Origin of the sequence: Mesorhizobium sp. M0816 (assembly GCF_040320005.1) — a bacterium.
Taxonomy (GTDB): Bacteria; Pseudomonadota; Alphaproteobacteria; order Rhizobiales; family Rhizobiaceae; genus Mesorhizobium.
This window is the reverse complement of the sequence record NZ_JAMYOT010000012.1, coordinates 1-55874: the sequence shown is the minus strand read 5'-3', so window position 1 is coordinate 55874 and position 55874 is coordinate 1. Positions and strand designations below refer to the sequence as shown.

At 60.6% G+C, this 55874-nt stretch carries 55 protein-coding genes and 4 pseudogenes; 24 read left to right on the top strand and 35 right to left on the bottom strand.

What is annotated here, in order from left to right:
• Window positions 1-349 precede the first annotated feature (349 nt).
• The 3 genes and pseudogenes from NKI17_RS19815 to NKI17_RS19805 all read right to left on the bottom strand — a co-directional run bounded on the left by NKI17_RS19815 (window position 350) and on the right by NKI17_RS19805 (window position 3545).
• Window positions 350-824, bottom strand: a pseudogene (locus tag NKI17_RS19815) (ferritin-like domain-containing protein).
• A gap of 276 nt (window positions 825-1100) precedes the next feature.
• Window positions 1101-2621 carry an FAD-dependent oxidoreductase gene (locus NKI17_RS19810; RefSeq protein ID WP_352906637.1) on the bottom strand — a complete coding sequence of 507 codons (1521 nt, stop codon included), beginning with the start codon at window positions 2619-2621 and terminating at the stop codon, window positions 1101-1103.
• Window positions 2622-3119: 498 nt separating this feature from the next.
• Window positions 3120-3545, bottom strand: coding sequence for a LysR substrate-binding domain-containing protein (locus NKI17_RS19805; protein ID WP_352749330.1), 426 nt, complete (start codon window positions 3543-3545; stop codon window positions 3120-3122).
• A gap of 55 nt (window positions 3546-3600) precedes the next feature.
• Between NKI17_RS19805 and NKI17_RS19800 the strand changes: the two genes are divergently transcribed.
• The 3 genes and pseudogenes from NKI17_RS19800 to NKI17_RS19790 all read left to right on the top strand — a co-directional run.
• Window positions 3601-4194 carry a Crp/Fnr family transcriptional regulator gene (locus NKI17_RS19800; RefSeq protein ID WP_352906635.1) on the top strand — a complete coding sequence of 198 codons (594 nt, stop codon included), beginning with the start codon at window positions 3601-3603 and terminating at the stop codon, window positions 4192-4194.
• An 83-nt stretch (window positions 4195-4277) separates the two neighbouring features.
• Window positions 4278-4523, top strand: a complete 246-nt coding sequence (locus tag NKI17_RS19795) for a hypothetical protein (protein ID WP_352797942.1) — start codon at window positions 4278-4280, stop codon at window positions 4521-4523.
• Between the two features lie 352 nt (window positions 4524-4875).
• Window positions 4876-5165: pseudogene (locus NKI17_RS19790) on the top strand (site-specific integrase); the annotation flags it as partial.
• 84 nt (window positions 5166-5249) lie between these two features.
• Here the strand turns inward: NKI17_RS19790 and NKI17_RS19785 are convergent.
• Both NKI17_RS19785 and NKI17_RS19780 read right to left on the bottom strand, forming a co-directional pair.
• The gene (locus NKI17_RS19785; RefSeq protein ID WP_352906633.1) at window positions 5250-7418 is read right to left on the bottom strand and encodes an amylo-alpha-1,6-glucosidase; all 2169 of its coding nucleotides are present in this window, start codon (window positions 7416-7418) and stop codon (window positions 5250-5252) included.
• A gap of 236 nt (window positions 7419-7654) precedes the next feature.
• The gene (locus NKI17_RS19780) at window positions 7655-8743 is read right to left on the bottom strand and encodes a glycosyltransferase family 4 protein (RefSeq protein ID WP_352725952.1); all 1089 of its coding nucleotides are present in this window, start codon (window positions 8741-8743) and stop codon (window positions 7655-7657) included.
• Window positions 8744-9106: 363 nt separating this feature from the next.
• Here NKI17_RS19780 and NKI17_RS19775 point away from each other — a divergent pair, with 363 nt between their 5' ends.
• Window positions 9107-10279, top strand: a complete 1173-nt coding sequence (locus tag NKI17_RS19775; RefSeq protein WP_352906631.1) for an MFS transporter — start codon at window positions 9107-9109, stop codon at window positions 10277-10279.
• Between the two features lie 188 nt (window positions 10280-10467).
• On the opposite strand, the gene NKI17_RS37015 is transcribed toward NKI17_RS19775, so the two are convergent.
• Both NKI17_RS37015 and NKI17_RS19765 read right to left on the bottom strand, forming a co-directional pair.
• The gene (locus NKI17_RS37015) at window positions 10468-10725 is read right to left on the bottom strand and encodes a hypothetical protein (protein WP_502894554.1); all 258 of its coding nucleotides are present in this window, start codon (window positions 10723-10725) and stop codon (window positions 10468-10470) included.
• The gene (locus NKI17_RS19765; protein WP_352450421.1) at window positions 10700-10831 is read right to left on the bottom strand and encodes a CBS domain-containing protein; all 132 of its coding nucleotides are present in this window, start codon (window positions 10829-10831) and stop codon (window positions 10700-10702) included. The genes NKI17_RS37015 and NKI17_RS19765 overlap by 26 nt, the downstream gene beginning before the upstream one ends.
• A gap of 140 nt (window positions 10832-10971) precedes the next feature.
• Between NKI17_RS19765 and NKI17_RS19760 the strand changes: the two genes are divergently transcribed.
• Together NKI17_RS19760 and NKI17_RS19755 are read left to right on the top strand one after the other, a co-directional pair.
• A complete protein-coding gene (locus NKI17_RS19760; RefSeq protein ID WP_352450324.1) occupies window positions 10972-11358 on the top strand; it encodes a hypothetical protein in 387 nt (128 codons plus the stop codon).
• Entirely contained in the window at window positions 11355-11879 is a 525-nt protein-coding gene (locus tag NKI17_RS19755; RefSeq protein ID WP_352906630.1) for an RES family NAD+ phosphorylase, read from the top strand. Before NKI17_RS19760 ends, NKI17_RS19755 begins: the two co-directional genes overlap by 4 nt.
• Window positions 11880-11911: 32 nt before the next feature.
• Here the strand turns inward: NKI17_RS19755 and scpB are convergent, their stop codons facing one another.
• Entirely contained in the window at window positions 11912-12649 is a 738-nt protein-coding gene (gene scpB, locus NKI17_RS19750; RefSeq protein ID WP_352725958.1) for an SMC-Scp complex subunit ScpB, read from the bottom strand.
• Between the two features lie 2 nt (window positions 12650-12651).
• On the bottom strand, window positions 12652-13656 hold the full coding sequence (locus NKI17_RS19745; protein WP_352906735.1) for a DUF1403 family protein: 1005 nt from the start codon (window positions 13654-13656) through the stop codon (window positions 12652-12654).
• 169 nt (window positions 13657-13825) lie between these two features.
• On the opposite strand from NKI17_RS19745, the gene NKI17_RS19740 reads away from it, so the two are divergent.
• From NKI17_RS19740 to NKI17_RS19730, 3 genes are read left to right on the top strand one after another with little or no spacing between them, the layout of a single operon-like run.
• Window positions 13826-14083: a type II toxin-antitoxin system VapB family antitoxin gene (locus NKI17_RS19740; RefSeq protein WP_352693202.1), complete on the top strand. Its 258-nt coding sequence runs from the start codon at window positions 13826-13828 to the stop codon at window positions 14081-14083.
• Window positions 14083-14469 (top strand): type II toxin-antitoxin system VapC family toxin, encoded by a 387-nt coding sequence (locus tag NKI17_RS19735; RefSeq protein ID WP_352906629.1) that lies wholly within the window; start codon window positions 14083-14085, stop codon window positions 14467-14469. The genes NKI17_RS19740 and NKI17_RS19735 overlap by 1 nt, the downstream gene beginning before the upstream one ends.
• Complete coding sequence (locus NKI17_RS19730; RefSeq protein WP_352906627.1) at window positions 14466-15602, top strand: site-specific integrase; 1137 nt, start codon at window positions 14466-14468, stop codon at window positions 15600-15602. The genes NKI17_RS19735 and NKI17_RS19730 overlap by 4 nt, the downstream gene beginning before the upstream one ends.
• A 129-nt stretch (window positions 15603-15731) precedes the next feature.
• On the opposite strand, the pseudogene NKI17_RS19725 reads toward NKI17_RS19730, so the two are convergent.
• The 11 genes and pseudogenes from NKI17_RS19725 to NKI17_RS19675 form a co-directional block, all read right to left on the bottom strand.
• Window positions 15732-16250: pseudogene (locus tag NKI17_RS19725) on the bottom strand (RES family NAD+ phosphorylase).
• Entirely contained in the window at window positions 16247-16636 is a 390-nt protein-coding gene (locus NKI17_RS19720; protein WP_352906625.1) for an antitoxin Xre/MbcA/ParS toxin-binding domain-containing protein, read from the bottom strand. Before NKI17_RS19720 ends, NKI17_RS19725 begins: the two are co-directional and overlap by 4 nt.
• A gap of 228 nt (window positions 16637-16864) precedes the next feature.
• A complete protein-coding gene (gene repC, locus NKI17_RS19715; RefSeq protein ID WP_352906623.1) occupies window positions 16865-18070 on the bottom strand; it encodes a plasmid replication protein RepC in 1206 nt (401 codons plus the stop codon).
• A gap of 156 nt (window positions 18071-18226) precedes the next feature.
• Complete coding sequence (repB, locus tag NKI17_RS19710; RefSeq protein WP_352906621.1) at window positions 18227-19192, bottom strand: plasmid partitioning protein RepB; 966 nt, start codon at window positions 19190-19192, stop codon at window positions 18227-18229.
• 77 nt (window positions 19193-19269) lie between these two features.
• A complete protein-coding gene (gene repA / locus NKI17_RS19705) occupies window positions 19270-20472 on the bottom strand; it encodes a plasmid partitioning protein RepA (RefSeq protein ID WP_352450316.1) in 1203 nt (400 codons plus the stop codon).
• 1133 nt (window positions 20473-21605) lie between these two features.
• Entirely contained in the window at window positions 21606-22313 is a 708-nt protein-coding gene (locus NKI17_RS19700) for a hypothetical protein (protein ID WP_352906619.1), read from the bottom strand.
• On the bottom strand, window positions 22310-22879 hold the full coding sequence (locus NKI17_RS19695) for a hypothetical protein (protein ID WP_352450313.1): 570 nt from the start codon (window positions 22877-22879) through the stop codon (window positions 22310-22312). The genes NKI17_RS19700 and NKI17_RS19695 overlap by 4 nt, the downstream gene beginning before the upstream one ends.
• Before the next feature lie 69 nt (window positions 22880-22948).
• Window positions 22949-23092: a hypothetical protein gene (locus NKI17_RS19690; protein ID WP_352725978.1), complete on the bottom strand. Its 144-nt coding sequence runs from the start codon at window positions 23090-23092 to the stop codon at window positions 22949-22951.
• A gap of 80 nt (window positions 23093-23172) precedes the next feature.
• On the bottom strand, window positions 23173-23358 hold the full coding sequence (locus NKI17_RS19685) for a hypothetical protein (protein WP_352693184.1): 186 nt from the start codon (window positions 23356-23358) through the stop codon (window positions 23173-23175).
• A gap of 119 nt (window positions 23359-23477) precedes the next feature.
• Window positions 23478-23627 (bottom strand): hypothetical protein, encoded by a 150-nt coding sequence (locus tag NKI17_RS19680; RefSeq protein ID WP_352906617.1) that lies wholly within the window; start codon window positions 23625-23627, stop codon window positions 23478-23480.
• A gap of 381 nt (window positions 23628-24008) precedes the next feature.
• On the bottom strand, window positions 24009-25412 hold the full coding sequence (locus NKI17_RS19675; protein ID WP_352693182.1) for a recombinase family protein: 1404 nt from the start codon (window positions 25410-25412) through the stop codon (window positions 24009-24011).
• 324 nt (window positions 25413-25736) lie between these two features.
• Between NKI17_RS19675 and NKI17_RS19670 the strand changes: the two genes are divergently transcribed.
• Complete coding sequence (locus NKI17_RS19670; RefSeq protein WP_352693180.1) at window positions 25737-27023, top strand: ROK family protein; 1287 nt, start codon at window positions 25737-25739, stop codon at window positions 27021-27023.
• A gap of 16 nt (window positions 27024-27039) precedes the next feature.
• Here the strand turns inward: NKI17_RS19670 and NKI17_RS19665 are convergent, their stop codons facing one another.
• The 10 genes and pseudogenes from NKI17_RS19665 to NKI17_RS19620 all read right to left on the bottom strand — a co-directional run bounded on the left by NKI17_RS19665 (window position 27040) and on the right by NKI17_RS19620 (window position 36160).
• Entirely contained in the window at window positions 27040-28515 is a 1476-nt protein-coding gene (locus tag NKI17_RS19665; protein ID WP_352906615.1) for an amidase, read from the bottom strand.
• 23 nt (window positions 28516-28538) lie between these two features.
• Complete coding sequence (locus tag NKI17_RS19660; protein ID WP_352457239.1) at window positions 28539-29498, bottom strand: cyclase family protein; 960 nt, start codon at window positions 29496-29498, stop codon at window positions 28539-28541.
• Window positions 29495-30274 (bottom strand): ATP-binding cassette domain-containing protein, encoded by a 780-nt coding sequence (locus tag NKI17_RS19655; protein ID WP_352693175.1) that lies wholly within the window; start codon window positions 30272-30274, stop codon window positions 29495-29497. Before NKI17_RS19655 ends, NKI17_RS19660 begins: the two co-directional genes overlap by 4 nt.
• Window positions 30275-30277: 3 nt before the next feature.
• Window positions 30278-31333, bottom strand: a complete 1056-nt coding sequence (locus tag NKI17_RS19650; protein ID WP_352693173.1) for an ABC transporter permease — start codon at window positions 31331-31333, stop codon at window positions 30278-30280.
• Window positions 31334-31400: 67 nt separating this feature from the next.
• Window positions 31401-32333 carry a sugar ABC transporter substrate-binding protein gene (locus NKI17_RS19645; protein WP_352457237.1) on the bottom strand — a complete coding sequence of 311 codons (933 nt, stop codon included), beginning with the start codon at window positions 32331-32333 and terminating at the stop codon, window positions 31401-31403.
• 219 nt (window positions 32334-32552) lie between these two features.
• Window positions 32553-32735 carry a hypothetical protein gene (locus NKI17_RS19640; RefSeq protein ID WP_023679139.1) on the bottom strand — a complete coding sequence of 61 codons (183 nt, stop codon included), beginning with the start codon at window positions 32733-32735 and terminating at the stop codon, window positions 32553-32555.
• A 113-nt stretch (window positions 32736-32848) separates the two neighbouring features.
• Window positions 32849-32971, bottom strand: coding sequence for a hypothetical protein (locus NKI17_RS19635; protein WP_023679140.1), 123 nt, complete (start codon window positions 32969-32971; stop codon window positions 32849-32851).
• Window positions 32972-33014: 43 nt separating this feature from the next.
• Window positions 33015-33719: a gamma-glutamylcyclotransferase gene (locus tag NKI17_RS19630; protein ID WP_352693169.1), complete on the bottom strand. Its 705-nt coding sequence runs from the start codon at window positions 33717-33719 to the stop codon at window positions 33015-33017.
• Between the two features lie 197 nt (window positions 33720-33916).
• Window positions 33917-34057: pseudogene (locus NKI17_RS19625) on the bottom strand (NADP-dependent oxidoreductase); the annotation flags it as partial.
• Window positions 34058-35884: 1827 nt separating this feature from the next.
• Window positions 35885-36160 (bottom strand): hypothetical protein, encoded by a 276-nt coding sequence (locus tag NKI17_RS19620; protein WP_352648043.1) that lies wholly within the window; start codon window positions 36158-36160, stop codon window positions 35885-35887.
• A 483-nt stretch (window positions 36161-36643) separates the two neighbouring features.
• Here NKI17_RS19620 and NKI17_RS19615 point away from each other — a divergent pair, with 483 nt between their 5' ends.
• The 3 genes from NKI17_RS19615 to NKI17_RS19605 all read left to right on the top strand — a co-directional run bounded on the left by NKI17_RS19615 (window position 36644) and on the right by NKI17_RS19605 (window position 41221).
• Complete coding sequence (locus NKI17_RS19615) at window positions 36644-36886, top strand: hypothetical protein (RefSeq protein ID WP_352648045.1); 243 nt, start codon at window positions 36644-36646, stop codon at window positions 36884-36886.
• Between the two features lie 654 nt (window positions 36887-37540).
• Window positions 37541-37687: a hypothetical protein gene (locus NKI17_RS19610; RefSeq protein ID WP_352648047.1), complete on the top strand. Its 147-nt coding sequence runs from the start codon at window positions 37541-37543 to the stop codon at window positions 37685-37687.
• 93 nt (window positions 37688-37780) lie between these two features.
• Window positions 37781-41221: an acyl-[ACP]--phospholipid O-acyltransferase gene (locus NKI17_RS19605; RefSeq protein WP_352906614.1), complete on the top strand. Its 3441-nt coding sequence runs from the start codon at window positions 37781-37783 to the stop codon at window positions 41219-41221.
• Window positions 41222-41630: 409 nt separating this feature from the next.
• Here NKI17_RS19605 and NKI17_RS19600 read toward each other — a convergent pair whose 3' ends face one another.
• On the bottom strand, window positions 41631-42857 hold the full coding sequence (locus NKI17_RS19600; protein ID WP_352693165.1) for a pilus assembly protein TadG-related protein: 1227 nt from the start codon (window positions 42855-42857) through the stop codon (window positions 41631-41633).
• A 552-nt stretch (window positions 42858-43409) separates the two neighbouring features.
• Between NKI17_RS19600 and NKI17_RS19595 the strand changes: the two genes are divergently transcribed.
• Both NKI17_RS19595 and NKI17_RS19590 read left to right on the top strand, forming a co-directional pair.
• A complete protein-coding gene (locus tag NKI17_RS19595) occupies window positions 43410-44387 on the top strand; it encodes an IS1595 family transposase (protein ID WP_352906613.1) in 978 nt (325 codons plus the stop codon).
• Window positions 44388-44429: 42 nt separating this feature from the next.
• Window positions 44430-44816, top strand: coding sequence for a hypothetical protein (locus NKI17_RS19590; RefSeq protein WP_352906612.1), 387 nt, complete (start codon window positions 44430-44432; stop codon window positions 44814-44816).
• Here NKI17_RS19590 and NKI17_RS19585 read toward each other — a convergent pair.
• Window positions 44813-44965 (bottom strand): hypothetical protein, encoded by a 153-nt coding sequence (locus tag NKI17_RS19585; RefSeq protein WP_352906611.1) that lies wholly within the window; start codon window positions 44963-44965, stop codon window positions 44813-44815. The genes NKI17_RS19590 and NKI17_RS19585 overlap by 4 nt on opposite strands.
• On the opposite strand from NKI17_RS19585, the gene NKI17_RS19580 reads away from it, so the two are divergent.
• Together NKI17_RS19580 and NKI17_RS19575 are read left to right on the top strand one after the other, a co-directional pair.
• A complete protein-coding gene (locus NKI17_RS19580; protein ID WP_352906610.1) occupies window positions 44964-45821 on the top strand; it encodes a hypothetical protein in 858 nt (285 codons plus the stop codon). The genes NKI17_RS19585 and NKI17_RS19580 overlap by 2 nt on opposite strands.
• Before the next feature lie 181 nt (window positions 45822-46002).
• Window positions 46003-46464 (top strand): hypothetical protein, encoded by a 462-nt coding sequence (locus NKI17_RS19575; protein WP_352726285.1) that lies wholly within the window; start codon window positions 46003-46005, stop codon window positions 46462-46464.
• Window positions 46465-47065: 601 nt separating this feature from the next.
• Here NKI17_RS19575 and NKI17_RS19570 read toward each other — a convergent pair.
• Complete coding sequence (locus NKI17_RS19570; protein WP_352693162.1) at window positions 47066-47425, bottom strand: hypothetical protein; 360 nt, start codon at window positions 47423-47425, stop codon at window positions 47066-47068.
• On the opposite strand from NKI17_RS19570, the gene NKI17_RS19565 reads away from it, so the two are divergent.
• The 6 genes from NKI17_RS19565 to NKI17_RS19540 all read left to right on the top strand — a co-directional run bounded on the left by NKI17_RS19565 (window position 47425) and on the right by NKI17_RS19540 (window position 54838).
• A complete protein-coding gene (locus tag NKI17_RS19565; RefSeq protein ID WP_352906734.1) occupies window positions 47425-47937 on the top strand; it encodes an SDR family NAD(P)-dependent oxidoreductase in 513 nt (170 codons plus the stop codon). The genes NKI17_RS19570 and NKI17_RS19565 overlap by 1 nt on opposite strands.
• On the top strand, window positions 47910-48377 hold the full coding sequence (locus NKI17_RS19560; protein ID WP_352693237.1) for an SDR family oxidoreductase: 468 nt from the start codon (window positions 47910-47912) through the stop codon (window positions 48375-48377). The genes NKI17_RS19565 and NKI17_RS19560 overlap by 28 nt, the downstream gene beginning before the upstream one ends.
• Window positions 48378-48983: 606 nt before the next feature.
• Window positions 48984-49196, top strand: a complete 213-nt coding sequence (locus NKI17_RS19555; RefSeq protein WP_031194806.1) for a cold-shock protein — start codon at window positions 48984-48986, stop codon at window positions 49194-49196.
• Window positions 49197-49691: 495 nt separating this feature from the next.
• Window positions 49692-49958: a BrnA antitoxin family protein gene (locus NKI17_RS19550; protein ID WP_352450411.1), complete on the top strand. Its 267-nt coding sequence runs from the start codon at window positions 49692-49694 to the stop codon at window positions 49956-49958.
• A gap of 153 nt (window positions 49959-50111) precedes the next feature.
• Window positions 50112-51371 carry a metallophosphoesterase family protein gene (locus NKI17_RS19545; protein WP_352726287.1) on the top strand — a complete coding sequence of 420 codons (1260 nt, stop codon included), beginning with the start codon at window positions 50112-50114 and terminating at the stop codon, window positions 51369-51371.
• On the top strand, window positions 51368-54838 hold the full coding sequence (locus NKI17_RS19540; protein ID WP_352906609.1) for an ATP-binding protein: 3471 nt from the start codon (window positions 51368-51370) through the stop codon (window positions 54836-54838). The genes NKI17_RS19545 and NKI17_RS19540 overlap by 4 nt, the downstream gene beginning before the upstream one ends.
• Here NKI17_RS19540 and NKI17_RS19535 read toward each other — a convergent pair.
• Window positions 54823-55131, bottom strand: a complete 309-nt coding sequence (locus tag NKI17_RS19535) for a hypothetical protein (RefSeq protein ID WP_352726289.1) — start codon at window positions 55129-55131, stop codon at window positions 54823-54825. The two genes, NKI17_RS19540 and NKI17_RS19535, sit on opposite strands and share 16 nt — an antisense overlap.
• A gap of 131 nt (window positions 55132-55262) precedes the next feature.
• Here NKI17_RS19535 and NKI17_RS19530 point away from each other — a divergent pair, with 131 nt between their 5' ends.
• Window positions 55263-55415, top strand: a complete 153-nt coding sequence (locus tag NKI17_RS19530; RefSeq protein ID WP_352726291.1) for a hypothetical protein — start codon at window positions 55263-55265, stop codon at window positions 55413-55415.
• Here the strand turns inward: NKI17_RS19530 and NKI17_RS19525 are convergent.
• Complete coding sequence (locus tag NKI17_RS19525; protein WP_352693156.1) at window positions 55412-55624, bottom strand: hypothetical protein; 213 nt, start codon at window positions 55622-55624, stop codon at window positions 55412-55414. The genes NKI17_RS19530 and NKI17_RS19525 overlap by 4 nt on opposite strands.
• Between the last annotated feature and the right edge of the window lie 250 nt (window positions 55625-55874).

Below are 55874 nucleotides of genomic sequence, written 5' to 3'. Positions count from 1 at the left end.
ACCTCCGCGACCCGTCCGTCCTCGAGGGCCTCGAGGCGCAGGACGGACAGGGCGAGCGGACGGTAGCCCGGCTCACCCGACGAGCACAAGAGCAGCATCGTCTGGTTGGTCCCGAAGCGGTCGTTCCATCGAGCCGATTGCTACCGCGGGACGCGCCATTTCCTGACTTTGCCGTTTACGCCGCGAAGGTCGCGGCTCGAAACCAAACCGGACGGTCATCCGATCCTGTCCTGGGCTCCAGCGGCAGGTTTTGGCATCGGGATCGTCATGCAGGCGTAGTGGCCACGATCATTGCGCTCGTGAACCCGCCCCGCCTCTTCCGGCGATCTGATTGCCTGTCGCGAGCGGCTCAGGTGCTTTTGAGCGTGCCGTTCATCCCTTCCGGATAGAAGCCGCCCTTGCTCACTCCATCCTTGTCGGTGAGATAGACGATCCGGAGCACCTCCTGCGGTGTTCTGGTGAAGGCGATAGCGTCCGGCGTTGAAGGAACGATGTTGGCTTTTCCGTCCACCTGGATCCCCTGGTCCTTATCGTCCGATCCGTCGAGCGACGTCGCCCGGTTTCGAGCCGGCATCGGCTGCGTCGATGCCTTTTCCGGTGGTGCCGCGGAGATAGTATTCAGCCTCCATATATTCGAGGTTGAGCGCAAAGCGGAAAATGTCTTCGTCCTGCACGTCCTCCTGGGCATAGGCGCGAGAAACCGGCGTCAGGCCCGTGGTGGTGGCGAGGGTTGCTCCCAAGCCGAACTGCAACGCGCGACGGCGCGAAATATGAATTGAAGGCGTGACACGGATCCTGACTTCCTCCCAAAAGCCCGCCGGTATCACCTGTTGGCACCTGATCGCGGGCCAGCCTTTCTAACCCCGTAAAACTCGATAAATGTTCCTTCGGTTGTCGCGCATTTTCGCCAAATGTTGTGCTTCGAATCCGAGCCATGACCTTGAGCTGATTATGGGCGACTGATGTCTCTCGTCTTGTCGAGAAGCTAGAGATCACAACTGCATCGATGTAGCCTTTTATGACCAGTGATATCTACGTCATAGGCGTCATTTGCGCTGGCCGGTGCTTCGGCGCCAATACACAAGCGAACGCCGATTGGCTTATTCGATCGAAGCCAAGGGCGACACGGCCGGTCCGTTCAAGGCGGTGCCATCAATGGCAAAGTGCGAGCCGTGGCAGGGGCAATCCCAGCAGCGTTCCAGCGAGTTCCAATGAACATGGCAACCGACATGAGTACATGCGGCCGAGCGCTTGTGGAGCGTGCCGTCCTCATCGCGAAAAGCCGCGACTTTGGTAAGCCCTTCGCGCACGATAGCGCCCTCTCCCGGCCGCAGCTTGTCGGCGGAATCGATTTCGCCAGGCGCGATATACTCGGCAAAACTCTTGATCGCTGTCGCATTCTCCGCCAGGTAATCGCCGATCGCGCGTGCCGTCTTGCGGGAGGGTTCGTAAAGTTCCCGCCAGGGGCTTTCCCCCTTGAGAATCAGGTCGGAAATCAACAGGCCTGCCACGACCCCATGGGTGATGCCCTGGCCGGAATCGCCGGTAGCAACGAAGACACGCCGGTCACCGGGATTGCGACCGATGAACCCGGCATAGTCGACGGTCTCCATCACCTGCCCGGACCAACGGTTGGTTTCCATGCCGACATCGGGCACCAGCCTTTTGGTCCAGGCCGCCAGGGCCGCGAAGCGTTTGCCGGCATCATCGGCCCGTCCTGTTTTGTGGTCTTCACCTCCGACGATCAGGAAGTCGGTCCGACCTTTGCCAGGCTGAAGCCGAACGTAGTGATAAGGGTCTTCAGTATCCCAATACAGCGCATCCGGTAGGATATCGCGCGCGATCTCGAATGACATCGCGTAGGTCCGATAGGGCGCTTGTTTGGTATGAAGGGCGACCCGATCGTTGATCGGCGAGTTGGTGGCGACAACGGCCGATTTGGCAGACACGGCAAAGCCTGAGACCGTGGTTACGCGCACGCCGCCGTCAGTCTCCTCGAGTTTGTCGACGATGGTATCCGCATAAAGCGCGCCGCCGCGCGCGCGGATGCCGGCAGCCAGCCCGCGGAGATATTTGAGCGGGTGGAATGTCGCCTGATTGGAATAACGAAGGACGGGCGCGTCCGAAAACCCAGCAAGCGGCACGCCCACGATTTTCTCGACGTCGACTCCGATCTTCAGAGCGGCGTCCAGTTCGCGCTCGATGACGGATTCCTTTCTGCCTGACGCCGGAAACAGAAAGCCGTCGAGGCGGCGGAAATCACACGCAATACCCTCCGCCTCTTGGATTGCTTGGATACGGTCGATAACGGCCGACTGGCTTCGGTAGTAAATCCGCGCCAGTTCCTCGCCGCGCAATTTGATCAGTTCCGAAAAATAATCGTCGCAGATCGATGACAGATGCGCGGTGGTGCGTGCCGTCATGCCGCTTCCGATCCGGCCGCGATCAAGCACTGCCACCTTTTGCCCGGCGACGGCCAGTTCGTAGGCGACCGACAGTCCGGCAATGCCAGATCCGACGACCACGACATCGACCTGTTCACTCCGCTCGAGCGGAACCGCCTCAGGCGCGACTTCGGTTGCCGCCCAAAGCGATACAGTCCTTTCATCGCTGACATTCATGGCGGAACTCTCCAGGGCATCGATCAGGAAATGGACGCGAGGGGCTAAAAGTTCCCGCTGCGTTTGTACGCCGATCTAATGCGCTAAGCTCCACGGACTGCGCAGGTGGGAAGCACCCCCTTCGCGCGGGTTTCCAGGCCAGCTGTTTCAATCGCCAGTTCGAAGCGTTAGCCGCATTCGCGGACAATTGCCGTGGTCCGCCAACAGCGAGAACGCTGGCCACATCTGACAAGGCGCAACCAGTACGTGACCGTGTAGTGTCTGGACGATCTTGAAGGCATCCCCATGCAGTGTTCTATGAGTAGACACCTCGAAGTTCCAGGATACGATGCTATGCGACTTAAATGGCCGCGCCCGATTGTCGCCGTTTGGGGCGCGCCTGACCGTCCCGGCCTTCAGGACCACGTTGCCTCGGCCGATACCCATTGATGGAATGCGGCGATACGAGGGTCGGTCCAGCAATCTCTTCTGCAACACAAGTAATAGGCCTCCGTGTCGTCAGAGATCTGCATATCCTTGAACGGCAGGACCAGTTCTCCCTTGGTGATCTCTTCGTGGAGCACAGAGAAGGTCTCCGATCGCGACGCCCTGGCCCATGGCCGCGGCACGATAGGCCATATCGGCACTGGGAAAGACCTCACCCGAGTTCACGTCAAGAAGGTTCGGCACAAATCGCCCAGCCCAAACTTTCCAATCGTGCCGATCAGACGTTTCATGCAGCAGGTTATGGTGAACCAGGTCGGCAGGAGAGGTTAGTGGCACCCCTCTCTCCAGCAGCTTTGGAGAGCAAACTGGGGTGCCGAACGATTGCAACACTAGCACCGCGTCGATATCTTTCGGCCCATTTGGATTACCGCAGTCAAAGGCGAGATCGAACTCACCTCCGAAGAAAATTTCCCAATCATAAGGAGCGGTCGTTAGCAATGGCCTGCAATCGGTGTCCGGGTAACATCACGTCGAACTCGACATCAAAGACCAGTTGGAGGTCGCATATCAGCCGATCGAGCGTGTGTATTTTCCAGAGATGGGCATCGCGTCGGTGGTCGCTACGATGACCGGGGGGCGGCAAAGCGAGGTCGGCATCGTCGGCCACGATGGCATGACAGGGGTTGCCGTTATTCTCGGTCAAGACAGATCTCCCAATGAAACCTATATCCAGGTCGCCGGCAATGGCTGGATTCTGCCCGTTGAAGACCTTCGCGCTGCGATTGCAGCAAGCCAGTCCCTTCGCGAGTCGCTGCTTCGCTATGCCCACGCGTTCCTCGTGCAGTCGTCCCGGACCGCGCTGGTCAACGGCCATTCCAAAATCGAGGAGCGGTTGGCCCGCTGGCTGCTGATGGTCCAAGACCGCGCCGAAGGAAACAAGATCTACCTGACGCATGAATTTCTGGCGACCATGCTTGGTGCCCGGCGCCCCGGCGTTACCACCGCCCTCCAAATGCTTGAATATCGGGGGCTGGTTCACGCCAAACGCGGCGAGATCGCAATCGTCGATCGCGTTGGAATGATAAAACTCACACACGGTGCTTACGGCGAGGAGGAGCAAAGTCACTTCGGCCTAGCCTCCGCCTAACTGTTCGGAATCGGACAAACCCTTGCAGGCTGCCGAATTGGTGCCATAAATCGTGTTGGTTTGGGTTTCAGGGAGGAACTCACATGACCAATACTTTTCACACCGTCACGGTTGAAAGAGCCGCCGAAGCCTATGTGCTCTCTAGGGGCAAGGCCCACTTCCTCTCCATCGCACAGGCAATCCGTGCCATCCGAACGCTCATGCCGGCATGCAAGGCTACCGACCGCGAACTGGAGGAGTTAGTGGGGGCAGCATGCATCATTCACGGTGTGCCCGTCGCATTCGACTTCAAAACAGCCGTGGCCGCAGAACCACAGCTCCATTCATAGGGCCGGTGATGCCTGCGCTCGCGCAGACGCCTACCTTGTTGGACGTTCGCCAAGCGATTGTCCGCTACCTGATCGACAACATCGGCAGCCCGAGGATTTCGATATCCGAGGTTAGCCACACTATCAGGAGAATGCTTCCCTTTGCGAACTGACGGACTGGGAACTTGGCGATCTCATTGCGCGAAGCGCGATCGATGCGGGATTCGCGATTGAACTCGACGCCGCGGATCCCTAGGACGCCTGTCGAGGCTCAATAGCGGAACAGCCGCTTTAGCCATGTGGCTCCCAATCACGGACGGTCAGGTTCCGGCCCCACACCGGTCGTTCCGTTGGTCCGGCTTAGTGGACGCGTCTGTCGATCCGGCTCGGCCGAACCAAGACGACACAGGCCGACAGCGACGCCTCTGTACTGCTCGTCGGCCGCCCGGTGACGGTGCTGCAATCGTGGCTCGAGCGCGCCGAAATATCTGAAGCCGCCGTGTTTCGCGGCATCGACCGGTGGGCAATCTCGAAAAACGAGCGCTCACGCCGCAGGCCGTCAATCTGATCCTGAAGCGCCGCGTCGCCGAGGCCGGGCTCGACCCGCAAGCCTTCTCCGCCCACGGCCTGCGCTCCGGCTATCTTACCGAAACCGCCCTTCGCCAAAAAGAGTACAACCGCTCTGGAGCCCGGTCGGGTGGGGCTCGGTTGCCTGATGCACGACCATTTTTTTGCAGCCGCCCACAGTTAAGAGCGCACAACCAGCGGCACGAGGCCCTCGTGTCGCTCGTCGAGATAGCAGACGATGCGGTCGCCGACGCGCTGAAAAGTGAGGTCGACCTTCACGTCACCGACCGCTAAGTGCCGGAGGACGATGTTGTCGATGCCTATCGGCAGCCGAGGGCGTTCGACATTGATCTCGCCCTTCCAACCATCGATCCGAATCCCGAGACAGGCTTGCAGCATCATGAAGGCGGATCCGGCGGACCATGCCTGTGGCAGACAAGCCACGGGATAGGCCACTGGCGCATCACCGATCGCACGCGTAAACCCGCAGAATAGCTCCGGGAGCCGCATGTTGAAACGGACCGCCGCCTCGAACATGCTGCTCATAAGCTTCACAACACTGGTGCGCTCCTGGTAGCGGGCGAGCCCAGCGGCACAGATTGCCGTATCGTGCGGCCAGATCGAGCCGTTGTGATAGGACATCGGATTGAATGGAAGCTCGTCGTCGGCCAAAGTCCGAACGCCCCAACCGCTGTGGAGATGGGCTGATAACAGCTGCTCGGCAACTGATTGCGCCCGTTCAGCTGACGGTAGCCCGACATAAAGCAGGTGACCGGGGTTGGAGGCGCGCACCGCGCATTGCTTGCCTTCGCCGTCGATTGCCAAGGCATAGAAATTGCGGTCTGGCATCCAAAACTGCGTCTCCACTGCGTTGCGGATCCTTTCTGCCATGCCGCTCCAGTGCGCTGCCTTGGCGACATCGCCGCGCTTGGCGGCCAGCGCAGCCATGCCTTGATAGGCTGCGAAGACGTAACCTTGCACCTCGACCAGTGCGATTGGTCCCCTGGGTATCGTCCCATCGCTATGGAAGATAGCGTCTGCGCTGTCCTTCCAGCCCTGGTTGAAAAGCCCCGTATCTGCCGCCCTGCTGTAGGTCACGAAACCCTCTCCGTTGCGGGCTCCTACCTCCTCCATCCACGCGATGGCCGCACACAGCGAGTCCCACATGCGATCGACGAACTCGTCATCGCCCGTGCGATCGGCATAGGACCAGGCCAGGTAAACATAGAGCGGAGTGGTGTCGACGCCGCCGTAGTAGCGGCCGAACGGTAGCTCTCGCAGCACAGCCATCTCCCCCTTGCGCGTTTCATGCATGATCTTGCCGGGCTCGGCATCGTCAAATATCGAAGTCTCTGTCGACTGATAGCGGGCAAGGAACGCTAGGACCCCGCGGGCAAGGTCAGGGTTGAGCCACAGCATTTGCAAGGCGGAAATGACGCCGTCGCGGCCGAAGGCGGTCGAGAACCAGGGAATACCGGCGTACGGATAAGGCCCGGTCTCCAGATCAGTGGTCAGCAACGCTATGTCGGCGCGGGTGCGCGTGAGCCAGTCATTGAATACGCGGCCGGAGCTGAAGACGGTGGCGCCCTGTCGACGCTTTGAGCGCATGGCAAACCGCGCTCGCGCCGCGGCCGCGCGGAAGCGATCACTGGACGGGATTTCCTCGCTGTGACCGACCTCCAGATGGAGCGCTCTGCTGTCGCGCATCCCCACCAGAATGAGGAACTCGGCGTGATTGGGGTGCATCTGATGGGGCGTCATCGAAAAAGCGATGACGGATTGGCGCTCCACATTGTCGAGGCCCTCGTAGCGAAACGTCACTCTTGACTCGCCCACCCGCGCTTCATGCGCGCGACCGCGCCGGCTGCGCGTAGTGCCGCGCACCTCAAACATGTCACGGAAATCGGCGTCGAAGTCGAACCGGACCGGCAGCAGCACATCGCGCGCGGAGTAGTTCGTGAAGATGACGCGCTCGAACATGCGGTCTTGCCAGATGAACCGGGTCCGATCGATGTGCACGACACCCGGCAGCGTTTCACTACCGTTCGGCCCGATGGTGGCCAGATTTGTCAGATTGGCGGTGAATAGGATGTTGTCTTGCGACAGCGAGGCGCCAAGCAGTGAGGGCATGCGGCCGCCGACGAACAGACGGAAGCGCGACAGCACACGCGTATCGTCGCGGAAAAGCCCGTCGCCGGTGCCGCGTATGTCGCCGTAGCTGTCCGCGACGATGAAGCAGTCCTCGTGCTTGAGAGCAAATTGCCTATGCGGCTCGCGCGGCGCCGATTCGTCGAGCGCCGGGAGAGCCACAGCGGGATCAAGCTTGCGTGCTTCGACTTCAGTGGTCATGTCAGCCCTCCTGTTCGAAAGAGACTTGGGCGGTGGAGACTTGGGCTGCGCAGGCACACATGCTCCCCTATAAGGCCGGCGCCGAACCATCCTCATCAACAGCGTCTCGCGTCGATCCAGCACTCGGCGCGCGATCGCGGAGAGCCTCGTTCTAATTCTTGGCGAATGATTGGCGAATTCTGCTGTAAAGCGCGATCAAAAGCGGCTCGAAGCCGATCGGTTCTAGGCCGGTTCGATCAAACAGGCCTGACCAGCTGCATTTCAGCGCGGCCATTTCGAGAGCCAAATGCAAATCGCTTGTTGCCGGCGAGCGAGCGGTAGACCGCCATATAGTCGCTGCACATGCGCCCGACCATGAACCGCCTTTCAAAAGTTTCCCGTACCCGTGCGCGATCGAGACCGCCTATCCGCCGTACAGCCTCCACAGCTTCGTCGACGCTGTCCACTATCAATCCGGACACGCCATCATCGATGACCTCTGGAACGGCGCCGCGGTTGAAGGCTATCACCGGGGTGCCGCAGGCCATTGCCTCGATGGTTACAAGGCCGAACGGTTCGGGCCAGTCGATCGGAAACAGCAGCGCTGTCGCATTGCCCAAAAACTCCGCCTTCTGCTGCTCATCGATCTCGCCAATGAACTCGACATTCGAATATCGAAGCACCAGGGGCTCAACTCGCTCCGCCCAAAATGATTGGTCAACCGCGTCGATTTTGGCCGCGATCTTCAGCGGCATTCCAGCGCGGGCGGCGATTTCTATCGCCACTTCCGGGCCCTTTTCCGGTGAGATGCGGCCAAGAAATGCCAGATATCCCGAGGCTTTCCGCCGGAATGGAAGAATATCACGCGGCAGGCCATGGTAGACCGTTCCGAGCCAATTGACCGGCGGCATGGGCCGGCGCTGGTCATCGGAAATCGAGACCAGCGGAATGTCGTCGAACATCGCGTAAAGCCGCGCCAGGAACGGAAGGTCGAGCCTGCCATGAAGCGTGGTAACGGTTCGCTGCGCGAACTCTCGAATTATCGGAAAGTGGAGAACATCGACATGAAAATGCAGTGCATCGAATTCATCCGCCCGTTTACGGACCTGTTCAAGCATCATGATGTGGTAGGGAATATGGTTTTGGGACTTGGGATTCAGGCGCAGTGCAACATCGCAACACGCCACCAGTTCGGCCGAAGTGCGTGAATCACCGCTGGCGAACAAGGTCACCTCGTGGCCCTGTCGAACCAGCTCTTCCGTCAGATATGAAACGATGCGCTCGGTCCCGCCATAGAGCCTGGGGGGTACAGATTCGATAAGAGGTGCAATCTGGGCGATCTTCATTTTTGCAGGACATCGTGAAAGTGAAAAGTCGGCCTTCAACGAAAGCGGGCGACGCGCACACCTCTCCTTGTATTGCACCGACGCCAACTCTCGAATTGCTAATATGTTCCCGGGAAGATCACCCATCGTGACGTTCGGGCTAGGCAAGGCTTGAGGGCCTAGGTCCTGATCTTTGCGGAATGTTCGCGGGGTGCGGGCATTCCGGCATGGCATCGACCGCGAGCGCCGGCATCAAGGTGATCATATTCTGGGTCAACGTGGCGTGTCGAAGCCGCTTCAGCGGGGCCGAGTTTATTCGCAGAAGAAGCATCATTCTCCAGATCCCCCCTGTAGCGCGAGGCGCGTCCGTGGCAGAACTTTGGCATGGCACGCCTTGGCCCGCTGCTGGCATTTTTAGCGCTCTATGCCGCAATGTATGCTGCATTCGGGACAGCGTCCCCGTTCTGGCCACGGTATTTTGAGGCGCGCGGCCTGACACCTGAAGAGCTGGGCGTTCTGTTCGGGCTAGGCAACGCAGCCCGGCTGATTGCCGGACCGCTCGCCAATCGAATTGCAGATCTTCTCGGTGCCCTCCGCATCACCCTGGCGGTCTGCATCGGGATCGCGGCAGCGGCGACGCTTGGGCTGGCTGCCGTGCAAGGCGTCTTTCTTCTGTTGGTCGTCTATCTGGCCCAGTCAGCCGGGCTGGCACCGATCACAACCCTCGCCGACGCCCTTGCGGCGCGCGCATCGGTGCGCGAGCCGGGTTTTGAGTATGGTTGGGTGCGGGGTGCGGCATCAGCGGCCTTCGTTGCTGGCACCCTCGCGGCTGGCCAGGTGCTCGGAGATTTCGAGCTGGATGCGATTATATGGATGTACGCCGCGCTGCTCGCCGGAGCGTTGGCTGCCGCCGCGCTGGTGCCGGAATCAGACACCGGCGCCGAGCGGGCTGCGGACCCGGTCGGGCAAAGCGTAATCGGCGGGCTGCGCGAGCTGCTCGGTCTCCCGACTTTCCGGCGCATCGTCATGATTGCGGCGCTGATCTATGGCAGCCATGCAATGCATGACACCTTCTCGGTCATCCGCTGGACGGCGGCCGGGGTCGGCACGGCGGCGAGCAGCATACTTTGGTCGGAAGCCGTCGGAGCGGAGGTGGTGGTGTTCGTTGTGGTCGGGCCGATCCTGCTGCGCCGGCTTGGCGTGGCCGGGGCCGCTGCTCTGGCCGCGGTGGCCGGAATCCTGCGCTGGGTCGTGGAAGCGGAAACGGCGGCGATCTGGATGCTTGCGTTCGTGCAACCGCTTCACGGCATTACCTTCGCACTGCTGCATCTTGCCTGTATGCGTGTTATCGCCAGCAGCGTGCCGGCACATCTTGCCGCCACGGCGCAGGCCCTTTACGCGATCGGCCCGGGGCTGGCCACCGCGGGCCTTGTCTGGGTATCAGGTCAGCTTTATGGAGCCTATGGCCCGCCCGGGTTCCTCATGATGGCGGGACTCTGTGTGCTGTCCCTTCCGCTAGTAATTGGACTTCGTGAAAGGCCCCCACCATCGGATTGACGCGTATGAGGGCGATGGTCGCCGATTGTGCGAGCTTCTCAGCCAAGGGGTGGTAGCGGCGGAATGGGGAAGATGCCAGAGGGGCTCGTCAGCGCCCTCGAGCTTCGGCTTGAGTATTTGCACAAACGAGTCCAGCGGGGGGTTATACCGAAGGCGGATGGGAAACAGCGACTGGAAGACAAGATCGTTCAGGATGCAACAGTCACGGTGCTCAATGCATCTATGAAGGCGACTTCTGCGGTTTCTCCTACGGGTTCCGGCCCGGAAGAGGACCACACGGCGCATTGGATGCCCTGTACATCGCGATTGACCAACGGGAGGTGAACTGGATCGTAGACGCCGACACCCAGAACTTCTTCGGGACGGTCAGTCAGGAAAGGCTGGTTCGCTTCATCGAACACAGGATCGGCAACAAGCGCATCATCCGCTTGATCCGCAAATGGCATAGACATGCTCGGACATGACCTCGCGAACGGTCGTGTTGCCGGCTGAGCGCTCCTCGGCGACACCGCGCATCACGATATCGCGGTCGGTCACCATGCCGACCAGCATGTCATTCTCCCGACCGGAAGGGCGCCGAGATAGTCGGCCCGCATTTTCCGGGCGGCAACCGCTATGAGGAAAGGCCTCTGTTCACTTGCTATGCGCTTTAATGTGCATATATTGTGCGTATGAGAGGTCGGAGATTTGCCATGACCCACGCACAGCTCGCACATTCCGCGGTGGTCTCAGGCTTTGTCGATAGCTTGCAGGAACCACGCACGCCCTATATCTCGCCGAAACGCCTGTCGCAGGCCCTCGGCGTGAAGGTGGCCAACCTGGCGCAGTTAACCGGTGTTCATCGCAACACGCTGCGCAATCCCGCATCGGAACGCCTGCAGGGCCGGATGCGCGAAATGGTGAAGGTGATTTCGGCCGCGACGGAACTCACCGGTAACGTCGACAAGGCGATCTACTGGTATCGCAACGAGCCCATCGCCGACTATGGCCATCGCACGGCGGCCGAGCTCGTTGCGGACGGCCAGGTCGAGGCGGTTCTGGCCTTCATCAGGGATCTCGAGAACGGGGCGCGCGGGTGAGAATCACCCACGTCGGCCCGGACGAGATCTTTCACCGCTATCTGACACCCAAATGGGCATTCCTGCCCATCAGCGGTGCGGGCGCGGCGATCGACGGCGGCCGCTTCAATCGACCGGGCGTCGAGGCGCTTTACCTGTCACGCGCGCCGCAAACGGCCCTCGATGAATACAAGCAGGGCGCCAGCATCATCCCGCCGGCCACCCTTGCAGCCTACAAGATCACGCTCGCCGAGGTCGCCGACCTTTCGCAGGGGTTCGACCCAAACGTCTGGGACGACATCTGGCAAGGATGGGATTGTGCGTGGCGCCAGATCGCCCGCATCGACAGGAAGGTCCCGCCATCGTGGAAGCTCGCGGACCTGGTCATCACGGCTGGGCTTCGCGGTATCCTGTTTCCGTCGCTGCGCCATGCCGGCGGCACCAATCTGACGATCTTCTCGGCCAATCTTGTCGAAGAGGATCGCGTCGCGGTCCATGATCCCGATCATCGGCTGCCGCACGATCAGTCGTCCTGGTCCTGAATTGCCGCCTCTCGCCAAGGGCGCAACGATCTCTAGGGCACTTGGTCCTCAACGCGGTCAGCCTCTAATTCTTCCTCTTCGCCTTCCTCCTCCTCGCTCGCCAGCCCGGCCGGAATTTCTCCCGCCAGCAGCTTCTCCTTGCTGAGCAGTCCGGCGTCCTCGAGCGCCTCGAAATCGGGCAAGTCGCGCAGCGTGTCGAAACCGAAGTGCGACATGAAGGCTTTGGTCGTCACGTAGGTGTAGGGGGCGCCGGGCTGTGGGCTGCGCGGTCCCGAGGTGATGAATTCCTGCTCGCGCAGTACGCCAATCAGATCGCGTGAAACCTCCTTGCCGAAGAAGGATGACAGCTCGCCACGGGTGATCGGCTGGAAGTATGCAATGCACATCAGCACCAGCGCCTCGAACTGCGACAGGGGTTTTGACCGCGTTCTATCCGCGCCCTGGCCCGTTGCTGTGCCAAATGCACCGCGAATGACGTCGGCAAACGCTTTCCTGGTTCGGTGCTGCCATCCTCCGGCGACCGACACGAGCTCATAGGGCCGGTTGCGCAGTTCCTCGCGAATGTCGTCGATGATCAGATCGACGTTGCAGCTCTTTCCGACGACCCGCGCCAGCGTCTCACGCATGACGGGCTCGCTGGCGGCGAAGATGACCGCCTCAATCCGGCCCATCCATTCACGCCAGCGCAGCTCCGGCGGCAGGTGCTCGAGTTCGGTATCGACCAGCAAGCGCTGGTTATCCTTTCGCTGAGTTCCCGTCCGGTCCGCCATCGCTACAGCCCATAGAGCCGGAAGGTCGGCCGACCCGACAATTCTCGCACGGCGCCAAAGTCGACCAGCCTGTCAAACAGGCGCCGCAGACCTCGCTCGCTCATGCCAGGAATGGGCTGGGACGCGACAATCGCATCGTCGGAGAGCAGTTTTTCGACTACAGCATCCGATCCCTTTGCCCGCAGCTTCGGTGCAACGGCGATGAGCCGCTGGGCACGACGATCGAGCTCGGCCGAAAGCTCGACGGCCCGCAGCGCGGCGCGCGCCTGAGCCACAAGGAGGCTCTGCACGCTCTCCCGGCCTGGCCCCTGGTCCCTCTCCGCCAGGCTGGTTATTCTCGGTCGCACGCCACGCGTGTACCCGCCCGATCCTGACTGCGCTCCCAGCAGCGGCACCGCATATTGCCAGCCCAGCCGTTGCGCGAGCAGGACGTCGGCGAGCCAGGACCCGAAACTGCGTCCGAAGCCATGGCGCTCAGCAGCCGCGAAGGCGCCGGTCAGCACCGCGACAACGCCCTCCGCCCCGGAAAGCTGGCGGAGATCCTCGATCAGATCGCTCACCGCCTCGTCGTCGCCTCCGTGACCGAGTTCGTCCAGCGCGGCGGCGAGCACAGCTTCCGTCAGCAGATCCTCTGCCGGCAGGAAAGTCAGCCGGCGCCAGGCGAGCAGGATGCGGCCGGCCGGCCCGACGTCATCGCCGGGACGGGTCAGACACACCGCGTCACGCAGGGCGCCGTCATCCTCGACGCGGCCCGCCTTTCGCGACGTCGAAGCTGCCGCCGCGAGCGCCAAGCGCTGCCGCCAGGCCCCGGCCCACCGCTCCTGCCGGCGCACGACAGCGTCGAGCGCGCCGATCGTTGCGCCTGCCACAACCGCAGCCTCGTCAAGGCTTTGCGGGCCGTCGACCGCCCGTCGCAACCAGGACGGCACCGGCGCCACGGTGGTGACCAGTTCGATCCCGGCAGGGTGAGCATTGTGGCGGAGCGACGGCTTGGGGCGAAGAATCATCGTCAATGAGGATGAACGAGCGCGGCGCTTCTGGCAACGATAATGCGAACAAACCGCCGCGCCCGTCGTAGCTCCACAACGAACGATAATCTTGCATTATCGTTCGTTGTTTACGAGCCTTCGGAGCCATGGTAGAATGCACCCGAAAGGTAGAATTTTGGAGTCTTTCGTGTCTCTGAACATCAAAAATCCGGCCACCGTGGCTCTCGCCGACGAACTCGCACGCCGCCAGGGCATCAGTAAGACGGCAGCCATTCATCAGGCCCTTAGCGATCGCTTGCATCGCTTGGGCTTTGGAGAGACCGCTCAGGAGCGTCTGCTGACAGAATTGCGCGCCATCCGAGAAAGAGTGGCACGATTGCCTGAACTGGATAGTCGCAGCGACGAGGAGATCATCGGGTATGACGAGCATGGAATCCCGAACTGATGGTGATCGATACCTCAGCTGTTGTAGCGATCCTTCGGAGCGAGCCTGAGGCAGCAAGGCTGGAACGAGCGCTGATCTTGGACCCAATCCGTCTGGTCCCGGCAACCTGCGTGCTCGAGGCACGCATGGTGCTGGTCAGCAGGCGCGGCGAACACGTATTGGCCGAGATCGATCTTTGGCTGCGCAAAATCGAGGCCGACATCATTCCTGTCGACTCCGAATTGGTTGATCTGGCGACCCAAGGTTGGCTGACCTACGGCAAAGGCCACCACCCGGCGGCGCTGAATTTTGCCGATTGCCTCTCCTATGCTTTGGCAAAGCGTGCAGATGAACCGCTGCTTTTCATCGGCAAGGACTTCTCCCAAACGGATATCGAAGCGGCATGAGCATGGCTGGCGACGCGCAACGATCATCCGCTGCTTCCGGCGATGACGACATGCCCGACATCGTCGATATCGTCATGCAGATGGGCGATGCCGACCTAGCCTCGTCCCCTCCCCTTCCAGCCATTCTTGCCAATCCCAGCCTGCCTGCGCATCTTGAGGCGCTCGCCGGCCGCGCGCGCGATTATATCGAGGCGGCGAGTTCGGCCAACACGCGCCGCGCCTACGCAGCCGACTGGAAGCATTTTTCGAGCTGGTGCCGTCGCCAAGGCATCGAGATGTTCCCGCCCGATCCTCAGGTCGTCGGGCTCTATATCGCCGCCTGCGCGTCAGGTACGGCCACTGGCGACAAAAAGCCCAACACCGTTTCAACCATCGAGCGCCGGCTTTCGTCGCTCTCCTGGAATTTTGCCCAGCGCGGCCAGCCGCTCGACCGCAAGGATCGGCATATCGCCACGGTGATGGCTGGCGTTCGCAACACCCACGCCTCCCCTCCCCGGCAGAAGGAAGCGATCCTGCCTGAGGATCTGATCGCCATGCTCGAGACCCTCGACCGCGGCACGCTGCGTGGTCTGCGCGATCGCGCCATGCTGCTTTTGGGTTTCGCCGGCGGCCTTCGCCGATCCGAAATCGTCGGCCTCGACGTCGGCAGGGATCAGACCGAGGACGGACGCGGCTGGGTCGAGATTTTTCCCGAGAAGGGTCTGCTTGTCACATTGCGCGGCAAAACCGGCTGGCGCGAGGTCGAAATCGGCCGCGGCTCCTCCGACGCCACCTGCCCTGTGGTCGCTCTGCAGACCTGGCTAAGACTGGCGCGCATTGCGCACGGACCTCTGTTCCGGCGCGTTGCTGGTCAAGGCAGAGCCGTCGGTGCCGATCGCTTGAACGACCAGGAGGTCGCACGCCTGGTCAAGCGCACGGCGCTCGCAGCCGGCGTGCGCGGCGATCTGTCGGAGGGCGAACGGGCCAAGAAATTCGCCGGCCACTCACTGCGCGCCGGCCTCGCCTCGTCGGCCGAGGTCGACGAACGCTATGTGCAAAAACAGCTCGGCCATGCCTCCGCGGAGATGACCCGCCGCTATCAGCGCCGCAGAGATCGCTTCCGCATCAACTTGACCAAGGCTTCCGGTCTCTAAGGTGGCAAAAGCCCCCTCCCCTGCCGTTCCTCTCGGGATCCGCGCACGCCTTCCACCCTGACCAGGCATTTTCGCTAAATGAATTGGTCACTTCTGTCGTTCGGGACCGCTCTGCCCATCCGGCCCGTTTCATCGCCAGGACAGCTGGTCCTTCGGCAGCCGACCGCTCGGATCGAACACGTTCACCTTGTGCGGAAGATCCGGGCCCCAGTCCCAGAGCACCATATTGCGGTCCTCCGTCTCCGCGCCCGGAGCAAAACTCGGCACCAGAATTCCAGCGATGCCTTGAGGCCGCAGCCGGTCATATATAGATCAGGATTCAGGTCGCTCGCCGTTACCGAGAGCCGTGGCCCAGGCGCTGGCCATGTCCGCAAGCGTGACAGAAGATCCTCCCCTCCCCTGCTCGCTCGTCAGATCAGTGATATCCTCGCAGTCCACCTCATAGGAGCACAGCACGCAGGGGTCAATGCGATGCGCGAAGCCCTGGTCGGCTTCCTTGACTGCCGTCATGACGGTCAGCGCCAGATAAAGCGCGGGCACACCTTTGGGATTGAACCGAGCACCCCTGATCGCCGCTCCATCACCGGAACTCGGCTTGAATGCCCAACGTGGATCATGCGCCCTGTAGCAGGTTCCGACAAACCTCAAGCAAAGCCACCCAGGGCCATGTGATCGAGGTAGTCGCGAATAGCAGCTGCCTTGCCGTCCTTCACGAGGGCTTCGGCGGTGCGTCCACCGAATGCCGGCAGCGGCTGGGCTCGGTACCAGGCCATGGCCTGTTCCTTGCCTCCGGCCCATTCCGTCACGCGGCTGATGATCTCGAGCATCTCGCGCAGACGGCTCTGGGTCTTGGCCGTGCGGCTGCGCTCCAGCCGATAGAGGGTTTCACGGGCAAGCCCGGCCGTCTGAGCCAACTGACCCTTGGACATTCCAAAGCTGTCAGCCACCTGGCCAACGGCAATTTTCCCGGCCCGGTCCATATAGGACAAAACCAGAGGCTCATTCTGCACGGATATCTTGAGGGCCTGCCCCATGGAGTTCCTTGTCATATTAGTCGCCGCGTTTACTGTGCAAAACATATGGCGCTTGTCGACTGGTTTCAAGCCCGCGCGCGCATGACGTTGCTTGGTGGCTTCTGATTGCGTAGACCAGCTTGCGAGCTGCTGGGCACGTCGATCTCATAACACCACTTTGCCATTCGCCTCCTCGACCGCGCGCGGACTATCAGCAGCGGCAGCCTTACGTACAAGAATTTCCAGCCCCTAGCCGGTCATTCTTGCCGTCGTGCCATTGGCCTTAAGCGCTGCCATCAGCATGGGTCCGACCGAGAACTGTCCTGCCCTCGCCTTTTCGGTCAGCACGCGCAGATAGCCCCCGGCCGAGTTGATATGCTGCGCCCTTTGTAGGATACAGGCAATCACGATCGCGGCGACCTCCTGGCCCATCACATGGCAAGCCTCCTCATACGCCGAGGGCGACACGCCAAGGTAGCCACGCACCTGGGCGGCGGTAATCATCAAATCGCGCCAGCTTGCGATTCCGTGGGCGGCATAGTCGGCAAGTTCGGGACAGGCCTTCAGCACAAGTCCTATCGGAAACCCTTTCGGCTTCTCGGCGTAGGCCGTTCTTGGTTCGACCGTCGCCCTGCTTTGTTCTAAAGCTGGTTCAAATACAAAAGTGGAGTCTGTGTTTGAATCAGATTGCTGCCGCTCGTTTTGGGACTCATTGCCGCTAGCATTCGTGGAATTCATGAAGCTTTCCAGCATCATATCCACTTCGTCGTGCAGCAAGGAGAGCTCCGCAACAATCGCTTCCAGCTCCGACAGCCCTGCCCGCCGAGGAATAGCCTCCACGATTGCTCTGAACCGCCTCCAAATGGTTCCCCAGTCGCCAGGCGCGCCCTCGTCGATCGCGGCTTCGACCAGCTTGTGAATGTCGCGCCGATGGAGGGTGATCCGCTCCCGCGTTAATTTGAGCGCCCGGCTGTCGGCGCGGACCTGCTCGGCAGCCTGCTGAAACTCCGCGGCCCGTGCAAGCAGTGGCGCCAGCGAGAACCCGAACGCCTCCTCGACTGCGCCGCCCTTTGCCTTGCGAGCGAACCGTTTGCCGTTTGGACTGTCTCGGCGGATGATCAGTCCGCTATTCACCAGTTCGGCCAGATTCCTGCGCAGCGTGGAATCGGCCATGCCGTGCGCCCGCAGTGACAGCTGCGCGTTCGAGGGATAGACCATCAGCCCGTTCTCTTCGCTGATCTGATCGTCCGGATAGAACGACAGCAGTCCGCTGAGGACGGCCAGGGCGCGATCTCCCACGCCTATGATCGTCTTGCCCTCGCACAGCCAGCGATACACCTGCCATTTCTCGACGGCGGCCCCTTCAGGAATCTTTCGTGATGCCGTGTTCGCTTGCACCAAGGCAAGCGTCATCGGCCGCCGCCCAAAGGGCGTCGTCGCATAACCACTTTCCATTTCCCTCGCCTTTCAATCAGGCAAAAGAAAACTGCTCGTCGAAACGACGCCAACGACTCTTGACAGTGATTCGGGGAAATGCGATTCTCAGCTTGCTACAGACGTGAGAAGGGCTTCCGCGACGGTGACGTTCGGGGGCCTTTTTCTTTTGCGATTTCAGTCTCCTGTTTTCTTTGCCGTTTCCGATGCCCTGAAAGCCTCGAAAAGCTCGTCGAGCTTGTCGGCGATGAATGCGCCGAAGGGCGATGCATCCTTTGACTTCAAGGCAAGCGTAAACACCTTTCCCGTGTCGGTGATCTTGGCCCGGACCGACTTGTCCTGGGGCACCCAGGCCTTTTCCTGGGGCTTCGATGCGGCTCGCGGCTGCTTCACCGGCGCATTCAAAAAGTCGAACAGACGAGCAAAACGAGCGTCACTGCCCGGTTCGGCGAAATCGGCACTTGTCACGTACTCTGCCGCCCGTGCGGCGGTCCCGGGATGCTCCATGAGCTTGGCAAGCTGCCACCAGCGGTCCCGGCCTATGCTCTTGGCGGCGCCGACGGCCACAATGACCTGCTCGGGAATGTTGTTGGTCACGGAGCGCATTTTCGAGAAGGTCGTATCGTCGAGCGCAAGGGCCGACTTCACGGTGTCCGGCGAATGGCCCCGCTTGAGAATGCGATCGGCAAAAAGCGTCCTTTCGATGAAGGACAGGTTGGCCCTGGCAGCATTCTCCTGGCCCTGCGCGATGACATGGTCCTCATCGCCGATCTTCTTGACGACTGCACGAACGGGCCTGCCCAGCTGGCGTGCGACCTTGACGCGCCTGTGGCCGAAGACGGTCTGAAACCGGCCGGAACTATCCGGGTGGGGCCTGACCAGAATCGGAGAATCCTGCCCTCGCTCGCGAATCGCCGCCAGCAGCTCATGAAATGCTTCATCGTCATCGTCCATGCGGTCCGAGACGAATGAGGTGTCGACCAACGCCGGATCGAGATCGACGACCGAACTCTTAGAGAGCTCCTCGAATGACTGCATGATCGACCGGGATGCCCCGCGAACCGCATAGCCCGAGACATCCCCGCTGTCGGCGACTGACGTCGCGGGGCCCATCACGCTGCCGAATACATCCTTGCGCGCCATTCAATCACTCCGATTCGCAGCTAGTCGGCTGATTTCACGAGCAAAATCCCCACTTTTTACTGCCGTAAAATGCGCCGTCATGACCGCCCCCATGCGCGATGGATGAGCGCGACAATCTCGGAATTCACCGCGTCCAGCGATTCGAGCGCCCGTTCGTAGGTCGAACGCGTAAAGGACGACTTTTCCACCTCGTAGAGCGTCTGTTTCGTCAGTCCTGCATCCGAGATTGCCGTCGACTTGAGCATGGGATTCTCAAGGATCTGGCCGGCAAGCATCGATTGCATGAAGCCGACCATCTGTGCCTGGGGAATGTCGGTGGGTTCGTAGCGCGTGATCAGATAGCGGAACCAATCCAGCTCGATCGCAGCACCGGCGGCCTTGATGGTCTTCAATATGCCGCCGAGCATCAGCAGGAACTGGCTCATCGACATCAGGTCGAGCATCTGGGGGTGGACGGTAATGAGAACCGACGTCGCCGCCGACATGGCGGTCAAGGTGAGATAGCCAAGTTGCGGCGGGCAATCGACCACGACGACATCATAGCGCTCGTCGACCTCGGACAAGGCCTTTGCAATCCTGGTGAAGAACTGGCGGCCAACGCTGGACGATTTGTCCTGCATGGCAAGCGGCGTGTCGTACTCATACTCCTGCAGCTCGAGGTTGGCCGGGATGATATCCAGGCCCGGAAAATTGGTAGGCACGATCACGTCGGATATCGGCTTGCGCTCGTCGTCGTACCGGATCGCCTCATACAAAGAGAGATTGCGATCGAGTTCCGGCTGGAAGCCATGCAGGGCCGAAAGTGACGCCTGCGGGTCGAGATCGATGGCAAGCACGCGGTGCCCGGTCAGCGCAAGGTGCTGGGCGAGGTGGGCAGCCGTTGTTGTCTTGCCGCTGCCGCCCTTGAAATTGACGACAGCAACCACCTGGAGCTTGTCTCCAGGCTTGCGGTGCGGGACGTATTTTTTTACCTCGGTCCTGCCATGCCGATCCAGAAAATGACGCAGTTCAAGCATCTGTTCGGCGGTATAGGAACGGCGTCCCGAAGGTATCTGCTCGGGCAGGGGGCCCTTGCCCTCCAGATGGAGGCGCTTGAGATTGTTCTGCGAGACCCCGAGGTAGTGGGCCACTTCCGCCAGCGAAAAAGGGCGAAGTGTCTTTGTTGCATTTGGCGGAAACTTTTCCATGCGGAGCTGGTTAAGCCGCCGCGATATCTCTGCGCCTTGCTCGAGGATCTTGTCATCGAACTCGAAGCGTGGCAGCCGCATGGAGATGTTCATTTCTGTCGAAACCTGAATTGGCGCTTTTTGTGAGCAATTCACTCAACAAGCGCCATTAAGCTCCGATTCGGCCGGCTCCGGCAAGAAGTTTTGGGTTAACAAAAGGTTAACGTCACTGACCGGCTTTTCTTGCTGCCAGCTGCTCTTGCCATCACGAAGGCAGCTGCTCAGTTTTTTGAGCGCGGTACTGTCTTGCTATCCAAGCTAACGGCATGTTTTCTCTGTCATAAGCATCATATTTTACGGCAGTAAATCGGGCACACTCAGAGGCGGGATTGCAAGTGCCGGCGGGCAGGGCAGGGCAGGGCAGGGCAGGGCACCGGATCCGATGGCACGTGGCCGGTTGGGTTCGTTGTCGGTTAGCGTAAGCTGCTCAACGCCAGACTGACTCTTTCAGCTCAAGGAGCGGACCGGCTGGGGGCGAGGCCGATATCGGAATAGCCGACTACAATGAAGACCGTGAGGGGAGACCGTTGACGGAGTGGGTGAAGCCCTCCTCAAGGCCGAGGTTAAGCCCGATCAACATCTGGAAGCATACTTTCCGGAACGAGACAGCCTCGAGTTCATGCGGAGAACGCTCCCCGGTCCACAGCGGCAAAGCTCGCTCTCAACACCGTGGCGCACTGGACTTCGAGCACCTGCGTCAGCATGGCAGCAGCGGCGTCGTCGAGTTCGCCGTGCCTCCGGCGATAGCACCGGCACGCCGGTGCCACGGCGGTTCGGTGTCGTCCTCCTCATCGCTCAACATACCACGCCACCGGTCCTGCTCCCGGGCAGAAGTGCGGGAGAAGCCCAGTTGCAAACTGAGTGAATGTAAACGCCGGGCCGTCAGAAGGACACCGCGACCGGATCGGCGAGGGCCGCCACGGCGTCGGGCAACGCGTTCACATCCGCAGCCCACAGGCCGGAAACCTCAAGCTGCGCATCAGGACCGTTTTCGTCCTCAGTCAACGGCCCCGAAGCAGCGCATCAGCCGGCGCTTTAGGGCCGCTACGAGCAGCTGGCTCGAGGCGCCAGAATCGCTGCCAGTACGAATCATAGGGCGGAGCCAGCGCGTGTACCGACACGACCATGGTCGCGGTTGTCCGGAGTTCTTGTGTCCTGCTTGGGGTCCAGTCGACTTCGAAGCCAGGTCAGCCACCGCTGGCATGTTGGGTTATCGCGATGAATCGCTGGCGCACAATCTCGACCCGGCCTTGGGGCCCTCTGATATTGCCTTCCAGAAAGTCGTCGAAATCTGGGGCTGCAAGCATGTCTTTGAACTGGTCGCCGATATAGGTACGGACCAAGTCTTCCGCGCCTCCCAGCTCAGCAACGAACTCTTCTCGGCCGTCGACGATCAAGAGTATGTCCTCGGCATCCCGGCTAGAAAGCAGATCCTTTCCACCTCTGCCAAGGTATGCCTCCAGCTTCGTCGCGACGAAGAGTGCCGGTGTCAGGCGACGGATGATGAGCTTATCGTCCAACGGACAATCGACCGCCGTCTCAATACCCGCTTCATACCAACGATTGCTGAATCCGAGGATTTTGGGATCGTCCGGCATGAAGTCGACTTTGATCCGGCCAAGATGCATTCGGCAAATGACACTGTCGTTGGGTGACTCCGAGAAACCCCGCTCTCGAAGCCGTTCCAGGAGCTGCGCCCATTCCGAAAGGCCGGCCAGATCGACAATTAGGTCGACGTCGTCAGTCGCCCTGACATCCTCGAGCGTGATGGCATCGGTGATGAAAAGAGCGGTCGTACATCCGCCGACGAACACAAGACGCTTGCGCAGGTCATCGCCTAGAGCTTCCGCGACAGCCCTTAGCATTGCTAGTAGCTGGCCTTGGATGCTGGTCATTTCTGCGCGAGCCTTTCCGCAAGACGCTCCGCCGCGAGGCCAGCCTCGCGCTGGTTTCCGAGTCTTATTGCGTCCGCAAGGGCAAGATACTCGTACAGCCGATCATCCCTTTGGACGGCTTCAGGAACGCTTTTAAACATCGGCGTCACCGATTGTCCCATGTCGCGGCCGCTGGCATAGGGCCACACATAGATGTAGCTGCCAGCGCTTATTAGCACGTTCTTTAGGATGGGCGCCGCAAAAGCGGTCGGGATTCCGCGCTGCATTGCTCCGGGCTTCGCTGGAAAAACGAACTTCAACCCGTGCACGATGAAATTCTGCAGGTTCCTGCGGCTCGGCTTCGCTCTGCCCGTATCTCTATCCCTGGCCGCGATACCGGAGGCAAGACTTCGATTTATGGATGCATTGACCTCCGTCTTGCTTATGCCAAGAGAAGACTCCAGATTGCGGACCGAGTATGGATCCTGGCCCTGCGCTTCTGAGCGCAGAGTTTCGACACCTTTTTCTTTCTCCTGCTCCTGAAGGCTGATGAGCTTGAGCAGGACGACGATGTCCTGGCTTTTCATTTGATCCGATCCGCTGCCGCTGTCCGTTGTCCGAGGACCACGGACACCTACACGGGGAGTGCGGTTCTGTCAAAGAATAATCAGGAATCCCTGCAGCTTACGTGGCCCAATAAGAATTCGACCGCATTCAGAATAGAGCAGTGCGCGTTTTAATTTAAGACGATCCCGCTGCGCTGATCCGTCTTGAATTTCGGCGCCTTCATCGAAAAACATTGCAGTTCCGCCTACTGTTTGTTCCCGAGAAAAATATCGAGTTCTGGCCACGTTACGGAATGCATCGTTGCGAGGTGAGGCTAATCCCCGTCGAGCGCGCGGCGCAGCAATTCGACCAGGCGTTCGATCGCTTGGCTGTGAGCAGAGCCGGTCGGCCGCCGTGCGAAAAAATCATCAACGCTGATCCAGTTGGTCGCGTCGGTGCTCGTCCCCGGTGCCACACATTCAATATAAAGATGCAATTCGTCTGGTTCAAAGACAACCATCCAGTTTCCGCTAGTCCCCCGCAAGTCGGTAGGTCAGTGTGCTCATGGCAGGCAACTCCTCACCGCCAGCTTGCCTATCCGCCCTGAGATTTCTATTCCCAGAAATCGGTATTGACGCCTCAGGCGAAGTCTGCCGCCACGCTCCGCAAGAAGGCGAGCGTCAACGCGGTCGCCATGTTGTCTCGCGGCCGCGCCTGGCTCTCGCAGACATATCGCAATGCGCCATCAGGTGTGCGGCGCACCTTGCATTGATTCTCGGGTTCTCCCATGCAAGGCCTCTCCACAGGGCAGACGACCGCGCGGGAACGCTTCAGCATCTTCCTGGCATTTGGTGAACCGGACGGCTCTTCGACGCTAGGAGCAGGCAAAAATCGCAATCCAGGTAAGGTTCCCAGCTATGGCCCGCTCGACCCCGCCACGATCTCAGCATACCGCACCCTGGGATCTCCCCAATCGGTCTATGTTCAGATGTTATGGCGCTTCGGTTTGATCCGTTCAGAGCGCATGGGAGAGGTGCGGGCCTGTAGGGCAGGAGCTGGCACCGTCCGTTCCGCCGCCCTAGTCGAGATCAGGTGGGAGCGGCGGGACGGCTGCGTGACGAACAGAGTCGCGGCTCCTCATTCAAGAGCCGCAGCTTCGGTCTGTTCGTATCATGCGCCTTTTTCGCCCTGAGCATTTGAGACGTCGCGTCGCAGCCTTTCCGGGCCACTGGGCCGTATACGCGCTACCGCGCTCAGCTTTAGCTCCGACTCCAGTCCTGGAAAGCCAGCCAGCGTATAGGCCGCGGCCATCGAGCCAAACCGCTTTTTGAACACACGGTAGATGGGCAAATCGGAGTCCGCATTAATCAGCGACAAGGTGAGGTGCCCGTGAGCGGCGCGCAGCCGCCGAAATCCGTCTAGAAGCTCTTCGTCCGAGTACTTTCGCAGAGCTCCCCGCCGATCCGGTACGTAGCCGATCGCCGCATAGACCGCCTTCAAGCTGCCGAAAAGCCGGACATAGCACTGTCCTGACGCAGTATACGGACAAGCATTGATCACGGTGAGGCTGAGTCGTTTCTTTTCTTTCAATAGCCGCTTCAGGTTTTTGAGCATTTCGGGCTTTGTATAGGTGTACCCGCGCTTTCCCCTTGCGAGTTGCGCCCTCTCGAATATTTGAACCGTTACAATCGGCTCCATGACCCGGATTCGGACCCATTTATCGGGAGTGTTTGGCTTGGATTGGCTACTCATACTGTGCGACGTTCGGTTGTAGACATAGTAGCCTATCATCAACTCGCTTTTGAGGAGGGATGCGACGCGCCCGGTCGTCCACACATCGCCGTATGTGGAGGGCACTCCTTCCTTGTTCAGACGAACCGATATGCCGGCCATGCTCTGCCCTTCAGCAACAAACATGTTGAAGATGCGCCTAACAAGCTCGATTTCGTTTGGCGGGCCGGGCACAAGGAGAACGCGGTCGCCAGCGAGCCCTTTCTGTTCTCCAGAGCCGAGAAGGTAACGGGGCTCCCCATCTTTATCCAGCAACAGTCGCCTGACGCCGTAGGGCACAGGTCCGCCCTGGCTGAATCCGAGACGAGCCTGCTGCAGGTGCGCTCTGGAGACCTTTGCGGATAGCTCGCGGCTGTACTCGCTTGCCATCACCCGTTTCATATTCTTGAGGATTGCAGAGACCATGCTGCCGTCGTTCTCGAATTGTTCGCCGCAATATTCCACCGCAACGCCTGCGTCACGACAGAGAAACTCGTAATGAGCGGACTGGTCCGTATCCGGAAAGCGGCCCCAGCGGCTGACGTCAAGAACGAGGATTGCCGAGAAAGTCTTTTGGCCAGTCATGACATCGGCCAGTAACTGCTTCAGTCCGTCGCGACCTCTTATGCTCAGGCCGCTTTTCCCAGCGTCTTCGTAGGTTTGGACGATAGTGTATCCGCGCCGCTCCGCGTACTCTGTAATGGCCATCGCCTGGTTCTCCAGCGAATAGCGTTGATGTTCAGTGGACATACGAATGTACTGCGCCGCACGGATAGGGGGCGCTGTCTGCAACTCGAAAGCCATGGGGTCTCCTTGGGCTTGAACAATCCCAGAGACACGAAATGTCTTTCAGAACTCTGTCGCATTCTGTGAATTCCCATTCGGCGGCCACGAAATTGGGAGCGCAGATCTCCTAGCAACGGATGATTGGACAGCGCAACGACGGGAAAAGGGATGCGGTGAGGTGCGGGCGCCCACGGGGTTTTGGCAGCAGAATCAAGGGGCAGCTTTTCCCCGCACTCGCGCAAGTCCTTGCCCTCCTGGCAATGCACGAGTTTGTTGCCTGCTCGCACAAAGTGCTCGAAACCGGTAAGGTCCTGGGTTAGAAGAGCTGGCAGGATGCCCCTTATGAAAAACCCGACGATGGACGATACCGACGATGGGCGCCCGAATGGCGGACGCAGCGCTCTGTTCACGCCGCCCGGCGATGCGTCCGGCGCGGAGCGGGTTTCGCGCCGGCGCAAGGCGCTGCTGTCGTCCTCGATGGTCGGCTCGACCAATCGCGGCCGTGTGCTGCAGGCCCTGTTCGATCTTGGGCCGACGAGCAGGGCTGAACTGGCTCGCCTGGCCGGGGTCAACCGCACCACCATTTCCGGAATCGTGCAGCCGCTGATCGACGATCAGGTGCTGGTCGAGAGCGACCCGGTTCCTCCCAGTCCGGGCGGCGGCAAGCCGGCCCGGCCGCTGTGGTTCTCGCCCAATGCCCGTCCGATCTGCGGTGTGCTGCTGATGCCGGATGCCGTGCATGCCTGCGTGGCGACGCTCGACGGCAAGATCGAATCGGAACGCAAGATGGCCCTGCCGGACGGCAGGGGGCCCGTCCGGCCAATCATCGAGGCGATCGCTGAATGCGTCGGCGACACTCTCTCCAGGGCCCGGCGCACGCCTCTCGGGATCGGTGTTGGCGTCGGCGGCATGGTTGACACCGATCGCGGGTCGATCGTCGCTGTCAATCTCGCGCCGGCGCTCGACCGCTACCCGCTCGCTGACGATCTCGGGCGACGCTTCGGCCTGCCGGTCAAGCTCGACCATCATCCGCGCGCCTTGCTGGTCGGCGACCGCTGGTTCGGCGCCGGGCGCGGCGTCAGGCAATTCGCGGTCGTCTACACGGGCGAGGTGCTGGGCGGCGCACTCTATTTCGACGGGCACCTCTATCGTGGCACGGCAGGCGCAGGCGGCGAACTCGGACACACTTTCGTGCAGCTCGACGGCGAGCCCTGCCGCTGCGGCAGGCGCGGCTGCTGGGACACCATTGCCACCTTGAGCTGGCTCCGGCGCGAGGCCGCCCGCGCGGCTCTGCCCGAGCCAGACCTGATCGACTCGGCCCGCCTCGTCGACATGGCGGGGCGGCGGCTGCCGGGAGCGGCTGAGCTGCTCGACCGCTATGCCCGCAACGTCGCCGTCGGCATCGCCAATCTGCAGCAGACGGTGGCGCCCAACATTTTCATCATGCATGGCGATGTCGTGCTCGGCGGCGATTGCCTGCTCGGCGCAATCGCGGAGCATGTCCGCGCCATGGTTCCGTCACGACCCGGCGGCGCGATCGAATTTATTGCCGGCGATGCAGGTGACCGGGCCGCCCTCCTAGGCGCAGCCGGCCTGGTGATTTCCGAGCTGCTGCAGCTTCCGATCTAGGTGTTCCGACACCCAACTATCCAGCGAGCCCCGGATAGCTCTGGAACCAGGGCTGCATACGCTCGAACTGAGCCGCCATCGCCAGAACGGTTTCGTCGGCGTGCCGCCGCCCGATGATCTGCAGGCCGACCGGCAGGCCCGGCGCCGTCAGGCCGGCCGGAACCGAAATCGCCGGATGGCCGGTATAGTTGATCGGATAGGTCATGCACCAGCCGATCAGCGGATCGACCGCCTCGCCATTGATCGATGTCGGCCCGATCGTGTTGCCGTCGGGGGCATTCTTGACGGGCGGAACGGCCAGCGTCGGCGAGACGATCAGGTCATGGGTTTCGAATACATCCTCGAGGCCGTCAAGGACGCCGGTGCGCAAAACATCGTCGAGCGCATGGTCGACGGCGGACACCTTGTAGGCGCCCTCCAGCATGGCGAGGAACTGCGGGGTGAGCACCTTGGCGTGCTTGCCCATTAGGTCGATGCCCTCCTGTTTCCAGTACACGGCGATTGCAGCATAGTGGATCGAGATCGTGCGCACCCAAAGCGCCGCCAGTTCCTTGTGATCGGCCCTGAAATCGAGCTCGACCTCATCAACCTCAATGCCATGTGCTCGCATGACATCGACGGCCCGGGCAACGACGGTGGCGACCCCGGCTTCGACCGGAAAATTGCCCAGTCGCGGGCTGTAGGCCACGCGCAGTTTCGGCGTCCGCCCGGCAACGGCGCCGACATAGTCAACGCCGTGATCCGGCAGGCAGAACGGGTCGCGGTTGTGAGGCCCGGCCATGATCTTGGTCATCAGCGCGGCGTCCGCAACGGTGCGGGTCAGCGGTCCGATATGGACCAGAGGATGTCCCCACAAGAAGGCGTCGGGGCGAGTCACCGAAGGAATGCGGCCGAAAGAGGGCTTGAAGCCGACGGTGCCGCTGAACGAGGCGGGGATGCGGACCGAACCACCGCCGTCCGTGCCTTGCGCCAGGGCCGCCATGCCGTCGGCGACCGCTGCCGCACTGCCGCCGGACGAGCCGCCGGAATTGTAGCCGATCGCGAAGGGCGTGCTGGTCGGCCCGAAGCGCAGATTGTCGGTGATGCCCTTATGGCCGAACTCCGGCGTGTTGGTCTTGCCGAGCACGATGGCGCCTGCGTCGAGCAGGCGCTCGACCGCCACGGCACTTGTTTTGGGCACCCGGTCGTGCACCGCCCACGATCCCATCGAGGTCGGCACGCCGGCCATATCGTCGAGGTCCTTGATGCCGACGGGGACGCCATGCAGTGGTCCAGGCGGACCGCCTGCCATCACGGCCTTTTCGGCGGCCCGCGCAGCTTCCATCGCCTGGTCGCCAAGAACCAGCGTATAGGCGTTGACCACCGGGTTGCGCGCCTCGATGCGGCGCAGATAGGCCTCGGTCACTTCGACCGGCGACAGGTCGCGGCGCCGGATGCGCTGGGCCAGTTCCGTGGCCGGCAGGAAACAGATCTGGTCGTCTGCAGAAGTCATAAGCCGTTCCACCTTGTTGGGTGCTATTTGATGAACACTGGATTTGCCGCGCCGCCGGTGCCCTTGCTCACTTTGACCGGACTGGCGCAGTAGAAGCCTTCGTAGCGGCGGTCCGAGGCACAGTCGGCGGCCAGCAGGTCGAGCGATGCCATTTCGGTGAACGCCACGCCCAGATTGCGCATCAGCGCGGCGTGCAGCACCAGCATCAACCCGGTCTCGGGCTCGTAAGTTGTCTCGTTGGCCAGTGTGTCGGTAACCAGACAGGGGATCTGCATCTCGTCGAACCAGCGCACGAGGTCGAGGCTGAAGGTCAGTCCGGGTTCCCAATATCCATCGCCGACGCGCTGGCTTCCCGCCGCCAGTGCGCCGACCCAGCCGGTGCGAACGAGAAGGATGCTGCGCGGCAGGATATCGACCGCTTGGGCCCGGGCGCATTCCATGAGGTCGCGATGCGTGAATGTTTCAGCGCGCTCAAGGGCCGGTTTGCCGCGGAACCGGGCGATGTCGAGCAGCACGCCGCGTCCGACGATCCCGCGCTCCGCGATCGGCATGATGCTGGCCTTGGTCATGCCGCCATTGGTACTGCTTGCCGCGAAGCCGTTCCAAAGCGTGTCGTCGAACCACATGTGGCCGAGCGCGTCGCAATGCGTGCCGGCCTGTGCGAAGCTGGTGATATAGTCGTCTGCGAATTCGAGGCCGCCGGCAAGCGGTTGCCAGTGACCGTTCTCGAAGCCGGCCTTGTCGGCGACCATGAAATGCTTCGCCGGCCAGCGGCCGGGAAAGACGGCATCGCCCTCAGAAGTCCCGACCGGCACGCCGAGGGTGAAGGTGCGGCCGTCCCGCACCGACGCCAGGCCGCGCTTGACCTCGTCGGCGGTCAGATAGTTGAGCGCTCCGATCTCGTCGTCGGCACCCCAATGCCCCCAGCGGCTCGGCGCATTGCCCAGCAGCCGGCGCAGCGTCATCGTTTCAGCCGCGCTCATGCTTCCGCCTGCGCGGTCGCCGGCTGCCTGGCGCCGGTGATATAAGCGACGACGTCCTCCATGTTGGTGCCGGAACTTGCGAGATCGGCGACCTTGCGGCCCCTGCGCATCACCACCACGCGGTTGCACACCTGCCAGAGATGATCGAGATTGTGGGTGACCATGACGATCGTCAGCCCCTGGGCGCCGAGTCGTTTGATGAGGTCGAGCACCTCACGGGATTCGCGTACGCCGAGCGCCGCGGTGGGCTCGTCGAGCAGCAGCAGCTTGTGGCCCCAAAAGGCACCGCGCGCGATCGCCACCAATTGGCGCTGGCCGCCGGACATGCGATCCACCGGTTTGCTGCGCACCCCGGGGATCTCGATGTGCAGTTCCTCGAGGCCGCGCATCGCGATGTCGCCCATCGATTTGCGGCGGATCCAGCGCAGCAGCGCCGGGCCGCGGCCAAGCGCAATCTCGCGGCCGAGAAAGAAGTTTTCGGCGGCAGTGAACGTGCCGATCAGCGACAGGTCCTGATAGACCGTCTCGATGCCGAGGCGTTGCGCTTCGGACGGCGGCGACAACTTTTGCGGCCGCCCTTCGAGGATCACGTCGCCGGAAGTCGGATCATGCGCGCCGGCCAGGATTTTGATCAGCGTGGACTTGCCGGCACCATTGTCGCCAACGAGGCCGAGTATGTCGCCCTTGGCGATGTCCAGCGAAACGTCATCGAGTGCCTGGATGCCGCCGAAGCTGCGGCAGATCCGGCGCAGGCTGAGCAGCATCTTCTGCGCCATGGCCTATCCCCTCGCATAGCGGCGGCCAATACCGCCGAGCGCTACGGCGACGACGAGAAGGCAGCCGGTGAACAGGAACTGAGTGAAGATAGGCGCGCCGATCATGGCCAGCCCATTGTTGCCGACGGCGACCGTCAGCACGCCGATCAAGGTTCCGAGGATATGGAACTGACCCTCTCGCAGCGCCGCCGAGCCGAGGAAGGCGGCCGAGAACGACGTCAGCATGAAGCTGTCACCCGCCGTCACCTGGCCGGAGCCGAGATTGGAGGCCATCAGCACGCCACCGATGGCAGCACAGGTGCTGGCAATGGCGAAGGCAACGATGCGGCTGCGATCGACGGCGACGCCGGCGCGGCGCGCTGATTCCGGGCTGACGCCGATGGCCTTGATGTGTTGGCCCTGCACTGTTCGGTTGAGGATCACCCACAGCAGTACAAGCACGACGGCCATGATGATGACGAGGTGCGGCACTCCGGCAATCCGGCCGATCGCGATATTGGTGAATTCGCGCGATTGGGTGAGCTGCAGCGGAATTCCGCCCGAATAGGCGTAGTTCAGCCCGACGACGATGGTGCCCGTGCCAAGCGTGGCAATGAAGGCGTTCACCCCGATCTTCGAAACGACAATGCCGTTGACAATGCCGATGACCGTTCCGAGGCCGACGACAAGGAAGATGGCGGGTAGGATCGGCAAGCCACTGCTGCTCAACAGCCCGACCACGAGCAGCCCGCAGAAACTCGCGACATAGCCGATACTGAGGTCGAAATCACCGGCGACGAGGGGCACGGTGAGGCCGGCCGCGACAATGGTGCCGATCGCCATGTCGTTTACGATGTTGCGAAAATTGCCGATGGTTGCGAAGGTCCCCGGCTCCAGCACCGAGAAGATCCCCAGCATCGACGCCAGCACGATGATGGTGCCGTAGGTTCCAAGCAGGCGCATGAGCAACGCGCGCCGCTGTCGGGCATTGGGCGAGGCATAGCCGGTCTGCGTTGACGGCAGGACGCGGGGCGCCTCTGCCGGAGCGTGGGTTTCGGGCAGGGAATGATCAGCGGACATGGCGGCTCTCATGACAGCACTCCGGCCCGGCCAGGCAAGTCCGGCCCAGACCCACAATCAGGAGAGCTTACTGCGGATTGTCCTTGATGAACTTGTCGACGTTCTCTTTGGTGACGAGCGTATAGCCTGGCACGAAGGATTTGGGCTTCCACTGGTCGCCGGCTGCCAGGATGTCGGGAATCTGATCGACTAGCATTTTGCCTGCCGAAGTCAGATCGACACCGAGCGTGGCGGTCATCGTCCCGTCCTTGACAGCCTGGACAGCGGGCGCCGTGGCGTTGAACGAATAGACCTTCACGTCGCTGCGGCCGTTCTGCTTCAGCGCCGCGATCGCGCCCATAGCGTTGTCGTCATAGCAGTTGAAGATGGCGAACGGCCCCTTGGCGTTAGCATTGGCTGCAAGCCAGGCGCTGGTCGCGGCCTGCGACGATTCGGCAGCACCCGGGATGCTGATCTCGTGCGAGGTCGCCTTGAGCCCCGGATTTGCCTTGACCGCCGTATCGAAGGCGTCGGCTCGTTCGCGGCACGGAATGCCGGGATGGTAGGTGAGGTCGAGTACAGTTCCGGACTTGCCGATGTCCTTCAGCATCAAGTCGATCAGCGGTTGCGCAGCACCGGTACTTGCAGATAGCGCGATCCCGTCTGCCATGCCGCCGCCGGCCGAAAGCACGGGGATCTTTGCGTCCGCCGCCGCCTGGAGCCCGGCCGCCAGGCCCGTCGAATCGAAGACCGTGACGATGATGGCGTCCACCTTCTTGGTTGCCAGCTGCTTGATGCTGGTGATCGCTTGCGAAGGATCGCCGTTGGCATTGAGCGTTTCCACCGACCAGCCCTTAGACTTGGCTTCCTGGCTCATCGTGTCGACCATCTGGTTTGTGTCGACGTCGGATGTCGAGAAGGTGACGATGCCGATCGTGAGCTTGTCATTCGTGGCGAGGGCGGTCGACGTGAAGGATGCTGCGACGAGCGCTGCGGTCGAGAGTTTCTGAAAGCGGTTCACTGTGCGTATCCCCTGTTGACCGAGTGTTCCGGCTCACCTCCAGACCGCGCAGCAGCCCAGCTTGGGCGCCATCTACAGGTCGTCACAGTCAGTCTGTTTGTTCGTGCGAGCCACGTACTAACTATAGGCACAAGCTCTTATGCCGCGCAACGGCTAATTTCAACCGGCTTTGGTCACTCGAGGTTCAATCGCTGTGGGGCTCTTGGGGCAAGCGCGCAGCTAGGCCGCCTTCTTGATCTCCGCGACCTGAACGCCCAGTCGGAACGCCTGACCGTCTGCGAACGAACGCGCGTAGCTCTCAGATGTAAAAGGGACCGTGGTGGTGGTGCCGTTGACCGTCACGCGAACCGACCACTCTTTGTCCCTAATGATTTCAACGGCATGTTGCTCATGCGCAGCCATGCATTCCTCCCAGAATCTTCCGTTGAGGATGGGAGGGTAGCGTCGTAAAACTGGTTTGCATGCAAATAATCCGACACCGCGACGTCGAAATGTCGAAACACGCACAGCTAGGCTTAAGTCGATGGCCTCGCCTTGAGCTGTTCGAGGTGTTCCTTGGCGAGGTTGAAAAGTGCGGTGGCAGTCTCTTCAGCCTCCGCCCGGAAGCGGACATCGCGGGTGACAATGCTGGAGGTCATGTTCGCGCCAACTGCGGATGCTTGAAGCGACCGCTCCGTCGGCTCAAAGAACGTTCCGCTCCGCCGGGTTTCGCTCTATCAACTCCGCCACAAGGCGTTGAAGCCGCCAGAGGCTGCTGTCATGTATGCCTTTGGCTTCGAGGTGAGAAACCGTGTTGAACAGGTATTCGGCCCCGCTTCCCCAATGACCGCAGGCCAGGGCCAGGACATCGGCAACGGCTTCAAGCGACTGACGACCGGCATAGAGAGGTGACGCGCGGTTCATCACAAAGGCCAAGGCCGAGATAGGCCCGGAAGCAGTCGCCACCGTGATCCACCGGGGCATGCTGTTGGCCGGCTTATAGGTGAATTCGCGTCGAAAGAGTTTGCCGAATTGGCGTTCGAGGTTGTCCTTTGGCAGGTCGTACAGGACGCCGCTGCATTGCCCCCCACGATCGAGGGCCATCATAAGGCCTGGCTGCTCCGGCGTGCCCCGAAAACGGGTCATGCGAAAGCAGAAAGCGCGATGCCACCCACGAGCGAGGCCTACCTGCTCACCGATATGCTCGATCTCCGGCTTCCAGATCAAGGAGCCGTAGGCGAACAGGCGGGTCGGTGCTTTCGGGGCCGGATGAGTTCGGATCATTTGCTCGACCCAGCTGTCGTAGTCGGCATCGGTGTGTAGCTCGGCACCTGGCGTCAAACCCTGGTCCTGAACGACCTTGTAGACCCGCGCGACGTGGTCCGCGGTCAAGGTCAGCTTTCTCATTTGGCTCGGCATCCCGTGCTCCATCGGATCAGGATCGCGTATCCTTGGCAGATACTACGGGCGTTGCAAGATACGAACCGATGCACGGCGTGAATGAGTCTTTGCCCCTTCACCGATGACAGAAAGCGCCCCGCATATTCGCCCTCGAACGATTCCATGTGGTTTCGGCAATCTAGGTTTGGGAGACGCTTTTCTACTCACTGTGAAACCCTGACCAACAGCTTGCCGAAATTGCGGCCCTTGAGAAGACCGACGAAGGCCATCGGCGCGTTCGCGAGTCCCTCGACAATGTCCTCACGATATTTGACCTTCCCCGCTTGGAGCCAGGCCGAAACGTCCCTGCCGGGGCGGTTCGACGTGTGCTGTTTGGGACATGCAGAATAATTGGCGGAGTGCCAGAAAGTTCCTCCGCACTCGCGCTTCGCACCGCGGTGCCACCCACAGCGTCTTGCCTAAGGGACTTTGCGGCGTAATTCGCTCGCGTTCGAATTGAGAGCGACCTCGGATTGAACTCGCGGATTACCAGGCGGACAAAAAAACCCCGGCGCTGGGTCGTTGCGCCGGGGCTTTGGGCACGTACAAGCTACACCAACATGTCCGTTTATGAACGTGCGCTAATAAAGTGAAAAAACGGTGAACCACGCATGGGCTGAAGGGCGCACGCTCAAAGCTGGGGTGAAGCGGCAATATCAGTGATGACAAGTTGCGCACCTGATTGTTCCACCCAGCTTTCGACCGAACGAGGGGGCGAGTATGCCGGCTGCGTTGATTTGCCAAGATGATGTACTCCGTCACCCCGCATGCCGATGAAGGAAGCCCGCTCGAACCGCAAATCTCGAAATGTCTAGTGATGGCCCCTGGACCCCGCACATTCGGGGATTCGAAACTGATTTCCAGGTGGTGCTAAGCAAGGCCGGCAAGGTGGAGACGATCACCGTAATGCTAGTATGCTCATACATCGCGCTTTGCTCTGAGGGCGGCCCAGCAGCTTGGGTTAGGGGGGCCGCTGGGCCTGACCAGCGAGCGTTCGGGAATGCTCGACTGGCTGGTTAGTATTTTAGATAAATCTAATATAATCGAACCATGCGAACGAAGTACGCGGCGGTAAGAAAGTGGCTGGCGTCCGATTCACTTACCGCGCGCTTTTGCCTTGGGTTCTGGCGCGCTTTCGGACGGGTTTGCAGCCAATTTTGCAGATCGCCGATCTGTTACCCACAGGGACTTTTTCCTCGCCACCAAATCGTCACGATCGCCCTCAGCGGTCGCTCGGCTATGCATGGCAGCTATGGCGTAGTCGGCTCTGTTGGTTCGATAGTCTTCTTTTTGGACAGTCATCGTTTGCTCCCAGTTTCATAGCCCCTCTTTTGCCCTGGCGGGGAGATTAACTGCCGGTGCATTACGCGAGTCAATCGATGAAACGACCACTCCGCAATCGCCAGGGCGGGAAGCAAGCCGACAATTTTAACGTTGGAACGGCTTACAGAGTGCCGGCAACACAGCCGCCCTTTCGTCGGGCTGCATTGATCGCGTCCATGTTGCCCTTCAGCTCGGCTCTTGGCTTCACGTGCCTTGATGTCTGTGTTGTCCATCATGCTGCCAACCTGCAAGCCAAGCCAAAACACGCCGTCCACGTCATGGCGGGCGGTTCTGTCTTGTATGGCCATTATCGGCGCCAGGTCGGAACTCGTTCGGTACAGTTCGGCTTCCAACTGGCTGCAGGACTTGCCCGCGTATACGCTGGACGAAACCAGCGTGGGCTTGATGTCGGCTGGGCGAGTAGCGCAGCCCGACAAAACGCTGATGGCTACAAACGCACATAACCTGATTCATGCTTCCCCCCAAAATGCCCGCGGCGAGCAGGCGCTGAGGGCAGGACGAAGTAGTCTATGTGCCTTGACGGCATGCGGAATATATTCCTATTTTGCGGGATGCCGCACCCTCGCCGACACGAAGCCGTTTCCGAATATCACCTCGCCAAAATTGAACGACAGGCGTGGCTTCTGACGGTAGAACTCCGCGACGCGCAGTTGTCGCGCCATTTGGCGAGCATTGGGAAGCGATCGAGCATCTGCATCGGGACATAGAGCGGGCGCTCAATCTGCTTAACAATAGGCCAGCGGACTACGAGGAGCCGCATTTCGCGCCCATGTCGCCAGGGTGAAGAACTAGCCTGTCAGTTTAGTGAAGTCGTGGCGCCGCGCGCGAACATGTGCCAGCAAATTCGTTTCGTTTACGACCCCTGATTGAAAGAGATTCAGCGTGGTCGAGGCCAGAATCTGACCGTCTATCGGGGTGCTGTACCATTTGGCGTCGGCGGTTACCTGGTCGACAACCCGCTGGCAGATCGCCCGATCTTTAGGTCTAAGGAACTGACTATTCAGTGCTCGTAGCATCTCGACGCCTTGAAACGGGGAGTCACCTGTCTCCCGCGCGATACCCATGCGTGGTCTCCGAGCATCGACCCTAAACGCATTCAGACAGAAAATTGCCATTCGTTTGAGTGGTACCGATGTCGCGTGGATAAGCGGCGGTCCGCGAGCTAATCCACCATGTCGCGCAGCGGCTTGTTGCGCTTTGGCGTCCTGTACTTCTCGACCAGCCTGACCTTGTCGACGTCGATCGTCACCAGCGGTCCCAGATCGACGGTCACCCTGCCGCCTTCCTCGTATGCGCGTGATCTCTCCGGTAAGCTCGATCTGCTGCCGCTTCTTCACCTTGGTATGTGGCTGTGATCGCCACCACGTCACCAATACCTATGCCCGCCGCCATTCCATGAGTCTGGTGCGCTCGGCGCCTTACTCAAGATATTGCTAATTATGGATGAGCCCGCTTCCTCCAATCGATGGATGAAGCCGATCGTGGGCCGGTGCTACTTTGATGCATCGCGCGACTTACGCGACAAGTGCTGGCTCCAGGGGCAAAATATGAGCAAGACGACTCTCATTGCTATCGCAATCCTCGCGATCAGTCTCGGCTGTGCCGAAGCCAAGGACCGTAAGGTCGAAACCGCGACCCTCGGCACGTACGCCAATTCGAAGGACCTGCCGGTTTGTACCGCGTCAAGCTCACTCTTCGAAGTCCTCGGTGATAAATGTTTTCTCGTCACAGGTTCGATGATCTATGGCGACATCGCCGAACTCTCCCGGACAATCACTTTGAGTTGGTAGCCGAAGCAACAACCTCCCAGCGCGGCCTCCATTCTCCGGTATGAAGTTGCGTCGCAGGGGCTGCCGTCGCCCGAGGTATCGACCAGTCTTCGCGCGTCGCCAATACCGGCGCAATCCCCAGTCACCACGGGCCTCTCCAAAATTCTTACGCCGACCGCACCTGCGGTCGAGCGTGTCGCGCCAACACAGCAGCGCCTCTGCATCGTTTGGACAACCCAACGCATACCTTCCGGTCCGGAAACTCGCTTACGCGTTTCATCGTCTATTCGGCAGTGGAAAATTGGGCCGACTTGGCAGTGCTCAGATTCGCGTAGCCGTCCTGCGTTCCGCTCGGAGAGGATGGCGAGTGGTTGCGGCAACTGCGCCTCAAGCTGGCTGGCGACCGCCGTCTGTAGCGCGCGCTGCGGAGCAACACTCGCCCGACGTCAAAGACTGTGGCAAGACCGGCTTGATTGTATCGAACCTGAAACAGACCAACGCCGGCCCAACCTACACCTGAAACCAAAAGACAATATCGATGACCTCCAACAGCTACGCTCCCAAGGGTTCAAGCGCCTGCAAACATTGACCATGCCACTTTCGCTATCGCCGCTTGGATGAAGACGGCGGCATCAATTTCATGGAGCAAGGTTTGCCGCCAGGGGGTTCTGCCCGATGGCCGCGACCAGGCTCGTGCATACCTCGATCACCATCACCAAGACCCTGCGAGACGCGGAAGAGGCAAGCCGCTTCATGAACTGGCTAGAAGACTCCAAAACCCAAAAGCCGCTGATCGATGCGAGCCGCAGTAACGAAGTGTAACCGGGTTCCCACTACAAGAAGCTCAAACCGCGCAAGACCGCTGATCGATACGACCACGATCTTCAACGGTCTTGCCCAATGGAAGCCGCCCCAATGGAAATCGCCACGAACGGCTATACGAACAGCCATCTGATGACGTCACGGCGCTTTGCGCCTCTCTTCTGGACGCAGTTCCTGTCCGCCTTCAACGACAATTTCCTCAAGAACACGCTGGTGTTCCTTATTCTGTTCACCCTGGCGGCGGACAAGGCAGCATCACTGGTCACGCTGGCGGGTGCCGTCTTCATGGCTCCTTTCCTGCTCCTGTCCGCCCTTGGTGGCGAGATCGCCGACCGGTTCGACAAGGCGCTCATCGCCCGTCGGCTGAAATTCACCGAGATCGCCGCTGCGGCTGTCGCTGTCGTTGGAATCGCGCTGTCGTCGATCCCGGTGCTGATGATGGCGTTGCTCATGTTCGGCATCATCTCGGCACTGTTCGGACCGATCAAGTACGGCATCTTGCCGGATCATCTCGAGCGCAAGGAATTGCCTCGCGCCAATGCCTGGATCGAATCGGCAACCTTCGCCGCCATCCTCGGCGGCACTATCGCCGGAGGCGTCGTCTCGGCCGATGGCATTGGCGTCTCGGTGTTCGGGCCGATCATGATGACCCTTGCCGTGGCCTGTTGGTTTGTCAGCCGCTACATTCCGTCCACCGGTTCTGCGGCTCCCGACCTAGTCATCGACAAAAACATCTTTCGCTCGACCTGGCGACAGGTGAACGGTTTGCGTGCCGACAAGCGGATCTGGCGCGCCGGACTGATGACGTCGTGGTTCTGGCTGATCGGGGCCATTGTCCTTTCGATCCTGCCTGCGTTGGTCAAGGATTCGCTCGGTGGCGGAGAAATCGCTGTCACCGCCTATCTCGCGGTGTTCGCCGTCTCGATCGCCCTTGGCTCTGCCATAGCCGCATGGATGTCGCAGGGCCGCATCGTGCTCTTGCCAGCCCCGGTTGGCACTGCGTTGATGGCCCTATTCGGCTTGGACCTGGCCTGGACCATCTGGAGTATGCAGCCTTCGCTCGGGGCCGAAACGCTCGCAATATTCTTCGCCGGGCCAAACACGGTCCACGTTGCGATCGACCTTGCCGGCATGGCTATTGCCAGCGCCTTTCTTGTCGTGCCGACCTTCGCCGCGGTACAAGCCTGGGCGCCCGAAGCCAGCCGCGCTCGCGTCGTCGCCGCGGTGAGCATCGTCAATGCAGGCTTCATGACTGTGGGCGGCATACTCGTCGCCGCAATTCAAGCAGCGGGCGTCTCCACTGGAGGTATCCTGTTCGGCCTCGCCGCACTCAACATGGTCGCCGCCTGGCTGATGCTGAGATATCTGCCAACCAACGCCTTCCGCGACTTCGTTTCCATTCTGTTCCGAGCCTTCCATCGTCTGGAGGTGGAGGGGCTGGAAAACCTCAAGGCGGCCGGCCCGGCACCCATCCTGGCGCTCAACCATGTCAGTTTCCTCGACGGCCCGCTGGCTTTGACGCTGACGGATGAGGAGCCGGTGTTTGCGATCGACTACACCATCGCCCAAGCCTGGTGGATGAAGCCGTTTATGAAACTTGCGCGCGCCCTGCCGCTCAATCCGGCCAAGCCGATGTCGACCCGCACGCTTATCAAGGTCGTGCAAGGCGGCAATCCGCTTGTCATCTTCCCCGAAGGCCGGATCACCGTGACCGGCGGCCTGATGAAGGTCTATGACGGTGCCGCCATGGTGGCCGACAAGACCGGTTCGATGGTCGTGCCAGTGCGCATCGACGGCCTGGAGAAGAGCTATTTTTCGCGGCTGACCTCGCTGCATATTCGCCGCCGGCTGTTCCCGAAGGTCAAGGTGACCATTCTGGAGCCCGTCAAACTTGAAGTACTGCAGGATCTGAAGGGCCGGAAGCGCCGCGCCGCGGCGGGCGCTGCCCTCTACCAGGTCATGTCGGACCTCGTCTTCCGCACCCAGGACATCGACAAGACTGTGCTGGAGAAGATCATCAAGACGGCGAACGAACGCGGCATGAAGCAACTGGCCGTTCAGGACCCGGTCACCGGTTCGCTGAGTTACGGCAAGCTGCTGACAGCCGCCGCCGTGCTTGGCGAGAAATTCAAGAAACTCTATGCCGGCCAGCAGACGCTCGGCATCATGCTGCCCAACGCTAATGGCGCCTGTGCGACGCTGCTCGGCGTTATGTCGGCCGGCAAGGTTCCGGCGATGATGAACTTCACTGCCGGTGCAGCTAACATCCTCTCCGCTTGCAAAGCCGCCGAGGTGCGCACCGTGCTGACCTCGCGCGCCTTTGTCGAACAAGCGAAACTTGGCGCCGTGGTCGAGGAACTCGGCCGCTCGGTCGATATTGTGTGGCTTGATGATCTGCGGGCCACCATTGGCCTCAAGGACAAGCTGCTCGGCCTTTTGCGCAAGAAAACACCCCGGGTCGCCCGCAAGCCCGGCCAACCGGCGGTGATCCTGTTCACCTCAGGTTCTGAAGGCACGCCTAAGGGCGTGGTGCTCACCCATCGCAACATCCTGGCTAATGCCGCCCAGGCCGCCTCGCGTATCGACTTCCATTCGGGCGACAAGGTCTTCAACGTGCTGCCGATCTTCCACTCGTTCGGCATGACAGCAGGTACGGTGCTGCCGCTGATCTCGGGCGTGCCGGTCTATTTCTATCCCTCCCCGCTGCACTATCGCATCGTGCCGGAGTTGGTCTACGCATCGAACGCGACGATCATCTTCGGCACCGATACGTTCCTCAGCGGCTATGCGCGTACGGCACACCCTTACGACTTCCGCTCAGTGCGCTATTGCTTTGCCGGCGCGGAACCGGTCAAGGCTTCTACGCGCGCGACCTATATGGAAAAGTTCGGCCTGCGCATCCTCGAAGGCTATGGCGTGACCGAAACCGCGCCCGTGATCTCCATCAACACGCCGATGTACAACCGCTCCGGCAGTGTCGGCAAAATCATGCCGGGTATGGAGTACCGCCTGGACCCGGTGCCTGGCGTCGAGGATGGGGGACGGCTTTTCGTGCGTGGGCCCAATGTCATGGCGGGCTATCTGCGCACCGAGAAGCCGGGCGTGCTCGAGCCGCTCGAAGACGGCTGGCATGACACCGGCGACGTCGTCGCCGTTGACGACGTCGGCTTCATCACCATTCGAGGCCGCGCGAAGCGCTTTGCCAAGATCGGTGGCGAGATGGTTTCGCTGGCCGCCGTCGAGGCGCTGGCGGGCGAATTGTGGAAAGGCTCGCTCTCGGCGGTCGCCGCCGTGCCAGATGCGCGCAAGGGCGAAAAGCTGGTGCTCATTACCGAGGCCGTCAACGCCACACGTGCCGAATTCCTGGCCTTCGCCAAGGCCAACGGCGCCATGGACCTGATGGTGCCGGCCGAAGTGCGCGTCGTTGCGAAAGTGCCTGTCCTCGGCTCAGGCAAGCTCGATTTCTCCGCTGTGACCAAAAAGGTGAGCGGCGAAGACATGAAAACCCAAGCGGGCTTGACAATAGCCGACTGAGGAAGTCGGCCTGTTTGCCCAATCACGTGAAACTAGGCTAGACGCGGATGCATGCAGTTTCGAACGAGGCTTCGACTCGCTTCTTGTAAAAAATAGGCAACGTTGAATGCTGACATTCGATGGCTACCACGCCTCGGGCCTGTCGATGCCGTCGAAGAAGGTGATGGGGCAATCTGACGCCGGCAGACCTGCCCAAGGAAGGCAGCTATTCAGCCGGGAATCCCCCGAATTGTCCGGGAGTTAGCCTATTGCCCGTTGTTTAACTCACCAGAAACTCACTGGAGATGATTCATTATCGATGAAACTATGCGGGAAGCGTTGCCTTGGATATCCGCTCTCCGTCCAACACGGAAGCAAGCGAACCTCAAATGCAGTCTGTCTCACAACACTGCGCTGGCTACAGCCAAGTTCAATTCATCAGTCTCGTTGCAGAATTCGTTGTCACTAAGTCACTTGCGCCAGCAAGATAAATTGAGCCATTGCCGTTCATCTCGATCCGGTTGACCACAAAGATGCGAGGCTTACTGTCCGTCGACAATGCACCGCCACCTGTAAGAAAAAGCTTTTGTGACGGCAGATAGATTATGCCGCCTAGATCTGTATCGCCACCGCCAATGAGCGTGGAGGTTCTCTCCACGCCTTGGGGTTTTTGAGCTAGCGCGATCCCCATCCACGGGCCGCTGGTCGGCGCCGTCAGGCGTAGCTTGGCGCCGGCCTGCATTGTGGTGGTGGCCTGATCGTCGAGTAGAACGATGGTGGTACCGTCAGCTGCATCGAGAACCGCGCCGGAGGAGAGCGAAAGCCCTCCCGTCCTGATAACATACGTTCCCGCGGCAAGATTGACCACCGCTCCGACCGATAGAATGAGCCCTCCACAAAAAGTGCCGGGAACGAGATTTGCGGTGGCGTTTTTGATCACCAGGTTATTGTAGGTGCAGACATTGTCTGTTGGCCAGACCAGTCGAGAGATAATGGGATCTGCCAGCTCTTTCTGATTAAAAAGCGGTTGAGGGTTGAAGCCGGCAGACGGCCCGGAGGGGCCGACGACTGACGTCACCAATGTTCTGATGGACGATGCGCCATTCGTGGCTAGCGCAGACACCGATCTTGAATTCACCTGCGCAACGCATTTCTGGCCATTTATCGATGAAGACCCCGAATTCGACCATGCGTTCGAGGCGAACCGATCTAACACGAGAAGACAGACTGGGTATCGCGGATAGGCAATCGCGGTTGCGCTTCGGCTAATATCAAGTTTATCGACGCCAAGGATTGCCGAGAAGGCCAATTCCTGCGGTTGGTGCAATACAACCGTCACGATTGTGGGATTGGTTGATCCAACCGTCTGGTGGGCGTCACCACTATAGGGACTTCGCGTGGCCACAAAGGTGGGGCTGGCGAAAGTATCAACGTTCTCCTGACGCTGTTCCGACGTCATATCGCTGCTGTTCGCGCTTGCCACGGCCAACTGAAGGGCCGTGGAGTCGGCTCCCTCCTGCAACTGTTGGGCAGTTCGGCTCACGCGCGCAAAGTCTATCGCCACTCCGACGCCCAAAAGCACGACCGGCAAGACCAACGCAAACACCACGGCGAAGTTGCCGCGTTCTGAACGCCAAAATCGTTCGGTCACCCGCATGGAAGCCCCCCTCATTTAGCTGGGACTAACCTAGAGGCAGCATGTTGAGGGTCCGTTTCGCGAGCCGGTAAAGTTGTCTCGATCGCAAATCAGCTTGCGGGGAGCAGCTGAATCAGCGTCTCAAATTCATCACGATGACGCCGCCGAGCGCCAGTGCGCCGCCGTCTGGCGCCGGTCTGGCGATCGTCAAGGCCGGCGCCATTTCGATTGGATGTTCGAGCTGCCCGAAACCACAGGACCTAAGTCTGACCGCGTTGGGCAATGATCCTGCGCACAATGGCGCCTGGAACTTGCACGGCGGGTTGAAGTTGATAGCGTCGTCATGCGTATCCTAGTCCCTTCATGCGCTGATAGGGTCCGCTCCCACTGCTCGCACAGTGGCGAGCGGACCCTCGATCGCGCCCGCCTGCAGGAAGCCGCCAAGACCTGCGACCCCAAACGAAATAAGAACAAAAATGTCAAGAGCGCCTTGACCGGAGAGGAATTTGTTCCTAATTATATACTTGACGTACCAAGCCGAATTTGCGATAACGAATGCAAGGAGTTACCGCAATGTTCAACTTGACCAACGAAATTTACCACGACGCCGACAAGGCCCGCCAGCATTTGGAGGCTATCCATTGGCCGCATGGTCCGTTCTGCCCTCATTGTGGCAACGCCGATCCTGAGCGCATTACGAAGATGGCGGGCAAGTCCACGCGCCCCGGCGTCTACAAGTGCAACGAATGCCGTCTGCCTTTCACGGTGACGGTCGGCACGGTATTCGAGCGTTCCAAGATCGGCCTGCACAAGTGGGTGCTGGCTTCGCATCTCTACGCTTCGTCCAAGAAAGGCATGAGCGCTCATCAGCTGCATCGTATGCTTGGCGTCACCTACAAAACCGCTTGGTTCATGGCGCACCGCATCCGCGAAGCCATGAAAGAGGATGTCGCATCTGCCGGTCCAATAGGCGGCGAAGGCAAGACCGTGGAAGCCGATGAAACCTACATCGGCAAGCGTGAGACGCCACGTAAGCACCGCAAGGGCCATCCCTACACCAAGAAAGGCAAGGGCGGCGGGGCACAGAAGCGTATCGTGGTCGGTCTGGTCGAGCGCGGCGGCAAGGCCCGCATGTTCCACTTGAACGACGCTACGGCCTCCACCGTCCGCGATGTGCTGGTCCGCAACGTGTCGCGTGACACGACGCTCTATACCGACTCGTCGCGCCTCTACACCGTGACCGGCGAGGAATACGCTTCGCACAAGACCACCAACCATTCCGCTGGCGAATACGTGCGCTACGAAGGCGCTGAGACGATCCATTCCAATACGATTGAAGGCGTGTTCTCAGTGTTCAAACGCGGCATGATCGGCGTCTATCAGCATTGCGGCGAAGCTCACTTGCACCGCTACCTTGCCGAGTTCGATTTCCGCTACAATCGGCGCGCCGCCCTGAAAGTGTCAGATGCGGAACGCGCCTCAGACTTGCTTCGCATGGCCCGCGACAAGCGCCTTACCTATCGGCGGATTGGTGAAACCAGTTACACCTAAGCAAAAGGCGCGTAAGCTCCTTCGTCTGCGAAGGGGGAAAACATGCAAAAAGTGACGAAGCTAGTGCACATTGGCGTGCATGAGCATGGCGTATCAGTAATGACTGAACTCGAAACCAACGGCGGGAACATCGCTTTGGAGTTCGAGCCCGCCATGCTCGAAACTATGATCGCCGACCTTATCGCGGCGCTCTCCCGCCCCGAGTACCGCAAGACTCAATCCACAATGGGAGTGGTAGCTGCGGCTGAACCAAGACGCAGCCGAGTTGGCCCAGATGCATCGGGTAAGGCAGTCCTATTATCTTTTCAGATGCCAAGCGGTCTTGAGCATCATTTTGCTCTTCCCACTCAAGAGGCCACTCGGATTGCACATCAAATGCAACGCGCGGCGACGGCTCAAAAAGCAGCCAACCGCGACCGTGCACACTAGCGTTTTTTGTCATCTTGCCGAGGCTTGTTCGGTCGCGCTGGCTTTACTGGAGCCTTGCCCTTCTCGTGTGGCGTCGGCGGCGTCTTCAACAGGCGGCGCAATACCTCGTCGCCCTTTTCCTGGTCTTTGTCTTTGGAGGGTTCGCTCATGGCTGAAGATCCACGGTATGAGTTGTCAACATATCGCCCGGAGCCTCGGCTATTACCGCCGTTTGAAGGGCCTCGCCTTAAAGTAGCTCGGGCAGTGAAGCACCTTGAAGAACTCGAAACCGTTATCCTCGACTACGGTTCCCGCGTGATTTCCGCATGGTGTCCTTACCATGAACCACACTACGAACACATGATCCTTTGGGAACTGCGCTTCTCGGAAGACTCTCCCCAAGATGCCGCAATCATTCTTGGGGATGCCGCGCACAATCTGCGCGCTGCACTAGACATAATGCTCTGTGACATTGCCCGCATTCGGGAGAAAAGCACCGACAAGCTTAAATTCCTTCTCGCGACCAGTGCGGAGGAATGGGAAGCCAGACTCGCAAAACACCCCCTCAAACGCCTTGGCCCCGACGTTGTGCAGGCTGTCCGAAACCTAGCCCCAAACCGGGACACCAACTCGGCGCTGCGCGCTCTGCATGATCTAGATATTCTCGACAAACATGAGCTCGTCGTCCTCACGTTTGCCGGTTGTTGGTCGAAGGCAGCAGTGCAGCCACCTATTTGGGAGGCAATCCCAGTCCAAAACAAACGGGGAGATAATATGCTGGTCACGGAAGAGGACATGTTCCTAATCCGTGGAGGGCTGGAACTCTCCCTCTTGCCAATGCCGACAACGTTGCCATTCCCCATTTTTACACATGGTTTGCCGCAAGGCTCACCCTTTGCCGGAAAGCCTGTCCTCGAAACGTTGCGCAGCACCGCGCAGTTTGTTGCAGAGGTCGTTGAGGACTTCGCCCTTAAGTTCGGGCGCAGGGATGACGACGCCAGCACGACGCCAGTTAGCGATCACTAGCTTATCTATCTCAGTTAAAGGCGGATCGCCGTCGTACCCACTTGCCGGCCTGTCGGATTCATTTGGCATTTTCGATCTCGGTACGTCAAGTATATAATTAGGAATTTGTTCCTTATTTCTGTTTCAATCTGAGGCGGGAAGGAATGGTCGCGAAGTGCCAAAAGCGCTGGTCGGCGAAGCTATGGCAAAAACAGCGGAGGACAATTTCCGGATCGAGGTTTGGGACCGCGAGGAGAAGGCGCTCGTTGAGACGATAAGTCGATCGCCGGATTCGAGCGTCAGCCAGGCCGCCTGGCAGGCAGCTATCAGGCGCCGGCCGGGGATGCTGCTGATCCACTACAACAGCCGGCATGTGATGGAGAAGATCGTTACACCAGGCGAGCCCACGGTTCCGCCGCATGCCATCGTTGCGGCTAGCGTGCACGCCGGCCTCGACGTATCGCTTGGCGATCTGCGCGAATGGCACACGCTGCGCGCTTGGTGCAAAAACTGCTCACATCATGCCGAGGTGAAGGCCGCTGGCCTGGTCCGGCCCTATGGCAAAGATGCGCTGTTCAGCACGGTCGAAAGGGCCCTGTTCTGTACGAGCTGTGACAGAGGCGGCCCGGTCAGGTTGGAGATCCACAAGCTGCCGAGGAACTGAAGCGCTTGCCTCGTGGGGAAGGTGGCCGGCGCCGGTTGGGGGGGCGTTGGGGTAATTTGCCTGAATAGGCGCCGGCCGGGCGGGTTGGGGTCCGCCGCGGTGAATAGTACCGAACTCGGCGATTCAGGTAATTCCGCGATCACGGAAGACGGCCTACGCGCACCCGTCGGTTTCGCTTTCCTCGTCAACCGTCTTCACTGCCAGGTAGGCGTTGGTTTCCAGCCACTCGCCAAAGCACAACCTGGATGAGGTCCATTCGGCCAATTTTCATCTCAGCGGGCGATGGAATTGGGCGCGTCCTCCGTGGGCTCAAGTCAATGGGGTGCGATTCAAGATGGTCGGAAGATCGGCCCGCGACAGTGTCCGCGGTGCGGTCCGCGGCGTTCTCGATCTCTTCGGCAATGGAGATTCGGCTCATCCCGCCTCGCCCTCGTCCTCGTGGTCTTTACCTAGGACTGATTTCGGCAGCTTGGGAACCAATTTCCACATTTCGGAAAGCTGCTCGACTATCCGAGTGTGTGCACGGACACCACAGGATATGACGGATTGTCCCCGGAATGACACACCGCAGGCCACCCAGATCGGGTCCGGATCATCAGTTTTAGCATGAGGGGGGCAGCGGCTCGCAATTCCCCCCCAATAGCGGGTCAATCGGTGCCCCGAATGCCGAAAGCGGCGCGCAGCGACTGGTCAGCGAAGAGACGCGGCCGATATGATCGACATAGTTCTCTTCGTCGTCATAGATTTGCTCGCCTTCCCACCACACCAAATCGGCAGTGCTGTCGCCCAGGATCTTGCGTGCCCGGCGGGTAATGCCCGACCAAGCGCCCCGCAGGTCGAGATAGTTTTCGGTTTCAGGCGCGGCCGCGATAGCATCCTTCATGTGGAACTCGGGCGTGTCGCTTTCTGCGATGACGCGAAGCGCCGCAGTGGATTTTGCGCTGATCGGCTCGGCGATCAATTTCCGCGCCATCGCGACCGTCAGATCGGCCGGGCCGTCCTCTATGGCCGGAAGGGTGCGCGGCGTCGATAAGTTCTCGGGCGCGATCGGCTAATCCGACGCGGTCTTCACCAAGTTCGCCAGAGAGGACCTCCTCCATCACCTTACCCGCGGCGCCCCGGGTCCGGCTACGACCTCTTTCTGGAGCATGTGGGGCTCTCCGCTCCCCCGGGAGGATTGAAGGTACAGCCGAGGAAGTAACTCGTCGTGGTGGCAGAGGCATAGCCGTGCGCTGCGACCAGACCAGTGAGGCAGAGGTTCAGGAGCTTTTCGCCCGGATAGACCGAGAGAGCGGTGGCCTCGATATCCTGGTGAACAACGCTTGGGGCGGCCACCAGCATCACGTCACGACGTCTCCCTTTTGGACGCAACCACTGGGTCACTGGGATGCGATGTTCAACAGCGGCGTTCGGAACCACATCCTGGCAGCTAGAGCCGGGTCGGACTGTTCGTCCATCAAAGGAGTGGGCTGATCGTCACGCCCACGTTCTGGGACAGAGGTCGTTACACGGGCAATATTTTTTATGATCTCTCCAAAGCGGCAATGTCGCGTCCCGCTTTCGGGCTGGCGCAAGAATTGCGGCCCCACGGAGTGGCGTCGGTGGCCGTTTCTCCCGGCTGGATGCGGACCGAGTTCGTTCTTGCCAATTTCCGGACCAGCGAGGAGCAATGGCAGGATGTCCCGGCCCTCTCCGGAACGGAGTCGGTGTTCTATGTTGGCCGTGCGGTGGTCGCTCTCGCGTGCGACCCAGCGATCATGGAAAGATCCGGCAACGTCTATCGGGTGGGCGACCTGGCTCGGGAATATGGCTTTCGGACGTGGAAGGCAGGTCTCGCCGTTCGAGATTCCGGATCAGGTTCGCGGGTGATGTTTGGCCAGTGCAATCGGCACAGTCGCACGACCATGGGTTAGGGTGCCATTAGCCTAACCCGATTGTCAGGGAAAAATGTTTTGTTCGTCTCGAGAGCTTCAGCCCAGCTTCAACAATCCGGAAAGTGGCCGCTCACTATTCAGGTCGGCGGCAGCCGAGTGCCGGTCGCGCAAAGTGCCCCACTTGGAGATACAGGCCGATACGGCGCAGCCCCATTCCACCGCTGAGTGGCGGCAGGCGATGTCGGCACGGACCTTCAGGCTCGATCCCCGGGCACTTCCCGCCCAAGCTCGAGCTTGCGCTGCTTCTGAAAGGTAGCAGCCAGGATATTCTGCCGATGACCAAGTCGGCGGGCGGCACGTTCGCAGGGCAGTTAGTGCCTGTGGCACGCAAGTCGGCAAGCTAAGGGCCGGAGGGAACGAGCGGGCCGTGATAACCCAGGACAGCATGGATGGCTGGAGGGGCTTCACGCCGGAAAGGAAAATTCCTGTCGACATGTGAGACGAGTGGGCCATCCGAGAGAAGGTGGTATTCTGGTCGATCCATCCGGGCCTTGCGATTTCTCACTTTTGCTGCGTCTATTTATGAACCGGTCTGGCCTCTTCGTCGGATCAAACACGCTGGGAAGTCACAAGGAGTATATGCCCATGGCAACTGGAACCGTGAAGTGGTTCAACAGCACAAAAGGGTTTGGGTTTATCCAACCCGACGATGGCGGTCAGGACGTCTTCGTTCACATCTCCGCCGTCGAGCGCGCTGGTTTGTCGAACCTCGTTGAGGGCCAAAAGATCAACTACGACATTGAGCAGGACCGACGTACCGGCAAGTCTTCTGCTGGCAATCTCCGCAAAGCAGGTTGATTTCTCTCGCGCGCCGTGGCGAAAGCCGCAGGAGCGCGGCAAGTCACGAAATGTACTGACCGCCGTGTAGAAAGCGCGCCAAGCTTGGTGTGATGTAGAGACCTGGGCAGCAGATTGCTGCAACGCTTCAGAAACGATCGTGTGAACCAGGTTGTCAGGCAACGGAAGGCGGGAAGTCCCCTGCATTTTTCGCGTTTGCGTCCTCCAGCGTAGGATGGTTGGCGACGTGGGGTTGCCCCGCGAAGCACTTTGGCTTGTTGCATGCCACAGCAATGTCATTGAAGATAGCCTAAGTTGGCCCACATGGACATTGCGTCGGATTTCTCCTCCCATTCGTCCGGCGCGTTCCCCTTTGGAGGTTTAGGCTGCCTTCATACTTGGCCGGGCTCAACAGTCCGGCCTTTTTCTTTTTGTCGGTGGGCTGCGGTACATTGGATATGATGCGCATTCGCACTGAGCCGCTCGACAAGCATTATGACCAGTAAGGATCATCAAATGGCAAATCCTCCACGCCGACCCACAAATCCGATGTCAGCCGCTGAAGCCGCCTTCAAGCCGATCAAAAAGCCGGCGGCGCCGGTTCGCGAACCGTCGGCTGCTCCAAATATCAGAGAGCTTGTTTCGATCAGGATCGATAGGGCCGTGCTGGACCACTTCCAGGAAGATGGACCGGGCTGGCAGGATCGGATCAACGACACCTTGCGGCGCGCTATCTCCAAAGAACCGACCAATGCCGGTGACAAACGATCAGACGACTACTGATCGGCACGGAGCTGATAGCGGCGACGCAGATGGAGTTGAACGGAAGCATAAGCGTAAGCGATTGCGCGTCTTTTGGACAACCGACAACGCGTATCCTGGAATTTTTTCATCGAGCCGCGGCCGAACCCCTCTATGCTCCGGGCGGAGACCCGAATGGCATTTCGATTCGTACACACGGCCGACATTCACCTCGACTCGCCGCTGCGTTCGCTGGCGCTGCGAAACCCTGATCTTGCCGAACTCGTGGGAGACGCCAGTCGCCAGGCATTTGTCTCGATAATAGATCTCTGCCTTGCGGAAGGTGTCGATGCGCTCGTCGTTGCCGGCGATCTTTATGATGGCGACCAGACGTCGATGAAAACCGCCCGTTTCCTGGCGTCGCAAATGACACGCCTCCACCAAGCCGGCATCAGGGTTTTCAAGATCCGCGGAAACCACGACGCCTTATCGCGCATATCGAAACAGCTCGTTTTTCCGGACACGGTCAGGATCTTCGGCGGCCGCCCCCAGTCGGTGCTGCAAACGGCCGGCGGGCTTGACGTCGCATTCCATGGATTGAGCTTCGCGAACCCAAAGGCCCCGGAAAGCCTGCTGCCCAAGTATCCGGCGGCCCGGGAAGGGGCGGTCAATGTGGGCATCATGCACACCAGCCTCGCTGGATCGCCCGGTCACGATGTCTATGCCCCTTGCAGCATCGCTGACCTGCACGGCCATGGTTTTGACTATTGGGCGCTTGGGCACATCCACGTGCGCCAAGTCCCTCCTGGAGCAAGCACCGTTGTGATGCCGGGAATGCCGCAGGGCAGGGACATCAACGAGGCCGGAGAGAAATCCGTCACTCTGGTCACGATACGAGATGACCGGTCCGTCGAGATCGAGGAAAAACTGACCAGTATCGCGCAGTTCGAGCGGGCGAGCGTCGATCTGACCGGTACGGTCGAATGGTCTGAGGTCGTCGGCCGTGTCCGCTCCGCGCTCGAAGATATCCGGGGTTCCGTCAGATCCCGCCACGCTGTGGTCCGTCTCGGACTGGCCGGGGCGTCGCCGTTGTCATGGGCGCTGATCCGCGACAGGGACCTGCTGCTGGCCGAAGCCGAGCAGGCGGCGGAGCAGACGGGCGACACATGGGTCGAAAAGCTTGAGCTTGACCTCGCTCCACAGAGCTCGGAAACAGCCGATGACGTCGCCGATCCGATTTTCGAACTCGCGCAATCCATGCGTGCCGATGTCAAGTCAGAGGCCTTCCGCGCCGAGGCGAGGGCGCTTGTCCAAAAGATTATTGCCGATCTGCCGCCGGACGGGCGCGGCTTCGCCGGACGGGACGAAGCTGGGCTGGAACTGTTCATCGACAAGGTGCTTGCCAGCGGTGCCGACCTGGTCACGGCCCGCCTCAAGGCAGGTGGAGCGCAATGAGGCTGCGGCGCCTTGATCTTATTCGTTATGGAAAGTTCACCGACGGGACGATCGAATTCGGCCCAAGGCCGGAGTCCGGTCCCGACTTCCACATTGTGTTCGGGCTGAACGAAGCCGGCAAGTCGACCGCACTTTCCGGTTATCTGGACCTGCTGTTCGGTATCGAGGAACGCAGCCGCTACAATTTCCTGCACGAGTACAGCGCGATGCGTATCGGCGGGGTGCTCGAACTCGCCGGCACTGAGCACACATTCACGCGCACGAAGCAGCGTACCAACTCGCTGCTGAACGCAATGGAGCAACCGGTGAGCGAAGTGGCGATAGCGGCCCATCTCGCAGGTCTGTCGCGTGACGCATACGAGACCATGTTCTCGCTGGACGACGACACGCTGGAAGCAGGCGGAAAATCAATCCTGGAGTCGCGTGGCGACCTGGGCAAGCTCCTGTTCACGGCCAGCGCCGGTCTTGGGCATGCGAGCGACACGTTGAGCGCGCTAGAGGCCGAAGCGGACGGGCTCTATCGCAAGCAGGCTCACGGAACCGAACTTGCGCTGCTCAAGAAGCGCCTTGCGGAACTCAAGTCACGCAGGGACGCGATCGACACCTTGGCATCGACTTCTGAAAGCCTTGAGGCCGAACGTCTTGACGCGGCGGAAAAATACGACCGCAGTATTGCTGAACGGTCGGTGCTGTCGGCTCGGCTTGACACCATTGCCAGGTATCTTCGCGCTATCCCGATCCTCGCCGACATCCGACGCAAGGCGGCCCAGCTTGCCGAGCTGCCTGACATCGCTTCACCGTTGCGCACCTGGACAGGCACCGTCACCGGACTGATCGATGACGACGCCAGCCTGAGAACGCGGCTGTCAGGGAACATCGACGACGCCGAGCGCGTGACAATGAAAATCGGCTCGGTCGATGTGGACGAGGCGATCCTGGCAATGTCCGAGCGGGTTCGGGCGCTCGCGGATCGCAAAGTACGCCATGTCTCCGCAGGCCTGGACCTGCCAAGCCGCAGGACCGAGCTGCAGATACTCGACAGCGCCGTGGCGACTTGCCTTGCCGCCCTTGGAAGATCGTCCGAGGCAGACCCGGCTGCGCTGCTTTTGCCTGCTGCCACAGTCGGCGCTGTTCGCGCCATGCTCGAAGAGCGATCGGGAATCGCCACCGGCGTACGCGTTGCCCGCAACGAATGCGCGGCGGCGCTCGATGCACTTCAGGCGGCACGCGAGCGGGTTGGGCAAGAGAGGGGGGTGCCCGAACCTGCCAGGGCAAGGCTGGCCTTGGCCTTGTCGAAAGCGCGAGCCAGCGGGCACCTAAAAGACCTCAAGATGGCCCGCGAGGCGGAGGACGCGAGCACGGTTCGATGGGAGGCGGCAGTCGCTCGACTGCATCCCTGGTCCGGAGACGCCGGGGCACTGGCCAGGGTGCCCGTCCCGAGTGTCAGGCAGGTTGGTGCATGGAAGGTGCGGGCAGCTGGGTTGGGAAAGAGCAGGGCTGTCCTTTGCGAACGTCTCGCCGAACACCAGGAGAGTCACGACCTGCTCTCGGCTCGCCTGGATGCGGTTCGTGCCTCGGTCGATGTACCCGATGATGAGGCGGCCTCCGCCATTCGCCGCGCCCGAGACGAGGCGTGGGCCAGGCATCGGGGCGAACTTACTGGCCAAACTGCTGACGATTTCGAGGCGCTATTGGCGCGTGACGACAGTGTTGGAGCGGTTCGGCTGGCCAACGCGCGAGAGCTCGCCGAGATCCGGACAACGCTCCGCAGCCTCACCGAAACAACAGCCGTCATCACACGTATCCGCGACCAACTTGCACCGATCGACCTGGACGATCAGGCTGTATTCTCCGAACTTCGTGCGGTGGCCAGCGAGCTGCTGGCAGAGTGCCTGGAATTCTCGCCCGAGCGTCTGATCGAAACGATCGAGGATCGTACCTCTGCCCGCATTGATGCGCTCGCGGCCTGGGAGGAGGTCGAGCTGGCACGCAAGAAGGCCCGCCGCGCGCTCGACGAGGGAGAGCAGATCCAGCTGGAGTTGATCGGGGCGTTGGCGAAGGTCGGCCTAGTCTCGGAACCCGGCGACGGCCTGGAGACTGTCATGGCCGTGGCAGAACTGTTCCTCGACAGGCAGCTCAAGGTCGATGCGGAGCGTGCCGAGGCGCTTAAGACCGTGAGCGCGAAAGAGGAGGATCTGGCCGCCAGACGGCGGGCTTTGGACGTGGCAGAAAGGCGCGAGGAGGAATGGTTGGCCGGCATTACCGAAGCGCTTGCCGGCACCTGGCTTGAAAGCGGCATTTCGGCGCCCGGCGTGGGCAACGTGCTCGATCAATTGGCTGAGCTATCGCAAAGCATTCAGGAGCGGGATGCCATGCAGCTCCGCATAGAGAAGATGGAGGCAGACCGAGACAACTTCATTGTCGAGGTCACCGCTGCCGCAGCTGAAGCGGGTGAGCCGGCGAACGACGACGAACCGGAGCAGTTGGCGATCCGGCTTGCTGAGCGCTTGGAGCGCGCCGATCGCTCCAGAGAGATGAAGGCAAACCTCATCAATGACCTGCAGCGCCTGCAGGACGCTCGTGACAGTCTCAATCTCGAGACAACGGCGCATGAGCGACGCAAAAGTGAGGTCCTGACCGCCTTTGGCGTCACCACGTTGCCGGAAGTCGTGGAACGCGACGAGTTGCTACGGGAAAGGGATCGCCTGCGCGCTGCCGTTGCCGAGCTTGAGGAGCAGCTGTCGGTAGAGCTCGCGGTGGAAGGGTTCGACCAGGCGCGTTCGATCCTGGATTCTGTCGAGGTCGATAGTCTCCTGGTCGAGAAGGCTGAAAGTGAGCAACGGCTTCGGGATCTCGATGAAGCGATACAACAGCAGCTTATTCGCCAGACCCGGGCGACCGACAAGCTGGACGCGATTGGCGGCGACAGCGCGGTTGCGCGGATAGATGCCGAACGCCGCACCGTCTTGCTCGAAATCGAAGAAAAGGCAGTCCGCTATTTCGAGCTAAAACTAGGAGTTATGGCCGCCGGGAACGCTCTGCGCGTGTACCGCGAGCGCCATCGCTCCGGGATGATGAAGCGGGCATCTGACGCTTTCGCACTCATCACGCGCAGTCAGTATTCGGGGCTTGCGACCCAACCCGTGAAGGGCGGAGAAGTCCTCATCGCATTGCAGGGCGACGGGCAGTCCAAGGTCGCCGACGCGCTATCAAAGGGTGCGCGTTTTCAGCTCTACCTGGCGCTGCGGCTTGCCGGATACTACGAGTTCGCGCAGTTTCGACCCTCCGTGCCATTCATCGCCGACGACATCATGGAGACCTTCGACCATTTCCGGTCCGAGGAGGTTTTCAGGTTGTTTGGTGAGATGGCAAGCGCTGGCCAGGTGATTTATCTGACGCATCACCAGCACCTGTGCGAGATCGCCAAGGCTGTTGTTCCCGGCGTTACAATTCACGAGCTCACGTAGTTGGCTGATGCCGCGTGGGATGAGTTGAGGCCCAGCTGCGAACTGAAAGTAAACGGCCGGGCCGTCAGAAAGACAACGCGAACCGGATCGAGGGCCGCCACGGCGTCGGGGACGCGTTCCCATCCTCTGCCGGCAAGCCGAAAGCCCCAAGCTGGGCAGCCCATGTGAATTAGAGCCTCGGCGGCTCCGGCGCCGAAAAGCCGTTCAAAATGAGCGATGCCGCGCTGGCGCAATTCGGGATTTGAAATCATTTCAGGTCTTCTTTTGGTGTTCTTTGCGTCCGGCAGCGCCACCTGATATTGGTAGGCGCGGTCGATCGCTGATAAGATAGCTCACCCATCCTCCGACCCGCTTCAGTCTCGATCTCCCACCTCTTGTGATGCCACTGCCGACTGAAGCCTGAGGAGACCGCGACCCGAAAATATTGAATCTCGCGCTCCAGGTGGGCGACCTGGACGATCAGTGCGCGAACCGGGGCTCTCGCGTCGCCGTTACAGAAGGCGATGACGGCGTCGACGTCGCGCTCCAGATCGTCATCCTGGCCGGCTATTTTCTCGGCATGCATCAGGCCGCCTAGTTCGAAGCCATGGGGCCGTCGTAATGGATCTTGATGAGCCCCGGAACTGCTTCGGCGATCTGTTCGATCTGGCCTTCGAGATAGCCGTTGTGGAGCATCGCGGCCTTGAGAGCTTTCAGCATGTCGCCGCCGTGGAGTGTGATCAGCTTTTCGGCCGCATGCTGCAGCGCGACTTCCTCAGCCCCTGGCAGGGGAGTTTCCTTGCACATTGGGCACTCTCTTTCGTGCGCATGCCACAGTGAACAAAATGAGAACGCAAGAGTCAAGTCGGCCGAACCCTTCATGTCGTCGTCAATCGCCGTCCTGCTCGTCTTCGCTGCGCACTTCAGCCGTCAGGAAGCCGCGCCCGGCATGGCGCGGGGCGGGCCCGGGGGGCCCCTAGGGTTTTTTTGCTGATATGGTTTTTAGTGCGAAACGCCCGCAATGGCAAAACGAGCGATTGGAGCACACGAAAACGGG

Bases quoted from the DNA above. Each gene is read 5' to 3' on its own strand.
- NKI17_RS19810 (WP_352906637.1), bottom strand. From the start codon at position 2,621: ATGAATGTCAGCGATGAAAGGACTGTATCGCTTTGGGCGGCAACCGAA.
- NKI17_RS19795 (WP_352797942.1), top strand. From the start codon at position 4,278: ATGACCAATACTTTTCACACCGTCACGGTTGAAAGAGCCGCCGAAGCC.
- NKI17_RS19785 (WP_352906633.1), bottom strand. From the start codon at position 7,418: ATGACCACTGAAGTCGAAGCACGCAAGCTTGATCCCGCTGTGGCTCTC.
- NKI17_RS19780 (WP_352725952.1), bottom strand. From the start codon at position 8,743: ATGAAGATCGCCCAGATTGCACCTCTTATCGAATCTGTACCCCCCAGG.
- NKI17_RS19775 (WP_352906631.1), top strand. From the start codon at position 9,107: ATGGCACGCCTTGGCCCGCTGCTGGCATTTTTAGCGCTCTATGCCGCA.
- NKI17_RS37015 (WP_502894554.1), bottom strand. From the start codon at position 10,725: ATGCCATTTGCGGATCAAGCGGATGATGCGCTTGTTGCCGATCCTGTG.
- NKI17_RS19765 (WP_352450421.1), bottom strand. From the start codon at position 10,831: ATGCTGGTCGGCATGGTGACCGACCGCGATATCGTGATGCGCGGTGTC.
- NKI17_RS19760 (WP_352450324.1), top strand. From the start codon at position 10,972: ATGACCCACGCACAGCTCGCACATTCCGCGGTGGTCTCAGGCTTTGTC.
- scpB (WP_352725958.1), bottom strand. From the start codon at position 12,649: ATGGCGGACCGGACGGGAACTCAGCGAAAGGATAACCAGCGCTTGCTG.
- NKI17_RS19745 (WP_352906735.1), bottom strand. From the start codon at position 13,656: ATGATTCTTCGCCCCAAGCCGTCGCTCCGCCACAATGCTCACCCTGCC.
- NKI17_RS19735 (WP_352906629.1), top strand. From the start codon at position 14,083: ATGGTGATCGATACCTCAGCTGTTGTAGCGATCCTTCGGAGCGAGCCT.
- NKI17_RS19730 (WP_352906627.1), top strand. From the start codon at position 14,466: ATGAGCATGGCTGGCGACGCGCAACGATCATCCGCTGCTTCCGGCGAT.
- NKI17_RS19720 (WP_352906625.1), bottom strand. From the start codon at position 16,636: ATGGGGCAGGCCCTCAAGATATCCGTGCAGAATGAGCCTCTGGTTTTG.
- repC (WP_352906623.1), bottom strand. From the start codon at position 18,070: ATGGAAAGTGGTTATGCGACGACGCCCTTTGGGCGGCGGCCGATGACG.
- repB (WP_352906621.1), bottom strand. From the start codon at position 19,192: ATGGCGCGCAAGGATGTATTCGGCAGCGTGATGGGCCCCGCGACGTCA.
- repA (WP_352450316.1), bottom strand. From the start codon at position 20,472: ATGAACATCTCCATGCGGCTGCCACGCTTCGAGTTCGATGACAAGATC.
- NKI17_RS19700 (WP_352906619.1), bottom strand. From the start codon at position 22,313: ATGACCAGCATCCAAGGCCAGCTACTAGCAATGCTAAGGGCTGTCGCG.
- NKI17_RS19695 (WP_352450313.1), bottom strand. From the start codon at position 22,879: ATGAAAAGCCAGGACATCGTCGTCCTGCTCAAGCTCATCAGCCTTCAG.
- NKI17_RS19690 (WP_352725978.1), bottom strand. From the start codon at position 23,092: ATGTTTTTCGATGAAGGCGCCGAAATTCAAGACGGATCAGCGCAGCGG.
- NKI17_RS19685 (WP_352693184.1), bottom strand. From the start codon at position 23,358: ATGGTTGTCTTTGAACCAGACGAATTGCATCTTTATATTGAATGTGTG.
- NKI17_RS19680 (WP_352906617.1), bottom strand. From the start codon at position 23,627: ATGGGAGAACCCGAGAATCAATGCAAGGTGCGCCGCACACCTGATGGC.
- NKI17_RS19675 (WP_352693182.1), bottom strand. From the start codon at position 25,412: ATGGCTTTCGAGTTGCAGACAGCGCCCCCTATCCGTGCGGCGCAGTAC.
- NKI17_RS19670 (WP_352693180.1), top strand. From the start codon at position 25,737: ATGAAAAACCCGACGATGGACGATACCGACGATGGGCGCCCGAATGGC.
- NKI17_RS19665 (WP_352906615.1), bottom strand. From the start codon at position 28,515: ATGACTTCTGCAGACGACCAGATCTGTTTCCTGCCGGCCACGGAACTG.
- NKI17_RS19660 (WP_352457239.1), bottom strand. From the start codon at position 29,498: ATGAGCGCGGCTGAAACGATGACGCTGCGCCGGCTGCTGGGCAATGCG.
- NKI17_RS19655 (WP_352693175.1), bottom strand. From the start codon at position 30,274: ATGGCGCAGAAGATGCTGCTCAGCCTGCGCCGGATCTGCCGCAGCTTC.
- NKI17_RS19650 (WP_352693173.1), bottom strand. From the start codon at position 31,333: ATGTCCGCTGATCATTCCCTGCCCGAAACCCACGCTCCGGCAGAGGCG.
- NKI17_RS19640 (WP_023679139.1), bottom strand. From the start codon at position 32,735: ATGGCTGCGCATGAGCAACATGCCGTTGAAATCATTAGGGACAAAGAG.
- NKI17_RS19635 (WP_023679140.1), bottom strand. From the start codon at position 32,971: ATGACCTCCAGCATTGTCACCCGCGATGTCCGCTTCCGGGCGGAGGCT.
- NKI17_RS19630 (WP_352693169.1), bottom strand. From the start codon at position 33,719: ATGAGAAAGCTGACCTTGACCGCGGACCACGTCGCGCGGGTCTACAAG.
- NKI17_RS19620 (WP_352648043.1), bottom strand. From the start codon at position 36,160: ATGGGTATCGCGCGGGAGACAGGTGACTCCCCGTTTCAAGGCGTCGAG.
- NKI17_RS19615 (WP_352648045.1), top strand. From the start codon at position 36,644: ATGAGCAAGACGACTCTCATTGCTATCGCAATCCTCGCGATCAGTCTC.
- NKI17_RS19610 (WP_352648047.1), top strand. From the start codon at position 37,541: ATGGCCGCGACCAGGCTCGTGCATACCTCGATCACCATCACCAAGACC.
- NKI17_RS19605 (WP_352906614.1), top strand. From the start codon at position 37,781: ATGGAAATCGCCACGAACGGCTATACGAACAGCCATCTGATGACGTCA.
- NKI17_RS19600 (WP_352693165.1), bottom strand. From the start codon at position 42,857: ATGCGGGTGACCGAACGATTTTGGCGTTCAGAACGCGGCAACTTCGCC.
- NKI17_RS19595 (WP_352906613.1), top strand. From the start codon at position 43,410: ATGTTCAACTTGACCAACGAAATTTACCACGACGCCGACAAGGCCCGC.
- NKI17_RS19590 (WP_352906612.1), top strand. From the start codon at position 44,430: ATGCAAAAAGTGACGAAGCTAGTGCACATTGGCGTGCATGAGCATGGC.
- NKI17_RS19580 (WP_352906610.1), top strand. From the start codon at position 44,964: ATGGCTGAAGATCCACGGTATGAGTTGTCAACATATCGCCCGGAGCCT.
- NKI17_RS19585 (WP_352906611.1), bottom strand. From the start codon at position 44,965: ATGAGCGAACCCTCCAAAGACAAAGACCAGGAAAAGGGCGACGAGGTA.
- NKI17_RS19575 (WP_352726285.1), top strand. From the start codon at position 46,003: ATGGCAAAAACAGCGGAGGACAATTTCCGGATCGAGGTTTGGGACCGC.
- NKI17_RS19555 (WP_031194806.1), top strand. From the start codon at position 48,984: ATGGCAACTGGAACCGTGAAGTGGTTCAACAGCACAAAAGGGTTTGGG.
- NKI17_RS19550 (WP_352450411.1), top strand. From the start codon at position 49,692: ATGGCAAATCCTCCACGCCGACCCACAAATCCGATGTCAGCCGCTGAA.
- NKI17_RS19545 (WP_352726287.1), top strand. From the start codon at position 50,112: ATGGCATTTCGATTCGTACACACGGCCGACATTCACCTCGACTCGCCG.
- NKI17_RS19540 (WP_352906609.1), top strand. From the start codon at position 51,368: ATGAGGCTGCGGCGCCTTGATCTTATTCGTTATGGAAAGTTCACCGAC.
- NKI17_RS19525 (WP_352693156.1), bottom strand. From the start codon at position 55,624: ATGTGCAAGGAAACTCCCCTGCCAGGGGCTGAGGAAGTCGCGCTGCAG.